The following is a 57,397-nucleotide window of genomic DNA, read 5'->3' on the forward strand; positions in this document are numbered from 1 at the left end:
GAGAACTTCTTCTGCAAGCTCAAGGAGTTCAAGCGCATCGCCATGCGCAGCGAAAAAACAGACAGATCATTCGAAGCCATGATCTATCTCGTTGGCGCAATCATCAATTCAAGATAATTCCCAACAGGCCCTGAAAAAAAAGTAGCGCTAAAAAAATTTATTGTTCCTTATCAATAAGGTATTTCAGGCGTTTTGTTGGCTGCAAGGCAACCGCAATGCCCGATCGCTGGGGGAAGCGAATGCGTTCAGGCGGGCATGCTGTCCGCATCCACCGTCATGCGCTGCGTCATCTCCGACAGTGGCCAGCGCGGGCGCGGGCGCATGGCGATATCATTGGGTATGGGCAGGCCAAGGGCCGTGCGTGCGCGCATGGTCTCGATCGCGGCCCATGCCACCATGACCGCGTTATCGGTGCATAACCGTAGCGGCGGGGCTGCGAAGGGCAAATCATGCGCAGTGGCGAATTCCTGCAGGCGTGCGCGCAGGACGCCATTGGCGGCTACCCCGCCCGCCACGACCAGCGTGGTGGGGCGCTGCTCCATCATGTCCAGCGCGTGTCCAAGGCGGTCGATTACGATGTCGCTGACCGCCTGCTGGAAGCTTGCGGCGATATCGGCGGCCTGCTGGCGGGGCAGGGCGGTGCGGACCTCGGCAGGCAGTTTCTGCGCCACGGCGGTCTTGAGGCCGGAGAAGGAGAAATCGCATCCGGCCCGCCCCAGCAGTGGGCGCGGCAGGAGTACGGCGTGCGGATCGCCCTCACGTGCAAGCTGTTCCACCGCCGGGCCGCCGGGCCAGCCCAGGCCCAGCATCTTGGCCACCTTGTCGAATGCCTCCCCCGCCGCGTCATCAATCGTGCCGCCCAGCCTGCGGTAATGGCCAATCCCTTCCACCGCGATGCACTGGCAATGTCCGCCAGACACCAGCAGCAGAAGGTAGGGAAACGGCGCGCCATTGCTGGCGACACCGGGCAGGCGCGCGGTCAGGGCATGGGCCTCGATGTGGTTGACGGCAATGAAGGGCCGGTCCAGTGCGATGGCCATGCCCTTGCCCATGTCGGCCCCCACGATCAGGCCGCCAATCAGCCCCGGTCCGCAGCTTGCGGCAATCGCACCCAGTTCATGTGGCTGCATATCGGCCGCGCGCAGCGTGTCGCGCACCAGTGCTGGCAGCGCGCCAAGGTGGGCGCGGGCGGCGATTTCGGGCACGACCCCGCCGAATGGCACATGGCCGGATTGCGATAATGTCGTTTCTGCCAGGATCTGGCCGCCTGTCGTAACGATCGCGCAGGCCGTGTCATCGCACGAAGATTCAATGGCCATAACGGGCGTTGGCAGATCGGGGCATGTCGGTTCGGTATGGGGCATGGCGTAATTTACAATCCGGATGTGCCGAATGTCATCTTTCCTTTATCGCGGTGCGGTAATAGACACGCGATATGGAGTCCGCAAAGCCATCTGCCCCGTTTCCATCGTCCGCGCTACAGAAAGTCGCGGCCGAGGCCGCTGCACGCCAGCGAAAGGAAGCCACACATCCCGAACCCCACCGCCGGCAGCTGCCGCTGAAGGTCGGGACGCGCGCTTCCCCGCTGGCGCTGGTGCAGACACGGGCGTTCCTGACGCTGCTGACCCGTTTCTGTCCCGTGCTGCGCGACATGGGCGCGTTCCAGGAACACCAGATCAGCACCACCGGCGACCAGGTGCAGAACCGCAAGCTGGCGGAAATTGGCGGCAAGGGCCTGTTCGCCAAGGAAATTCATGAAGCGCTGCTGGATGGCCGGATCGATTTTGCCGTCCACAGCCTGAAGGATCTCGAGACCACGCTCCCGCCGGGGCTGGTTCTGGCCTGCACCCTCAAGCGCGAGGATGCACGCGATGTGCTGATCCTTGGTCCTGGCTGTGGTGAGCCTGATCCTGCCGACCCGTATGCGGTCCTGCCGCATGGTGCGCTGGTGGGCTGTGCCTCCGTCCGGCGTCAGGCGCAGATGCTGCATGTGCGTCCCGACCTGAAATTCGGCCTGCTGCGTGGCAATGTGCAGACGCGACTGGACAAGCTGGCGGCGCGGCAGTGCGATGCAACGCTGCTGGCCTATGCCGGGCTGCGGCGCCTTGGCATGGAAGACCGGGCCGATGTGATCCTTGACCCCACCATCATGGTGCCTGCGGCGGGGCAGGGAATTGTCGGGGTCACTGTGCGTGAAAGCGATGTCGAACTGCGTGAACTGCTGTCCGCGATCGAGGATTATGAAGCCCGCGCCGTCGCCACGGCCGAACGCGCGCTGCTGGCGGAACTGGATGGATCGTGCCGTACGCCGATCGGTGGTTACGCCCGCCTGATCCCGGTCGTGGCCGGTGGCGCGCCGGAACTGCATCTGACCGGCCTTGTTGCGCGCGAAGACGGGTCGTTCCTGCTCAAGCGTTCGATCAGCGGCGCACCGGGCGATGCGGCGCGTCTTGGCCGTGATCTTGGCCGCAGCCTGCGTGCTGACAGTCCTGCCGATATTTTTGTTGAACAGAAGTAACGATTCCATCCCTTCCGCCCGGTGCGCGGGGGTGATCGTGACCCGTCCGCCGCCGGGGCTTGCCCCCACCATGACGGCGGTGGCGGCGCGGGGACTGCATCCGATCGCCGCCCCCATGCTGCATGTCAGCCAGCGCACCCTTTCCACCGGTTCATTCCGTCCCGATGCCATTGTCCTGACCAGTGGACAGGCGGTGGGCAGCCTGACCGACCCGCAACTGCATGACATTCCCTGTTACGTGGTGGGGGACGCCACCGCGCGGCGTGCCCGTGCGGCGGGGTTTGTCCATGTGACTGCTGCATCTGGCACGGCGGATGACCTTCTGGTGCTGTTGCAGGCCGCCGTGCCGCCCGCCGCCCGGTTGCTGCTGGCGGTGGGGCAGGGTTATGGGCAGGAAATGGCAGTGGCGCTGCGCGGGCATGGATACCGTGTGCTGCGGCGCTGCGTTTATGTCGTGCGTGCGGCAACAGGCCTGCCATCCAATGCTGTCGCGGCCCTGCAGGCGGGGCAGGTGAGGGCGGTGATGGTCTATTCCACCCGAACGGCGGAAGCTTTCATCACGGCCCTGACGCCAGCACTGGTGCCCCTGCTGCTGGGGGTGGAGGCCATCGCCATGTCAGACGGGGTGGCTGCCGCTCTTGGTGCGGGTGTGCGCTGGCGTGACATACGTGTGGCCGCCCGTCCTGATCAGGATGCCATGCTGGACTGCCTGTCCCATGATGCCGCCTGAAATCGGGTTGTCCCGGCAATGAAAAAAGGCCGGAAGCATATGCTCCCGGCCCATTCATCAGGGACTGTTTCAGAAATTCGGCAGACTGATAAGGACGTTTTTGGCGAAGCTTTTTTCAAAAGGCTTCGAAGAACGCCGCCTTTTTGAAAAAAGGCGACCCCCAGAAACTTTTATTATTCCCTATCAACAGGTTGTCCTGAAACAGCCTCTGGTATCATGCCTGTATGGATCAGGCGTGGCCCGGCGTCTGGTCGAACGAGTTACGCTTGGCCTGCCACAGCGCCACGAAGTCGATCGGCTGCAGCACCACGGGCGGGAACCCGCCATCGCGCGTGACTTCGCTGAGGATGTTGCGCACATACGGGAAAATCAGGCGCGGCACTTCCACCAGCAGGATCGGCTCGATCAGTTCGGCGGGCGGGCTGTTCAGTGTCGCGATCGCGGCATAGGACAGTTCGGCAATGAAGACCGGGCGACCGGCGGGGCCTCCTTCCTGCTGCGGGGCTTCGCTGGCTTCGGCCTTTACGGTCAGGACAACTTCGAATACCGGCTGTTCCTGCTCAAGGCGGTTGGCCTGCACGTCGATATTGACCGAAATCTGCGGGTTCGTGCGCAGGGTTGCGAAGATTTCCGCACCGGCGGGCACCTCAAACGAAAGGTCCTTGATATACTGCAGGTTGATTGCCAGCGGCAGCGCCGGGGGCGCGCTCTGGCCGTTTTCAGGGGTGGGCGGCTGAGTCGTGTCGGACATGCTTGTCTGTATTCCCCAGGGATATGCGGAAAAAAGAAATGAATACCGTATTCTCTGGCCGTAGCATGGGTCCGCGGGTGATGCCATACCAGCTGTCGGAATTTTAACGGTCCTTGCGCATTGTGCTGGCTCCGGGCGTTGCCTATGTTGTTGCGCAGGGTAATCTGGGCAGGGTGCCCGCCTGCATTATGGACGCGCGGCATGAATTTTTCTTTTGGTCATTTTCCGCTGGATCTGATTGTTCTGGGGCTGGTGGCTGTATTCCTTGTTCTGCGACTGCGCAGCATTCTTGGCCGCCGGGTTGGCGCGGAACCGGCCCCGCGCCCCATGGCGCCGCCGCCCATGGCTGCAAATGTGGTGGAACAGAAGCCCGAGCCGCTGCCACCTGCCATTACCTATGACATTCCCGCCCCCGATACGCGGGTGGGTGGCGTGCTGGCCCGTATCGGCACGCTCCAGCCCGGCTTCACCCCGCAGGATTTTGCAAAGGGGACCGAGGCCGCCTTCCGCCAGATCGTCGGCGCGTATGCGGCGGGGGACCTGAACGTACTGCGCCAGCGGCTGACGGCGGCGACATTCACAGCCTTCGAGGCCGCGATCCAGTCCCGGCAGCAGGCGGGCGAAGTCCTGCGCAGCGAAATCAAAGATATTACCGATATCGCCATCATTGGCGCCGACATTGACGAGACGGCCGGCCCCAGCCCGCTGGCCCGGATCGAGGTGCGGATCGTGTCCGACCAGATCAGCCTGACCGTGGACAGCAATGGCCAGCCCGTGGCCGGTGTGGATGCCGTGACGGAGTTTTCGGACCTGTGGACGTTCGAACGTCTGCTGGGCGTCAACACCGATGGCGCAGGCTGGCGTCTGGGGGCCAGCCGCAGCGCATAGGCCGTCCTGCCATAATTTACCGACAAATCCGTGATCAGTCTGTGCGTATGAAAGTAATGAAGCGTATGGCGCCTTTATGCGCCGTTCTCACCCTGTGCGGATGTCATGTCGGGGAAAGCCCCAATCTGGGCGCCCCCCGACCCCCACACGGCTCCCATCATAAATCCGGTCATGCCCGGCCCGTGTCCTTCAGTGCCCTGCCGGGGTGGAAGGATGATGCACTGGAAGACGCCCTGCCGGTTTTCCTGCAGGACTGTCACAAGGTCGGCAGCCTTCCTGCAGACAGCACGCTGGGCGGGACAGACATAAAATATGCCGGGCGGCAGGTCGGTGACTGGCAGGCTGCCTGCAATGCCGCGCGCGACGTGCGTACCGGCGACCGTGCCGCCGCACGGGCATTTTTTGAACAGTGGTTCGTGCCATACACCCTGCCGGTCGGCAAACGGACGGATGGCACGCTGTTCACCGGGTATTATGAACCTGAAATCCGTGGTTCCCTGCGTCGTGGCGGAATTTACCAGACCCCGGTCTATCGCCGTCCGCCCGATCTGGTGCGCGAACGCGACGCGCAGGGCAAGGTCGTGACGGGCCGCAGCCGGGACGGGCAGATCGTGCCGTACTGGAGCCGCGCGCAGATTGACCAGGGCGCGCTGGCGCATAAAAAGCTTGAACTGTTGTGGCTGGCGGACCCGGTTGACCTGTTCTTCCTGCAGTTGCAGGGCGCGGGCCGCGTGCGCCTGCCCAATGACAGGGTGATCCGCCTTGGCTTTGACGGCCTGAATGGCCAGCCTTATGTGCCACTGGGTCGTGTGATGGTGGCGCAGGGCCTGCTGCGCGCCGATGACGTGAACATGGCGTCCATCCGGGGCTGGCTTGAGGCGAATCCGGACAAGGCCATGAACATGATGGAACAGAACCCCAATTATGTCTTTTTTCGTGAACTGGACCATGATGATGCGCAGGCCGGTGCGCCGGGCGCACTGGGCGTGCCATTGACGCCGGGCCGTTCCATGGCGGTGGACCGGGATTTCATTCCGCTCGGAAGCCCGGTATGGGTGCAGGCGCAGGTTCCGCAGGATGGACATCCCACAACATGGAACCGACTTGATTTCGCACAGGATCTGGGCACCGACATCAAGGGGCCTGACCGCGCCGACCTGTACATGGGCTGGGGACCGGAAGCGGCACAGGCGGCGGGCAACCTGCGTTCGACCGGGCAGATGGTCGTGCTGGTACCCCGTGGTGCCGAACCGGCAAAATAAGATATACAGGTCCAAACACCAGATCCGCATGGGCGGAGTGAAGAGCGTAGTAGATCAATGACAGGGCGACCCCGCGCGGGGCAGGCTTGCGCACCCGAAACCCGCCTGCCGCGGACTGTCCGCTATCCCGAGGGGCCGCACCTGCTGGTGCGTGGCGACTGCATCCGGGCCATGCGCCGCATGGAACCGGACAGCGTGGACGTGGTCGTGACCTCGCCGCCGTATAATATCGGTCTGAAATACCGCACGTACCGCGACCGGCTGGCAGAAGACGGCTATCTGGACTGGATGGTTGATGTCGCGCGTGAGGTGCGTCGCGTCATGCGTCCTGATGGGTCATTCTTTCTTAATGTCGCGGGTTCCTCGGCGCAGCCATGGCTGCCGTTTGAACTGATGGTCCGGCTGCGTGAACTGTTCGTGCTGCAGAACCATATCACCTGGGTCAAGTCGATTTCGGTGGGAACGGAAACGCATGGACATTTCAAGCCGGTCAACAGCCACCGTTACCTTAACCGCAATCACGAACACCTGTTCCATCTGACACGTACGGGCAATGTCGGGCTGAAACGTCTGGATATTGGTGTGCCCTACATGGACAAGTCCAATATCGTGCGCCGGGGCCACCGGCAGGACCGGCGATGCCGGGGCGATACATGGTTCATCCCGTATGAAACCGTGCAGGGCAAGGCACAGAAATTCCATCATCCCGGCACATTTCCCGTGCTGCTGCCGCAGATGTGCATCCGCCTGCATGGCAAGACCGCACCCGTGGTGCTGGACCCGTTCATGGGTACGGGCACCACGCTGGTCGCCGCCGTGCGCGAAGGGGGACGGGGCATCGGAATCGACCTTGATACCATCTATGTCAATGTCGCGCGGCAAAGGGTACGGCAGGCCATGCAGGCGCAGGTGGATGGCGTGGCCGGGACAGGTGATCGAAAACTTTGATGGTTTTCATTTAAACGATTATTTTGACAAATAATCCCTGAATCGGCCAGAAACCCATTCAAGCAAGGGACAGGGGGTCTGTGGATGTCGGTTAAAAAAGCAGTGGCGGCGTTAATGGCTGCGGGTATCGTGGCGTATGGCGGGACGGTCGCCTATCTGACCCATTTCGATCATGCGACCGCACCAGCACCTGCGGGGGCAGGGATGGACGCGACATCGTCTGCGGCGCTGAATGTCATACGTGAAGCCCGTTGCGATTACTGCCACGCGGCCAAAGTTGACCTGCCGTTCTATTTCAGCCTGCCCGTTGCCAATACGCTGATGAGCCATGACCGGGACCAGGGGCTGAGGCATTTCCGTGTTGAACCGGTCATCAATGCCCTGCAGAACGGTGGAGTGCCCGATCAGGAACCGCTGGCCCGCATTGAAGAGGTCATCAACCAGAACCGCATGCCGCCCACGCTGTACCTGCTCATGCACTGGCATGCCCATCTGTCGGCGGCCCAGCGGGAAAGCATGCTGACATGGATTGCGCAGGTGCGCCGCCAGCATTATGCGACACCCGGCGTTGCCGACCGCTTTGCCGCCGAACCGGTGCAGCCCGTGCCCGAATCCGTGCCGGTGGACAGTCACAAGGTTGCGCTGGGCCAGCGCCTGTTCTTTGACCGCAAGCTGTCTGGTGATGGCACGCTGAACTGCGCCAGCTGCCACAGCCTGCAGCATGGTGGCGTGGACGGGCTGGTTACCGCGACCGGCATCCATGGACAGAAGGGGCCGATCAATGTCCCTACCGTTTATGATGCGGTGTTCAACAAATGGCAGTTCTGGAACGGTCGTGCGGGCACGCTGGCGCAGCAGGCGGCCGGCCCGGTCATGAATCCGGTCGAGATGGGATCGCATGACTGGACATCGGTTGCGGCCCGCCTGCGTGAAGATCCGACTTATGCCCCGGATTTCCAGGCCGCTTATGGCAGCGATACGATTGATGAAAACACCATTACCGACGCCATTGGTGAATATGAAAAGACGCTGGTGACGCCCGACAGCCGCTTTGACCAGTATCTCAAGGGGGATGACGCAGCGCTGAACACGCAGGAAAAGCATGGTTATGCGCTGTTCAAGCAGGTTGGCTGTTCAGGCTGCCATACCGGCCCGTCCATGGGCGGACAGGCGTTCGAGCCGCTGGGGCTGGAAGGTAATTATTTCTCGGCCCGTGGCGGCAAGCTGACGGATGCGGACAAGGGACGCTTTGAAGTGACCCACGATCCCGCCGACATGGAACGCTTCAAGGTGCCCAACCTGCGCAACATCGCGCTGACCGGTCCGTATTTCCATGATGGCAGTATCAAGACGCTGGACGGGGCCGTGCGTGACATGGCGCGTTACCAGACGCCGGATCACAACATTTCTGATCAGGACGTGGCGGATATCGTGGCGTTCCTCAACACCCTGACCGGGCGTTATCAGGGCGAGACCCTGCAGAACGCGGCACAGTAAGACGGTTCCTGTCCGTTAGGGAACGCAGACCCTGCCGTATATGCGGCAGGGTTTTTGCGTATGGGGCCATGCCTGAAAACATGGACCTGCCGGGCGGGGTATGATTCTATGGGCACGGATAGCGGCCCGGAGAAAGGAACCATACCGTGAGGCAGCGCAGACTGAACGAGGAGGAACAGGCCCTGTGGGCGGCCTTCGCGCATGGGATCGCGCCATTGCGGACCGCCGCCAGGCAGGCAAAACCCGATACCCTGCCATCCCAGCCCCCGGACATTCCCCCTGCAACTCCGGCAAAACCGGGCATGAGCCGTGCCGCCATCATGCAGCGGCTGACATCGGGCGGAGTGCATGCGGTCCATGGCACCGCCAGCCACAGCCTGACCGTGCAGAAGGGGAAAGGCGGGGCGTTTGAAATTGGCGTGCGCAGGCCGGGGCTGGATGACACCAGCTGGCGTGGTCTGGTCAGCGGCAAGCTGCGCCCGGCCCGGAGGCTGGACCTGCATGGGCAGGTGGCGCAGACGGCGTTTCACCGCCTGCATGGTTTCCTGATCCAGGCACATGCGGACAATGTGCGCTGTGTCGAGATCATAACCGGGCTGGGCAGTGGCCATAATGGCGGCATCCTGCGGCGTGAACTGCCGTTCTGGCTGGGGCGCGGTGATCTGGGACGGTTGATTCTTGCGGTCGTGCACCCGCATGCAGCCAATCAGGGCGCGGTGCGCGTGCTGCTGCGCCGGTCAGCGCGTGGAAACGGTTTCTGAAAGACTGTCTGAAGCAACTTGTCCGGATAAAAATAAAAGTTATGGGTGCCGCCTTTATTAAAAGGCGGGTTTTTCAAAGCTTTTTGAAAAAAGCTTCACCAAGAACTTTCTGATGATTGCCCGGTGTTTCCCGGGCTGGATTCCCAAACAGTTTCTGAAAAAAACGACCTGTGGCGTCAGCCCAGTCGCCATGTCGGCAGGTTGCTGGCCAGCCAGCGGCGTAGCGTCATGATGGCGGACATATCACCCGCCGCCAGCCGCAATGCCTCGGTCGCGTCAGTACCGGTCAGCAGGACGCGGCCGGTATCCTGCGCCATGGTATGCACGGCGCTGTCGCGTATGGCCTGTGCCGTGGCGGCACGCCATCGGGCCAGTGTCGCGGGCTGGGTCAGCATGGGCAGCACAAGGGCAAGATCCACGCCAGCCGCCGCCGCCAGCGGCTTCCATGCGGCATAAAGCAGGTCATGCAGGGCCGAATGCGCGTCCTGCTGCAGGCGGCTTTGCATGCTCATGACCTGCTGATCTAACAAATCGAGAGGTCTGGCCTGTGTGCCGAGGGTAAACAGGGCGGGGAAACCTGCCTGCGCCAGCGCATGGACCAGTGCTGAGGTCTCGGGTGTGCCCAGTGGGTCGGTGATCTGTATGGTATCGACCTGGTTATCGCGCAGGGCATCCGCCGCAGCCTGTGGTGTCGCAAGTCCGGTGACCGGAATGGGGCGCAGCCCGAACAGGCTCATGGCCAGAACGGTCGGCAGTTCAATGCCCGTCAGGGTCGATACGGCAATGCGTACGGGCCGGTCACGTATGAAGCTGCCAAGGCCGCGATGCAGCTGCGCGCGCCCGATCACCACCGGCATTGTCGTGCTAAGCAGCAGTGGCAGCCAGCGGCTGTAGTCAAAATGAACGCGCGGATCACCGCACAGGGAGGCGACAAGCGCCGAACCGGGCGCAGCCAGCGCCATCATGCCATCTGACGCGAACTGGGAATCGAACAGGTTGGCCCCCGTCACCCCGTCCTGCCCCACGGTATCGCGCACCGGCAGTGGGGCGGGCAACCCCAGCCCCTGCGCCAGCGCGCCGGGCAATACCGGCTTCCACCGGTCGGCCATGGCGCTCTGGTTCCCCGCCATCAGCAACCCTGCCCCACCTGCCGTGCCCGCAGGCATGGGCAGGCGCTCACGCGGCAGTTCGGACGCAGTTCCCTGGCGCATGGGTGCTGTCACTACCCCACCCGCCAGCAGGGCCAGAAGGCTGCGCCGACCGATCATGACCGTGCCTGCGCGGGCACGGCCCGGCCCATCCGCATGGGGCGGCAGGTGGTCGGGACGGGGCGGGACGGGGTGCGTAAGGCAGGCATGGGCCTATTCTTATGGCCAGTGGACTTCCGGGGGAAGGCTCATGAGGATGGCTTCGGTGTTTCCGCCGGTTTTCAGGCCGAAAATGGTGCCCCGGTCATGCAGCAGGTTGAACTCGACATACCGCCCGCGGCGGACAAGCTGTGCCTTGCGCTGTTCGGCGGTCCACGGTTCCATCATCCGTCCGCGCACGATGTCGGGATAGGTTTCCAGAAAGCCGAGGCCCACGTCGCGCGTGAAGGCGAAGTCGGCATCAAGGTCGCCGGTATTGAGCCGGTCATAGAAAATGCCGCCGAGCCCGCGCGCTTCATCGCGGTGGGGAAGGTAGAAGTACCTGTCGCACCATTCCTTGAAACGCGGGTAGTATTCCGGGTCATGCTTTTCGCACGCCAGCCGGAATCCGTCATGGAACCGTGCGGCGTCGCTAATGGCTTCGGCGCTTTCGGGGAACATGGGCGTAATGTCGCCGCCACCGCCAAACCACCCCTGTGTGGTGATGATCATGCGGGTGTTGAAATGGGCGGCAGGTACCAGCGGACTGCACATATGGGCGACAAGGCTTATGCCCGTGGCGAAGAAGCGCGGATCTTCCGCCGCACCGGGGATCGAGTCGCGAAAGCCCGGGCTGAATTCCCCGCTGACGGTGGAAACATTCACCCCCACTTTTTCAAACACGCGCCCGCGCATGAGACTGATAACACCGCCGCCGCCGGGCGTGCCGTCATCATTCGTGCGGTTCCATGGCGTGCGCTCGAAGCGGCCCGGCGCATCCTTGCCCGGCAGGGTCGGGCTGCCGTGTGCCGCAGCGTCGTCCTCGATCTTTTCGAACGCATTACATATCCGGTCACGCAGGTTTTCAAACCAGGCCCGGGCCGTGTCCTTCAGTCCGTCGTGGGCCACTGGGGTGCGGGATGTTGTCATGATTGTATCGTTCTGCCCGTTCTGGTCATTCGCAATGGGTATTACGGGTGCCCGTTTGTTCCGTCTATTGCAAGACGGGCGATTGCAAGATCCATTACGTAACCGCTAGGAAGGGGGCACCCTTTTGGCGGGAACGCGAAAAGGAACACGTAATTGCGGCGGGAACGTAGCGGACATGCATGAACGGGGTCATCAGCAGTGCAATGCGCCATCTGGGCGTAATCTGTTGCGGCGTGGCATGCTGCTGGCCGGTCTGGTCATGCCGGTGCTTGTGTCGGGTGGCGGGGCGATGGCGCAGGCACATGACTATCGGGAACCACCCCGGCAGGACTGGAGCTTTCGCGGGCCGCTTGGGCATTTTGACATGGCGTCGGTCCAGCGCGGCTATACCGTATACGCACAGGTCTGTTCCGCCTGCCATGGCATGAAATCGGTCACCTATGGCGACCTTGCGGGAATGGGCCTGAAGGACGCGGACATCAACGCCATAGCGGGCGCACACCGTGTCCCGGCGGGCGTGGATGCCAGCGGGCGCCCGGCCACGCGTCCGGCCAATATGGATGACCATCTGCTGTCGCCCTATCCCGACGCGCATACGGCCGCCGCCGCCAACCATGGCGTGGCACCGCCGGACCAGTCGCGGCTGGCGGTGGTGCATCCGGGTGGGGTGGACCGGATCTACGCCTTCCTGACCGGCTATGGGCAGACCCCGCCGCCCGGCACGGTCGTGCCGCCGGGGCTGTTCTACAACCCCTATGCCGCGAATGGGCAGATCGCCATGCCGCCGCCGCTGTACGATGGCGCGATCACCTATCCCGACGGGACGCCCGCAACCGTGGCGCAGCAGGCGCGTGATGTCACGACCTTCCTGGCATGGGCGGCCAGTCCGCATCTGGTCGAACGCCACCGCGCGGGCGTGGGGGCGGCCGTGTTCCTGCTGATCCTGCTTATTCTTTCCATCTGCCTGAAACGGAGAACGTGGTCCAATGTCCACTAAGCCTGCCACCGAAGAACAGATCGAGCCGGTTATCGGCCTGATCGGCGGTTCCGGCCTGTATGATATCGAAGGCCTTGAAGACAAGGAATGGCGCACGGTCGAAACCCCGTGGGGCAAGCCATCCGACCAGCTTCTGTTCGGCAGGCTTGACGGTGTGCGCTGCGTGTTCCTGCCGCGTCATGGCCGTGGCCATCCGCTGCCGCCTTCACGCCTGAACTATCGCGCCAATATCGACGCGCTGAAGCGTTCGGGTGTGACCGATATCGTGTCGCTTTCGGCTGTCGGTTCGCTGAAGGAAGAACTGCCGCCGGGCCACTTCGTGGTGATCGACCAGTTTATTGACCGGTCGTTCGCACGTGAAAAAAGCTTTTTCGACACGGGCTGCGTGGCTCATGTCGGCATGGCCGACCCGCTGTGTCCGCGCATTGGTGACGTGCTGGAAGGCCAGTGCCGGGAACTGGGGCTGGATGTGACGCGTGGTGGCACATACCTGGTCATGGAAGGTCCGCAGTTTTCCACCCGCGCCGAAAGCAACCTGTACCGCTCATGGGGCTGTTCGGTAGTGGGCATGACCAACATGCCCGAAGCCAAGCTGGCCCGTGAAGCCGAGATCTGTTACGCCACCGTCGCCATGGTGACCGATTACGACTGCTGGCACGACGATCATGACAGCGTGACGGTGGATGCAGTGGTCAAGGTTATGCAGGAAAACGCCAGCCGTGCCCGTGCCCTTGTCCGTTCGGTCATCCCGAAGCTGGGTGCGAAGCGTGGCCCCTGTTACGCGGGCTGTGACCGCGCGCTGGAACACGCCATCATCACGGCCCCGGACAAACGCGACCCAGCCCTGCTGAAAAAGCTGGAAGCTGTGGCGGGACGCGTGCTGAAGCGGGGCTGATCTGAGAAAGTAATAAAAGTTTTTGGATGCCGCCTTTTTGAAAAAGGCGGTGTCTCTTTGAAGCATAAAAAAGAAGCATAAAAAAAAGCTTCACCAACAACTTCTTTTTTTGGGCCTCTGAAAGAACGTCCATGCCTTGCCCGGGCACGGACGTTTTTTATGCAGGGCTGTTACAGCCAGTGTTCAAAAAAGCTCAGTGTGCGCTGCATGGCCAGGGTTGCGGCGGCTTCGTTATAGGACGGGCGGTCGGTGCAGCCGAAACCGTGATCGGCCCCTTCATACGTGAAAATCTCGATATCCTCATGCGCGGCGCGGATGGCGTCGACTTCATCAGCGGGGATATGCGCGTCTTCCGCGCCAAAATGCAGTTGCACGGGGCAGTTGGGTACCTGGTTGCGGGTCTGGGCAATGCCACCGCCATACCAAGCCACAGCCGCCGAGAACGCCTTTGTATGGCATGATGCTTCCCACGCCAGCTTGCCACCCCAGCAGAAGCCGACAATGCCCTTCTTTTCCGCAGGCAGGGTCCCGGCGGCAGCCACAAGGTCCTTCAGCGTATCGGGCTGTGCAATCCTGCTGCGCAGTTGCAGGCCTTCCTGCATGCCGGTGCTGTCATAGGGCAGGATGGCGTCGCGCTTCACGCGGTCAAACAGGGCAGGGGCAATTGCCTGATACCCCTGTGCGGCAAAGGCATCGCAAACGGCGCGGATATAGGGCGTGATCCCGAATATTTCCTGTACCACCACAACGCAGCGCGCGGCATCAGGCCGACCGGCCCGGTAGGCGGAAAAGGTGTGCCCGTCCGCCGCTGTAACGGTGATGACTGCGCCCATGGTTTTGCTCCATTCGTTCCTTCGTTGCCCGCCACACAATGATGCCGTGCCATCCCGCGTCAATATGAAACCCGCGTGAGGAGGCGGTTTACAAGAATTTTTTCCTGCCCCGGCAGCCTGTCACGGGAACAGGGGCCGCGTGCCGCGTGGGGGCATTGTGGTGGTCTCTGACCGGCTGTCGGGAATCGGCGCCATCATCCATCATGCACTGGGGTGAAGGCTGGGCTTCCGCTTTTGACGGGGTGGGATCTGTTTGAGTAACTGTTTGATATTAAAATATAAAAATACAACATCCCGCTTTGTTGTCTTTGAGGGACGAATTATGCGTGCCCAGCCCCGCCGCTGTTCTTGACACCTGTATGGGGGCTTCCTATCTGGATGTTAGCACTCTCATGAGGGGAGTGCTAACGCGATGCGGCCTGGCGCGCGCGCCAACCGGTGGCGTTGCTTGATTCAAGGGCGTTACCTTTTAAGAGATTTGGAGCGATCCATGACGAAATTTCGTCCCCTGCATGACCGTGTGGTCGTCCGTCGCCTCAAGAGCGAGGAAAAAACAGCAGGTGGTATCATCATCCCTGAGACCGCCAAGGAAAAGCCGATGGAAGGCGAGGTGATCTCGGTGGGCGCAGGTGCCCGTAACGAGCAGGGTCAGGTTGTGCCCCTCGACGTGAAGGCGGGTGACCGCGTCCTGTTCGGCAAGTGGTCGGGCACGGAAGTGACGATCGACGGTGAAGAACTGCTGATCATGAAGGAAAGCGACATCATGGGCGTGGTCGCCTGACCCCCCCGGTGTTTTCCTGACCGAGTAACCTTTTAGAACTTTCCATATCGGAGAAGAAGAAAATGGCAGCCAAGGACGTAAAGTTCGGCGGTGAAGCCCGCCAGCGCATGCTGCGTGGCGTGGATATTCTTGCAGACGCGGTAAAGGTGACGCTGGGCCCGAAGGGTCGTAACGTTGTCCTGGACAAGAGCTTCGGCGCACCGCGCATCACGAAGGACGGTGTCTCCGTCGCCAAGGAAATCGAACTGGCTGACAAGTTCGAGAACATGGGCGCGCAGATGGTCCGTGAGGTCGCATCCAAGACTAACGACATCGCAGGCGACGGCACCACCACGGCGACCGTGCTGGCGCAGGCCATCGTGCGTGAAGGTGCCAAGGCTGTTGCCGCCGGCATGAACCCGATGGACCTCAAGCGCGGCATCGACAAGGCGGTTGGCGTTGTCGTTGAAGAGCTGAAGAAGAACGCGAAGAAGATCACGACCCCGGCCGAGACGGCACAGGTCGGCACGATTTCCGCCAATGGCGAAAAGGAAATCGGCGAGATGATCTCGCAGGCCATGCAGAAGGTCGGCTCCGAAGGCGTCATCACGGTGGAAGAAGCCAAGGGCCTGCACACCGAGCTGGACGTGGTCGAGGGCATGCAGTTCGATCGTGGCTACATCTCCCCGTATTTCGTGACGAATGCGGAAAAGATGACCGTCGATCTGGACAGCCCCTACATCCTGATCCACGAAAAGAAGCTGTCCTCGCTGCAGCCGATCCTGCCGCTGCTTGAAGCCGTGGTGCAGTCCGGTCGTCCGCTGCTGATCATTGCGGAAGACGTTGATGGCGAAGCGCTGGCGACCCTGGTCGTCAACAAGCTGCGTGGTGGCCTGAAGATCGCGGCCGTCAAGGCACCGGGCTTCGGTGACCGTCGCAAGGCCATGCTGGAAGACATCGCGATCCTGACCGGTGGCCAGGTCATCAGCGAAGACCTCGGCATCAAGCTGGAAAGCGTGACCCTGGACATGCTGGGCACCGCGAAGAAGGTGCACATCGACAAGGAAAACACCACCATTGTCGAAGGCGCTGGCAACACGGACGGCATCAAGGGCCGTTGCAGCCAGATCCGCGCGCAGATCGAGGAAACCACTTCCGACTACGACCGTGAAAAGCTGCAGGAACGCCTGGCGAAGCTGGCAGGCGGCGTGGCCGTGATCCGCGTCGGTGGCTCCACCGAGATCGAGGTGAAGGAACGCAAGGACCGCGTTGACGATGCCCTGCACGCGACCCGTGCGGCGGTTGAGGAAGGCATTGTCCCCGGTGGTGGCACGGCGCTTGCCCGCGCATCGACCAAGCTGGGTGGCCTGCACTTCCATAACGACGACCAGCGCGTCGGTGCGGACATCATCCGCAAGGCCCTGCAGGCTCCGCTGCGCCAGATCGCCCACAATGCGGGTGAAGACGGTGCGGTCATCGCCGGCAAGGTTCTGGAAAACGACACCTACACCTATGGTTTCGATGCCCAGATCGGCGATTACAAGGACCTGGTGGAAGCCGGCATCATCGACCCGATGAAGGTTGTCCGCACGGCGCTGCAGGATGCGGCATCGGTTGCCGGTCTGCTGATCACCACCGAAGCGATGGTGGCCGAGCGTCCGGAAAAGAAGGCCCCCGCAATGCCGGAAGGTGGCATGGGTGGTATGGGCGGCATGGGCGGCATGGATTTCTGATCCAGCCGTACATGCCATGGTCCCCGGGCAGGCCGGGGATCATGCGCCACGAAAAAGGGGGAAGGGCCAGTGGCCTTTCCCCCTTTTTTTGTACACATGGCAGGCATTTGCGCACCGGACATGTCAGGATGATTTGACACGGGCGGTCATTTCATGCTGCCCCTAGGGAGCACGAACGACGTGAAAGTGGCAGGGTGTTTTCCGGATGCCCCGTTTTTTTCATGGCCGTAAAGGCACGCGCCCGGATTGCCGGTATTAGGACCGGCAAGGATGGCGCTGGAGAAGAGACTGGCTATGGCTACCGGAAAAGTAAAATGGTTCAACGCAACCAAGGGTTTTGGCTTCATCATGCCTGATGATGGCGGCAAGGACGTGTTTGTACACATCACCGCAGTGCAGGCGGCCGGCCTGCGTGGCCTGAACGAGGATCAGGCTGTCAGCTATGACATCGCCATGGAACGTGGCAAGGCCGCCGCGACCAACCTCAAGGCGCTCTGACACGCGGCCCTGTAGCGGGGCGGCCCACAGAGGGAGCGATGATCAGGAAAGCTGGTCCACGGATGTATCCTGCTCCTGCAGGAAAGCCGTGATCTCCCGCGCCGCGGCACTCAGGCCAAGGCGGCGGACCGTCACCCCTTCGGGGAAGGCGGACAGAAGGCGTGACGGGGTGCGCCGGTCCAGCAGGACAAATACACCCCTGTCCTGCCGGCTGCGGATCAGGCGCCCGAACGCCTGACGCAGGCGCAGGCGGGCTATCCTGTCATCATAGCGCCCCGGTGCGCCACCGGACAGGTGAATGCGCCGTTCACGGTGCAGGATGTCGGGACGCGGCCATGGCACGCGTTCGAACGCCACCAGACGCAGCGCATTGCCCGGCACGTCCACCCCATCACGCATCGCATCCGTACCCAGCAGGCAGGCATTGCGTTCACTGCGCAGTATGTCCACCAGTGTGGCGTTGTCCATCGGGTCCACATGCTGGGCAAACAGCGGCAGGCCCGCGGCTTCCAGCGGGGTTACGATGCGGCGATAGACTTCGCGCAGGCGCGATATGGCGGTAAACAGCCCCAGCGCGCCCCCGTTCGACGCCATGAACAGCGTGCGGTAGGCCCCGGCCAGCGCGGCCGGGTCATCATGCGCCACATCGGTGATGATGAAGGCGCGACTCTGTTTCGCGTAATCAAACGGACTGGGAAATGACGACCGGATTGCAGGGGACGGCAGGTGGATCGCGCCCGAGCGTGCTTCGGCTGCGTCCCAGGCACGCTCGGCGCTGTCATTTTCCGTGTCCTCGCCCGTCTCGTCACGCAATGTGGCCGATGTCACCAGCACGCCGTGCGCAGGGGCTGCCAGCACGCTGGCAAACGGAATGGTCGGGTCCAGCCAGTGGCGGTACAGCCCCACGTCCCGCTCGCCGGGGTTCTGGCCCTCGCGCCGGTCCATGCGGATATAGTCGATATATTGTGGGGTTTCGCCTGCGGGCGGCTGCTCTCCTGCCTGCATGGTACCCAGCATGGCGCACCAGCCATCCACGCGTGACAGCGCCCGCCTGCGGATTGACCGGATGGCGGCGGCAATCCGTTCGCGCATGGGGGTGTCCAGCCAGTCGGCTTCGGTTTCCAGCGCTTCATCCAGCCGGGCGATCAGGGTGCGCAGTGGTTCGGCCAGCCGCCGCAGTGCACGTTCCAGCCCCTGTGCTGCCGCATGCAGGGATTCGGGCATGGGGTGCAGGTCACATTCACTGTCGCTGCGACGCTGGCCGCCCTCGGGGCTGCCATGGGTGCGCGCCAGCACCTGCTGGCGCAGTTCATGCAGCAGGGCTTCCGACGGGTTGGACAGGGTGGGTTCGCCGTTTTCCTCCGGCGCGTCCGTCGGGGCTGATGCTTTGTTGCCGGGATCCAGTGCTGCCAGACGGGCGGACCATCCCGGCGCGGGCAGGGCGCGGGCGGCCATCAGCGCCGTGTCCAGCGGTGTCTCGATACGGGGAATATGCACCAGCAGGTCTTCCAGCCTGCGCCGCAGGCCGCGCGCGCGCGATCGTGCGCCCTCTGCCCCCAGCAGCCAGCGCCGCAGTTCAGCGGCCTCCAGCCCGGACAGTTCCAGGGCGAAGGCGCTGTCGGCGGCATCGGCGATATGATGCCCCTCGTCCATGATGTAGCGCGTGGGGGTGTTGTCCTCGTTATTGGTGTCCGCGCCGTCCATGGCGTGCCATGCCGCCTGTGACATGACCAGCGCGTGGTTGGCGATCACAAGGTCCGCCGTGCGGGCACGGCGGATGGAGTGTTCGACCATGCATTGCTGGTAATGCGGGCACGCACCATGGATGCATTCGCCGCGCCGGTCCGCGATGCCGGTCAGCAGGCCGCGCCCGAACAGGTCGGTAAACCACCCCGGCAGGTCGCCGCCAAACAGGTCGCCATCACGCGTATGCGCTGCCCACAGGGCCACAAGCGCCAGCCCGATGATGGTGTGGTTCGCCGCCTGCCCACGCGACAGCGCGATATTCACGCTTTCTTCCATGTTCAGCAGGCACAGGTAGTTTTCCCGCCCTTTGCGGACCACGACATGGCTGCGCCGGATGTCGGGATCGGGATAGACACGGGCCAGTTCCGATTCGATCTGTCGCTGCAGGTGACGGGTGTACGTGCTGATCCATACGGCCCCGCCATTGCGCTGCGCCCAGATGCTGGCGGGGGCGACGTAGCCAAGGGTCTTGCCGGTGCCGGTGCCCGCTTCCGCCAGCACCATGTGCGGGTCGCCCTGTGTCGTGCGCGGGGCGAAGGCATGGGCTGCAACGTGGCTGAAGGCTTCCTGCGCAGGACGGTGTTCGGCCCCTTCGCCAAGGATCGTGCGCAGGTGCGCGCGCGCTTCCTCCCCCGTGACCGGGTGTGTGGCGGGTGCGGGACGGGGCGCGGTTTCTTCCCATTTGGGCAGGCGTGTCCAGACCTTCAGCGCCTCATTGGGCTGGATCATGCCCGCAGGCAGCCCGCCGGCGGGGGGCAGCCCCAGTGCGGCGCAGACCGATGGTCCCCATGCCCATCCGGCCTTGCGCATGCCCCAGGCCAGCGTGGCCTTTATGCTGCCTTCGGGCGTATTGCGGCTGGCCGCGATCCGGCGCAGCAGTTCAAACGCCAGATCGGGCAGCAGGTCGGCTTCCGGTGCGTCCAGCCTGTTTTCGGCAATGCCAAGTGCCGCCCCCAGCCCGCGCGCGGTCGGTGGCGCGCCATGGGCGGGAAGGGCGAAGGCGAACAGTTCCAGCAGGTCCAGCCATGGGCTGGGGCGTGGCGGCGGTGGCAGGTCCAGCCTGCGTGCGGTCGCGGGCGCATGGATGACCATGGGGATGGGCCACTGGGGCAGTTCGCGCCGTATGTCATCGGCTGACATGGACAGGATTTCCCCGTCCGGGGTCAGCACCGACCATGCGCCGTGCCGGGGAATGAGCGCCGGCGCACTGTCCGGCAGGGGCGGGGTGTCTGGCATGTCGGTCAATGATATAGGGCACGGGCGGGCAGATGTCGCCCGTCGTGTGTCATGTCATTATTATTGCTGTGCCCCCGGGCGCGAAATAGGATAGATTGACCCGCGCCCTTCCTGTCCATAGCTTGCCGGTCCATGTCAGAACAGCATCGTCCCCTTATCTCGCCCCTTCCCAAGTCCTGGCCGTTTGAGGAGGCCGCCAAACTGTCCACGCATGTTGGCGCGCGTGAGGTCACGGCTGACCGACCCGCCCTGCTGGAAACCGGCTATGGCCCGTCGGGACTGCCCCATATCGGCACGTTTGGCGAAGTCGCGCGTACATCATGGGTGCGTCAGGCATTTACGAAGCTGACCGGCCTGCCCACGCGCCTGCTGGCGTTTTCCGATGACATGGATGCCCTGCGCAAGGTGCCGGACAACGTGCCAAACCAGGACATGCTGCGCCAGTATATCGGCAAGCCGCTGTCGCGCGTGCCCGACCCGTTTGGCACCCATGAATCCTTTGCTGCCCACAATAATGCCCGCCTGCGGTCCTTTCTCGACGGGTTCGGGTTTGAATATGAATTCGCATCCTCCACGCAATATTACGAAGGCGGCCGCTTTGATGCCGCACTGAAGCGCGTGCTGGAAGTGCATGATGAAATCGTGGCCGTGATCGCCCCGACACTGGGTGAGGAACGCCGCGCCACCTATTCCCCCGTCCTGCCCGTCCACCCGCGCACTGGTCAGGTCATGCAGGTGAAGATGGATGCGATCGACCCCGTGGCGGGCACGGTGCGCTGGACGGATGAGGACGGCGAGACGTTCGAGACTCCGGTCACCGGCGGTCATGCCAAGATGCAGTGGAAGGCCGACTGGGCCATGCGCTGGTACGCGCTGGGCGTTGATTACGAAATGTCGGGCAAGGACCTGATTGACAGCGTGCGGCTGTCGGGCAGGATCTGCCGTATCCTTGGCGGTCATCCGCCCGCGGGTTTGACGTACGAGCTGTTCCTTGACCAGAACGGCCAGAAGATTTCCAAGTCCAAGGGCAACGGGATTTCGGTTGAGGAATGGCTGCGCTACGCCCCGGCGGAAAGCCTTGGCCAGTACATGTTCAACGCCCCGCAGCGCGCCAAGCGCCTGTTCTTTGACGTGATCCCCAAGGCCACGGATGAATACCTGGCCCATGTAGCCAAGGCGAAAACGCTGGCGGCGGAAGATCCCGCCCTGCTGACCAACCCGGCATGGTTCATCCACAAGGGGGAAATCCCGGCGGACGCGGGCAGCCCGGTCACGTTTGGCATGCTGCTCAACCTCGCCTCCGTCGCCAATGCCGAGACGCCGGATGTGCTGTGGAAGTTCATCCAGCGTTATGATGCGAAGGCCACCCCCACCAGCTGCCCCATGCTGGCGCGGCTGGTGGATCATGCCATCGTCTATTATGCCGATTTCGTCCGCCCGACGAAGCATTACCGTGCGCCTGATGCGCATGAACGCAAGGCGCTGGCCGACCTGGCTGAAGCCCTGCGCGGGCTGGAAGGGGGCGAGGTATCCCCCGATGCCTGCCAGAACCTTGTGTTTGAAATCGGCAAGACCCATGGCTTCGAGCCGCTGCGGGCGTGGTTCGGCTGTTTGTATGAAGTGCTGCTGGGACAGAAGGAAGGCCCGCGTTTCGGGATTTTCGTGGCGTTGTACGGGATTGCGGAAACCGTGGCCCTGATCGAAGCGGCATTGACCCGTAACGAAGGGGCCGTGGCCTAAGGGCCAGCCCATGTCCGACCATCCGTTGCACGACGCGCCCCACGAGCCCGATGGGGAAAGAAATGCGACCGGGGGAAGCGTGCCGCCACCGTCAAGGCATCCATTGCTGCGGCACCTGCCGCACGTGCTGGGCCTGCTGCTGCTGGTCGGTGCCGTGGTCGTGGTGCAGCGCGAGGTGCGCCATCTGCACTGGCGCGACATAAGCCATGCACTGGCTGCCATCCCGGTCGGAACATTATGGGCCGGGGCGGGCTTTACGCTGCTGTCCTATCTTGTCCTGTCCTTCTATGACTGGCTTGCGGTGCGTCAGGTGGGGTGCCCGCTTGGGTTCAGGCGCACGGCGTTTGCCGCATTCTGTTCGTACGTGCTGTCGCATAACCTTGGGTTTTCCGCCATTTCCGGGGCGGCGGTCCGCTTCAGGCTATATGGCAACTGGGGCCTGAAGCCATTTCAGGTTGCACAGATCATCGCCTTCTGTTCGGCCACCTACCTGCTGGGGGCGGCGGTGCTGATCGGCAGCGTGCTGGTACTGGAACCCGGAACGGTGCCCTTCGTGGGCCACATGTTGCCCGGAATCCTCATGCGGCTGGTGGGGATCGTGCTGTGGGGCGGGGTCATCGCCTATGTCGTCATGGGCCGTTATGTGAACGAGATCCGGCTATGGCGGTGGCAGATCACCTTTCCGTCCTCTGGCATGGCGGTCATGCAGACGCTGGTTGCGACACTGGAAGTGGCGGCGACGGCGGCTATCGCCTACACGTTCCTGCCTTCAGCACCGGGTCTGGATTACGGCACGTTCCTTGCCATCTATATCGCGTCCTACACCGCGGGTCTTGTGGCCAGCGTGCCCGGCGGCCTGGGTGTCTTTGATGGCGCGATGATGTTCGCGCTGGGACCGTATGTGCCCGCGACCCGGATCGTGACCGCCATCCTGATCTTCCGGCTGTTCTATTACATCGTGCCGCTGTTCGTGGCAGGGATCATGTTTGCCGCCCACGAACTGTTCCTGCGCGGGGATGCGGCCCTGTCGCGCAAGGTGGGGGCGCGCAGCCCGGTGCGGGGACCGCGCATGGGGCGTCCCAGTCAGGTCATACGCGAAAGCGAGGCCGATTTTTCCGTGGCCGTGGCCACTGGCGCGGTCTCGCTATGTGGCGGCCTGCTGCTGGCGCTGACCCTGCTGGACCCGGAAAACTGGCTGAATACGGGTCGCATGCAGCCCCTGTTCGCGACGGTGGGGGATTATCTGCTGTCACTGATCGGGGTCGTGCTGATCGGTCTTGGCATCGGCCTGTCGCAGCGTGTGACGCTGGCGTGGAAGGCGACAATGATACTGCTGGCGGGGGCGTGCGGGCTGACCCTGCTGCGGGGATCGCCCATGGCGGTGCCGGGGCTGCTCATGCTGGTCTGCATGCTGCTTGCGCCATTCCGCGGGTCGTATTACCGCCATGCCCGGATCATGAGCGAACCGCTTTCTTCCCACACCATTGTATCTCTTGTGCTGCTGATCAGTTCCATCGTCGTTCTGATCATGGCGGGGCCGCATGATTCCGCGGGCGGTAGCTGGTGGGAAATCATGCTGTTCGCCACGCGTCCGGGTATTGCCCAGTGGACGCTGGGGCTTGCGGTCATGCTGGCGCTGGTCACGATCGTGCGGCTGGTACGGCCAGGCCGCATTCAGGTGATGCCGTGGAATGCGCAGACGCAGGCGCTGTACCACAGCTTTGACCATTCGCTGGATGGGCTGGGGCAGATGACACCGGTGCCGGTAGGGCTGATACCGGGTGCGCGTCGGCGTGCACTTTTGCCCTTTGTAAGGATGGGGTCCTATCTGGTCGGGCTGGGTGATCCGGCGGGGAAGGCGGATGACTGTACATCCGCCATATGGTGGTTGCGTGACCTTGCATTGCAGGAAGGATGCCAGCCGGTTTTCTGGCATGTCGGAATTAGCCTGCTGCCTGTCTATAACGAGCTGGGCCTGACACCGTGGCCCCTGACGGAAGAGGGGCATCCGACCCATCCCGGTTATCTGTGTGCCGCGGCGGATGACCTGACCATGGTCCGTACCCTGATACGACCTTCATTTCATGTCCCATCACAGGCGGAGGAATAAGCCCGTGCGCATTCCGTGCGACATGGTGGGGTGCCCATGACCAGCCATGAGGGGTTATTGACCCATTTTTCCACCGTGGTGGGGCTGCCCAGCCTGTCCGGCGCCTTCCTCATGGCGTTTCCGGCGCTGTTTTCCATTGTCAATCCGTTGGGGGCCGCGCTGATTTTCGCGCAGGTTACTGCGGGACATGACCGGCGTGCCTGCATGTCGCTGGCGCGGCAGGTCGCGTTCTATTCCGCGATGCTGATGCTGGCCTCGATCTGGATCGGCGGGCTGGTTCTTTCATTTTTCGGCATTACCATTGATGCCCTGCGTATTGCGGGCGGACTGGTGGTGGCGGTACGGGCATGGTCCCTGCTGCAGGCCCCCGAAACGGAGGAAGCCCGCAAGCAGGCGCAGGCCAGCCAGGGCGGTTCGGCACAGGCCAGCAGCAACATGATGGGACAGGCGTTTTTTCCCCTGACCATGCCCTTTACCGTTGGTCCCGGCACGATCGCAGTTGCCATTGCGCTGGGATCGGAAGGGCCGCCGGGCGGGAACCACATTGTCTTCTATGGCGTACTGTCACTGGCGGCCATGCTGGTGGCTGCGATCGTATGGGCGGCCTATACTTATGCCGACCAGCTTCTGTGTCTGCTGGGTACGACCGGCACGCGCATTGTCTCGCGCCTTGCTGCCCTGATCCTGCTGTCGATCGGCGTGCAGATCCTGATTACCGGCATACAGGGTGTGGTCCTGTCCAGCGCGCGGTCCATTTTGCTTATGGCTGGCTGAAGGCTGGGGATAATGGCGGGATGTCCGGCAGGTCATTACCCGCCAGTATGGCCCGCACGCAGGCCCGTAATGCAGGCAGCACATCCGCGCCAAACCGTGGCGTGCGCCGTTCCCATGCCCCCGTACGCCACGATGGATGGGGCAGGGGGAAATACCGGGGCAGGTAACGCCGGAAATCAAGGCAGCGGGCACTGACGCGTCCCTTGCCCAGAATATGCTGCTGGGCATAGGACCCGACCACCAGTGTCAGCCTGATATAAGGCATCTGCGCCATGATGCGTGCACGCCATTGCGGCGCGCATTCGGGCCGCGGAGGGCAGTCACCCCCCTGTGGCAGCCTGCCGGGGTAACACAACCCCATGGGAACCAGTGCGATACGGCTGGAATCATAGAATGTCGCCCGGTCGATTCCCATCCAGCCACGCAGCCTGTCCCCAGATGCATCATTGAAGGACTGTCCGGTTTCATGCACGCGCGTGCCGGGGGCCTGACTGGCGATCAATAGCCGTGCCGTGCGTGATACATGCAGAACCGGACGGGGACCAAGCGGCAGGTGGGCGGCACAAATCTGGCACGCGCGGATGGCGTCCAGAAGCTCTTCCAGTGTTTCGGCCATGGCCCAGCTTTACGCTTCCAGCAGGTCGCGTGTCCATGCTGGTACGGTGCGTGTCGCGGGGCCGATAACGGCCTGGTCAAAGGCGGAGGGACCGGACGGGATTTCAAGATTGAACAGCATCGTATCCGCATGTCCGGCCACGCTGTCCACAAAACCTGCGGCGGGATAGACCACGCCGGACGTGCCGATGGCGACAAACAGGTCACATTCGGCCAGATGCCGGGCAATAATGTCCATATGGTAAGGCATTTCCCCAAACCAGACGATATCGGGCCGCAGTGCTGGCTGGCCGCAGGCAGGGCAGGCGGTATCGGGAAAACAGTCCGTTCGCCACGCCGGGGTTGCGTGGCAGGCTGTGCAGCGCAGGCGCAGAAGTTCGCCATGCATGTGGATGACATTGTGGCTACCGGCGCGTTCATGCAGGTCATCGATATTCTGGGTGACGATGGTGACCTGCCCATCCCAGCGCCGCTCCCGTCCTGCGCGTTCCAGTTCCGCCAGCGCCAGATGGGCGGCATTGGGGTGGACAGTGGGTAACAGTGCCCGCAGGCCGTTATAGAAACGGTCCACCCGCAGGGGATCGCGGATGAAGCCCTGCGGGGTGCAGATATCCTCGATCCGTTCATGGTTCCACAGCCCGTCTGCCCCACGGAAGGTCTGTAGTCCCGATTCCTCGCTGATGCCTGCTCCGGTCAGGACCACGATGCGTTGCATGATGGCATTTCTCCCGTTGGTTGCCGCTCGAGTGTGGAGGATTGCCGTACATAAGAAAACCGCCATGGGCAGAACCCATGGCGGTTTTCAGTAACGGTATCAGGAAAAGGCGGTCCCCGGAGGGGGACCACCCATCCGCCTTACTGGGCGGCGTCCTGACCGGTGTGCGTCTGCGGAGCAAACGTCCAGCCCGAGCCATAAGGCTGCGGCAGGAAGACCGACCAGCCGCTGCTGACGCTGTTCCAGCCGGAGCTGGAAACCGGCGCGCCCGTGTCGCGCAGCTTGGTGACATCCGCAGCCGTAACGGTGCCAGGTGCCTTGTTGCCCCAGCTGGTGCGGATGAAGTTGACCACATCAGCAATCTGCTGGGCGGACAGCGATTTGCTGTAACCCGGCATTGCCACTGCGGACGGTGCCCAGTTGCTCGGCGGCAGCACGCCACCATGTGCAATCACGTTCACCAGCGAGGTCGGGTTCTCGGTCACCACGACCGGGTTGCCAGCCAGCGGCGGGAACATGCGGGCCACGCCACCACCGTCGTTACGGTGACAGATGGCGCATTCCTTCACATACGTGTCGGCGCCCGGAACGCTGGCGGTGTTACCCGAAGCCAGCATGGTCGCGGTGGACGCGTCATAGGTGTAGTTGCCCTGTGACGGCGGCACCGGCGGCAGGCTCTTCAGGTACTTCGCGATGGCGTGCAGGTCGTCATCGGTGAAGTACTGGGTGCTCCATGCCACCACATCGCCCATGCCACCGAACACGGCGGAATGATCGATACGGCCGGACTTCAGGAAGGTGTAGATGTCATCCTCGGACCAGCGGCCCAGACCAACGACGGGGTCGTTGCGCAGGCTCGGCGCAACCCAGTTGTCAATCGGCGCGCCACCGGACAGGAAGTCAGGTCCACCAGCCGCGTCCAGTGCCTTTTCCTGCATGGCGAAGCCACGCGGGGTATGACACGCACCGCAATGTCCGGGGCCGGTTACCAGATAATCGCCACGTGCGATTTCCGCATCCGTGCCCGGTGCCGGCGTGAACTCCTTCGGCGAAGGCGAGAACATCATGCGCCAGATGCCCAGCGGCCAGCGCATGGAAAGGGGCCAGGAAATGTCCGGCTGCCTGTCCGGCTGTGCGACCGGCTTCACCCCATGCATGAAGTACGCATACAGCGCCTGCATGTCTTCCTTCGTCATGCGCGAGAAGGAGGGGTACGGCATGGCCGGATACAGCGTGGAGCCGTCCTTGCGGATACCATGGCGCACGGCTTCGTCGAATTCGGCGAAGGTGTAGCGGCCGATACCGTAGGTCGGGTCCGGAGTGATGTTTGTGGAGTAGATCGTACCGATCGGGCTCTTGATTTCAAGCCCGCCTGCGTACGGCTGCCCATGGAGAGCGGTATGACATGCTACGCAGTCACCCAGTCGCGCGACATATGCCCCCTTCTGGACCAGCGCGGAGTCAGCATCTGGCGTCTGTGCCAATGCCGTCCCTGCCAGCAGACTAAACGCTGCCGCGCTGAATGTCACCTTAAGTCTGTTGATCATTATGTTCACCATCATGCGTCGCGTTGATGCGAAAAATTGTCAAAACCGGGAGATTATGGCTGCTGCTCGGGGATACCGTCAGCGTTCTTCCGGGCATCAACTTCCCTCTGATAGGTCTCGTTCGCACGCTTGATCAGGAACTGGCGGATGTCCTCAATCTCGGTCGGGTTCATGTTACCGTCGAAGCGATCCATACCGTAGGCGGTAAGCGCGCCGCGGCCGACAACATTGTAGAACGCGTCCTCATGACGGATGGACCCGGACCAGCGCAGGTCAGGCAGCACACCAGCACCTTCGGCGTTATCACCATGACAGGCGGCGCAATAGGTCTGGAACTGGAAGTAACCGTTGTCAGTACGCTTGCTGTCGAACTGTGCCGGCGGCTTGACGGGCAGGAAGCCCTGGTCATTCTGCTTGGGCAGCGGGCCGGACTTGCCATCGAGCGAGAAGGCGATGATGCGCGAGTGGTTGACGGTCCAGCCGCTGGTACGGGCCAGGCCACCAAGGAAGAACGGATAGATGCCGCCCCAGCCCACTTCAACCGCAACATACTGCTTGCCATTGGCAAGGTAGGTCACAGGCGGTGCGATGATGCCGCTGTCCGCCGCGAAGTGGAACAGGTCGGACCCGTTCGTCGCGTCATAGGCATGGAATTCGCCGTTCGCCAGGCCCTGGAACAGCAGGTCGCCGCCAGTTGCCAGGATACCGCCGTTCCACGGCCCCTTGTGGTCAACGCGCCATGCTTCAGCCTGCTTCTGGGGATCCCAGGCCAGGATGTAGCCCTTCAGGTCCTTAACAAAAGCCTGCTTGGCTTCTGGCGAGTCGGGGATGCCGACCTTGTTCATGTCCAGACCAAGGTTCCAGCTGTCGGGATGCGGCGTGAAGCCACCGACCTGGTTGGTGTACAGGAACGGAACCTGCTGCGCGGGGATATAGACCAGCCCGGTCTTGGGGCTGAAGGCCATGGCCGCGAAGTTATGGCCACCGAGGTCACCCGGAATGCCGTACCATTCCTTGCCCGTAAGGGTGTAGAGCGCATCGGGGTTGTAGATCGGACGACCGGTCTTGGGATCAAGGCCGCTGGCCCAGTTCACATAGACGTAGTTCTTGCCCGAGATGAACTCACCGGTCTTCGCATCGATGATGTAGAAGAAGCCGTTCTTCGGGGCGTGAACGATGACGTGGCGGGTTTCACCATTGATCGGCAGGTCAAGCGTCATGATCTGCTGGACCGAGGTGAAGTCCCACTGATCCATCGGCGTTTCCTGGAAATGCCAGACGTATTCGCCGGTTTCCGGCTTCAGTGCGACGATGCTGCCCAGGAACAGGTTATCGCCCTTGCCTTCGGAGCGGTACTTGTAGTTCCACGGGGAACCGTTGCCGACACCCAGATAGACCAGGTCGGTCACGGGGTCATACACGATGGAATCCCACACCGTGCCGCCACCACCCTGACGGGTCCATGCGCCGGTCGGGCTCCAGGTCTGGTAGGCCTTGTTCATCAGCACGCTGTCGGATGCAGCGTGGTCCGGTTCGTTCTTGGGGTTCGGAACCGTGAAGAAGCGCCAGTCGACCTTGCCGGTTTCCGCATCGAACGCCGTGACGAAGCCACGAGCACCGAACTCGGAACCACCGTTACCGATGATCACGCGGCCCTTGGCGATGCGCGGCGCGCCGTCAACCGTGTAGGAACGCTGCTTGCCCAGCTCCGCTTCGGGCGGAATGGTGTTCACGCTCCAGACCAGCTTGCCGGTCTTGGCGTCAAGGGCGATCAGGCGGCCGTCGAACGTGCCGAAATAGACCTTGCCATTCCAGTACGCCGCACCACGGTTGACCGTGTCACAGCAGCCCTTGTCGGCAATGTTGCCGGGCACGCGCGGGTCATAGGACCACAGCAGCTTGCCGGTTGCGGCGTCGACGGCTTTCATCATGCTCCAGTTGGTGGTGGCGTACATGACACCATCAACAACCAGGGGCGTGCCTTCCTGGCCACGGTTGGTATCGAGATCCAGATACCAGGCCAGCTTCAGGTTACCGACATTGGAACGGTTGATCTGGTCCAGCGGGCTGTAGCGCTGTTCAGAATAGGTGCGGCCATAGGTCATCCAGTTGCCGGGATGATCATCTGCATGGATGATCGCTTCGCCCGTGGCGCCCTGCCCGTCATCTGCGGATGCCATGGTGGCATAGCCGGAGATGAGAGCCGCACATATCGTTCCGGCTGTAAGCGTTCTGCTCAGAGAACGTCTTTTTCCGAAAACGGCAGAAATCATATGTGATGTCCTCAGAAAACTAACGGTTTCGAATTCAGGATGCCGCCGCTGCAACTTTCTGCCCGGAGCGGCTTTCTGAATGTATCCGGCAAAAAAAGCACGCTAGCGCTCCTTTTCCGGCCAGACAGGAAACCGGCTTCAGACAGGGAAGACAAAGCAGGTGGTCCGTTTCATCCGAACATACTGAGGCTAGCACGTCCGTCTCCTGACATTTTAGTGTTCGACCTCACTAAAACGTGAATATGCTGTCGCATAAGCAATGAAACGGATAGTTCTGAATTTCGGATGTTTCCATAAAATCTGTTGATATTTCAGGAAGAATGACAAGGTGTGTCTGTCGCGCACATATGGTCGGTTCACAATAATTGATAAGAAAGATATTTTTATTATTCATAAATGGAATAAATATCTGGTTACAGAAGACTCCTGTTTCCATCCGCATCGGGCAGATGGGTCAGAGAATCAGAAGTGCAACGGATAATGTTCCAGTGGCTCGTAAAACGGTCCATCCGCATGGCGTATGGATTGGAACAGGGTGAAATGCCCGATCGGCCATGCCTCGGTCGGGGGAACCGTGGTTGCAAGCCAGCGCTGCCTGCGGGTCTGGTCGGGACGTTCCATCCGGCCGATGGTGATATGCGGAGTAAAATGGCGGTTGTTCCGCTCGCTTACGGTCGGGATCATGCGGTTCAGACCCTTGCGAATCTTCTCGCGCAACATCATCAGGGCATCGTCGGGTGCGCAGCCAATCCATAGCGTATCCGGTCCGTTCGGGCGGCCTGCTGTAAACAGCCCTGTTCCACCCAGTCGCAGGGCAGGAGGTGTCGCGCGGATTGCGGACAGGCCGTGATGGATTTCTTCCAGCAGGTGAGGATGGGTGACTTCCCCAATGAAATGCAGCGTGAGATGGTAGGATTCAGGGGATTGCCACGTAACATCCGGCAGGCCTCCGCGTAGTTCGCCTATCGCATGAAGCAGCGCGGGGGAAAGTTCCAGACCAACGAAAAGACGCATGACGAATACCTGCGGACAAGGGAAAACGGACTGTGCCGTGATGATCGGGTGTACAGTATATATAAGGTGATATGCCCGCGGCGTGCGTTGCCGTATTGTAATGTATTGGACACGCTCCCGTTCTTGAACGTGTTCTAACATATTCCCACATGCTGGGAGAGGCACGTCAGTCAAGGACGTGGAGGAAGGAAACACAATGGCTTTTGGCCCTGATTCGCGGAGTTTCATCCGCCCCACCGCTGATAGTGCCGCAGGTTCTGTCGATATGGGCCTGCGCGCCTATATGCTGCGAGTCTATAACTGGATGGCATCCGGACTGGTCCTGACCGGTCTGGTTGCCTATCTGATCGCAAATACCAGCCTGCAGGCCCTGTTTTACCAGCATGTGCCCACACCGATGGGCATGGCGCTGAAACCGACGGCGCTGTCCATGCTGGCCATGATTGCTCCGCTGGGCTTTGTGCTGGTCATGTCGTTTGGTGTGAACCGGCTGTCCACGCAGGCGGTACAGACGCTGTTCTGGCTGTTCTGTGGCGTGATGGGCGCCAGCATGTCCAACATCTTCATGGTGTTCACCGGGGTGTCGGTCACGCGGGTCTTCTTCATTACTGCCGCGACTTTCTGCACCATGTCGATCTGGGGTTACACGACTCGTACCGACCTCAGCCGTTTTGGCTCCTTCCTGATGATGGGGCTGTTCGGTCTGATTATCGCAGGCGTTGTGAACATGTTCCTGCACAGCCCGGGCCTGTATTTCGTGTATAGCGCGGTAGGTGTGCTGCTGTTCGTCGGCCTGACCATGTTCGATACGCAGCAGATCAAGGCGAACTATCAGCAGTTCGCCTATTATGAGGGGCCGGAACAGGCGGCGAAGCGGTCGGTTTATGATGCGCTGAACCTCTACCTGAACTTCATCAATCTGTTCCAGTTCCTGCTGCAGTTCATGGGTGTGCGTAACAACAGCAACGACTGAACCCGCAGGAGTCCTGCGGAACCAGCACCGTATCGGTCTGGTATGAGAATATGGAAGGGTCGTCACACAAGTGGCGGCCCTTTTTGCATGGGAAGGGTTGCCAGCCATGCATACAGTTAAAAAAGATAAGACTTATTCATATATAGAAAATATAAGATGACATGAGTGTGAGGTTCAGGACACTCAGGCAACCCATTGTAAAATATGCATTTTCTTAGATAAATTTTTGGCAATGAAATTTATTGAAATATTATGTGAAGGCTTGCCTCTGAGGCCATTCAGGTCGGATAACCCTTGAATAGAAAAACTATATGAAAGGGTATGCGGCACAGAACATGCGCTTCAGCACACAGGACGGCGTCGCGATTTATGGTCCGATCTGCCCTGACAGTAATAATTACGTAAGGTCTGGCGGGCCGTATTGATCAAGATCATGGTCAGCCGGTCGGCAACTAACTCATGACGGATGCAAACCGAAAAAGACCATGTGTCGATTTCGGAAGTCGACGTAGGCGCGATGTCGCTGGGTGCCAGGGGAAAGTCGGATGCATTTTTCCTGCCAGGCGTATAACGTGGCCGTTGTTGTCTAAGCCCGTGGATGAAGCGAGGATGTGAGCAAAACAGGGTGATGTCGAAACCAACGAGGCGTGAGATGAAGAAAAAAATCTTGCCAAGATTAACGAAGCTGATGAGCCTATCTTCGGCAGCGCTGTTAGCAGGCTGTACGTGGGATACGCTCGACCCCAAAGGCGTGATCGGTGCTCAGGAAAAAAGCCTGATCCTGACCTCGACCTACGCGATGCTGCTGGTAGTGATACCGGTATGTATCCTGACACTGCTGTTCGCATGGCAGTACCGTCAGTCCAACACTTCGGCGGAATATCTGCCGAAATGGTCGCATTCCAACAAGATCGAGGTGGTTATCTGGGCCGTTCCCAGCCTGATCATCCTGTTCCTGGCAGTGCTGACCTATCAGACATGTCATTCGCTTGACCCGTACAAGCCGCTTGAGGCTGAAGCCAACGTCAAGCCTATTCATGTCGATGTTGTGGCGCTGGACTGGAAGTGGCTCTTTATCTATCCGGATGAAGGGATCGCGACCGTCAACCAGATGGCCATGCCGGTGAACACGCCGGTTGATTTCCGGATCACCTCTGACTCCGTGATGAACTCCTTCTTCATCCCGCAGCTCGGCACGATGATCTATGCCATGGCCGGGATGCAGACACAGCTGCACCTGATCGCGAACGAAGCTGGTGATTTCCAGGGTGAATCCTCCAACTTCAGCGGCCGTGGTTTCTCCGACATGCGTTTCCGTGCGCTGGCAATGCCTGCGGACCAGTACAGCGCGTGGGTAGAGAAGGTGAAGGCTTCTTCCGAACAGCTGGACAGCGCAAGCTATCCGAAGCTGGCCGCGCCGAGCGAGGCCAACCCGGTTGAATACTTCTCGCATGTCGATGCAGGTCTCTTCGATGACATCGTTGCCAAGTACAACAATGGCATGGTCATGGATAAGAGCACCGGCAAGATGCTGCATGTGCAGCAGTCCGCGATGTCCGACATGAACATGAAGGAATAGGACAGATGTTAGGCAAATTAACTTTGTCGGCCATTCCTTATGATGTGCCGATCCTTGTTGGGACCTTCATCGGTGCGGCCATTGCTGGCCTGGCCGTCGTCGGTCTCATCACCTACTACGGTAAATGGGGCTACCTGTGGCGTGAATGGCTGACCTCGGTCGATCACAAGCGCATTGGTGTCATGTATATCGTTGTCGCACTCGTGGCGCTGTTCCGTGGTTTCGCGGACGCGATCATGATGCGTTCCCAGCTTGCGCTGGCCTATGCCGGTAACCCCGGTTACCTGCCGCCGCACCATTATGACCAGATCTTCTCCGCACACGGCACGATCATGATCTTCTTCATGGCCATGGCGTTCATGCAGGGTCTGATGAACATCGTGGTGCCGTTGCAGATCGGTGCGCGTGACGTGGCTTTCCCGTTCGTGAACACACTGAGCTTCTGGATGACGACCATCAGCTTCCTGCTGGTCAACGTCTCGCTGTTCATCGGTGAGTTCTCGCAGTGCGGCTGGCTGGCTTACCCGCCCCTGTCCGAACAGCAGTTCAGCCCCGGTGTCGGTGTTGATTACTACATCTGGGCGGTGCAGCTGTCCGGTGTCGGCACGCTGCTGACCGGTGTGAACTTCTTCGCGACCATCGTGAAGATGCGTGCGCCGGGCATGACCTACATGCGTATGCCGGTGTTCACCTGGACCATCTTCTGCACGACCGTGCTGATCATGGTTGCCTTCCCGATCCTGACCGTGGCCATGGGCCTCCTGGGTCTGGACCGTTACCTGGGCATGCACTTCTTCACCAATGACGGCGGCGGCAACCAGATGCTCTATCTGAGCGTGATCTGGGGCTGGGGCCATCCGGAAGTGTACATCCTTGTCCTGCCTGCCTTCGGTGCTTTCTCCGAAATCACGCAGACTTTCTCCCGCAAGCCGCTGTTCGGCTACAAGACCATGGTCTATGCGACCGCTTCCATCATGGTCCTGTCGCTGGTGGTGTGGGTTCACCACTTCTTCACCATGGGTGCCGGCCCGAACGTTAACGCGTTCTTCGGTATCATGACGATGGTCATCGCGGTTCCGACCGGGGTGAAAATCTTCAACTGGCTGTTCACGATGTACAAGGGGCGTATCGAATTCCACGCGACCATGTACTGGGTGATCGGCTTCATGATCACCTTCTCCATCGGTGGTATGACCGGTGTCATGCTGGCAATCCCGGCGTCTGACTTCGTTCTCCACAACAGCCTGTTCGTTATCGCCCACTTCCATAACGTGATTATCGGTGGTGTGTATTTCGGTTACGTCGCTGCCATGAACTTCTGGTTCCCGAAGGCTTTCGGCTTCAAGCTGAACGAAGCCTGGGGCAAGCGCGCGTTCTGGTGCTGGTTCATTGGTTTCTATGTTGCGTTCATGCCGCTTTATGTCCTCGGTTTCGAAGGCATGACCCGTCGTATGAACCACTACGACAACCCCGAATGGCATCCCTGGCTGCTGATTGCTGAAGTTGGTGCGGTTCTGATCGCATGCGGTATCGTGTGCCAGCTGACCCAGCTGTATGTTTCGATCCGTGATCGCAATCTGGCCGAAAACCGCGACCTGACGGGCGATCCCTGGAACGCACGTACGCTGGAATGGTCCACGTCTTCGCCGCCGCCGTTCTACAACTTCGCCATCCTGCCGGAAGTCCACGAACTGGACGCCTTTGCCCATGACAAGGAAGCCGGTATCGACACGCGTCAGGCCGGTGGCAACTATCAGCCGATCCATATGCCGAAGAACACGGCATGCGGTTTCCTGATCGGTGCCTTCAGCTTCGTGCTTGGCTTCGGTGCGATCTGGTACATCTGGTGGCTGGCGGCTGTTGGTCTGATCGGTGTCATCGCTACGGTGATCGCCCGTTCGTCCGACAACGACGTCGATTACTATGTGCCGGTGTCCGAGGTGGTTCGCATTGAGCAGGAGCACACCCATAACCTTATGGCAGCACAGGCAGCGGAATAATGGCGCAAAACATGACTGCTGATGCAGCCCATGCCCATGATGAACACCACGAATCTCCCGTGGTGTTCGGGTTCTGGCTGTATCTGATGACGGACTGCATCATCTTCGGTACACTGTTTGCAGTGTTCGCGGTGTTGCGTGACCAGTTTGCCGGCGGTCCGACCGGCCACGAAGTGTTCGAACTTTCGGGTGTTGGCATTGAAACGGCAATCCTGCTGTTCAGCTCCATCACCTACGGTTTCGGCATGATCGCCGCCCATGAGAACAAGGTCAGCACCATGCGGACCTGGCTCGGGGTGACCTTCCTGCTGGGGCTGGGCTTCCTGTTCATGGAAATCCGTGAGTTCTCTCACATGATTGCCGAAGGTAACGGCCCGGATCGCAGTGCGTTCCTGTCCGCCTTCTTCACGCTGGTTGGCACGCATGGTCTGCATGTCACCTGCGGCCTGCTGTGGATGGCTGTCCTGCTGTTCCAGACGGCTGGCAAGACCGAGCTGAACGAACGCATGATCGGCAAGCTGACCTGCCTCAGCCTGTTCTGGCACTTTCTGGATATCGTCTGGATCTGTGTCTTCACCTTTGTCTATCTGATGAGTGTGATCTGATGGCAGACCATATTTCTTCCTCGGGAGAGAGCCACGGGAGTGTAGGGTCTTACCTTACCGGGTTCGTACTTGCCGTTATCCTGACGGTTGCATCTTTCGGTCTGGTGATGTCGCATGCGATGTCACCGGCCGGCACCGGTGGGGCGATTGCCCTGCTGGCGGTGGTGCAGATTGTTGTTCACCTCATTTATTTCCTGCACATGAACGGTTCGTCCGAACAGCGCTGGAATGTCATGGCATTTGTCTTCACGGTGCTTTCGGTCCTGGTCCTTGTGGCCGGCACGATGTTCATCATGCATGACACGGCCATCAACATGATGTCGCGCTAAGCGGTATCATGTCAGGGTGCGGGGGCAGGTAACTGCCCCTGTGCCGGACGGCATAAAAAAAGACCGGCACGATCACTCGTGCCGGTCTTTTTTTATGGGGTAACCCGATGGAAAAGGCTGGGATCAGCCTTTCTGTGGTTCAGGGGAAAGCAGCTCTTTCTTGTTGGGCTTGTCTTTCCATTCCTCGGCATCGGCCGGGGCGTCAATCTTGCGCGTGATGTTGGGCCACACCGCGGCATATTTGGCGTTCAGCTCGGCCCAGGGAGTGGCGCGGTCGTCGCTATCGGGGAAGATGGCCTCAGCCGGGCATTCTGGTTCGCACACACCGCAGTCGATGCATTCGTCCGGGTTGATTACCAGAAAGTTTTCACCGGCGTAGAAGCAGTCAACCGGACAGACTTCGACACAATCTGTGAATTTGCAGCGAATGCAGTTTTCGGTGACCACATAGGTCATCGCCTATCTCCGATCATTATTTGTTCGGCCTGCGGCAATAGGCCCGGCCATTAAAAGGGATGAGGTGCCACATGGGGCATGACCTCATCAGGAATGGCGGAAGATATGAGAGTGTTTTCGGGCCGTGGCAAGCCCAAGACGGCGGCTAATGCATAATCATCGTCTGTATTGGCCTGTCGGCCACAATATTCAGACAGTTTCCGGGACAATTTCATACAGAAGTTGTGCAAGTGGGGCGGATTGCCGCCGTTCGGCACAGGCCACGACACGTATGACGATCACCGTCTGCCGGTCCGGGGAGGGCAGGGTCAGGATATCACCCACATGCACCTGTGCATGCGCTTTGGTTATGCGCTGGCGGTTGATGCGGACATGGCCACCGGATGCGATCCTGGCGCAGATGCTGCGGCTACGGCCAAAACGGGCATGTAGCAGCCACAGGTCCAGTCGCTGGTTCATGATGGGATCGGGGGGCTGTGTCATGGCGGTCAGGAACGGTTGAGCAGGGTCGCCAGGGCGGCGAAGGGGCTGTCGGCCCGTCGCGACCGGGTGGCCGTGGCCGGTTGCCTGTGATTGCGGGGGGGGACGGTCCGCACGGCTTTTTCCCTGCCGCCATTTTCGTTTTCAGGCAGGAAGCGGATCATCACCGGGGCGGGTGGCCCGTAGCGGTTGGCCGCCATGGGACGTGGATGATAGACACGCATGTTCAGCCCTTTCATCACCGCAGGCAGCATTTCGCGCCGTATGCCCAGCCGTGATGCCAGATGGGGAGGCAGTGGTATGGGCGCCCGACGTGTCATGCGCGCCAGTTCAAGGATAAATTTCTCGGCGATATCCAGCCTGATCCGCACAGGCCCCGCATCCAGCCAGCCGATCCGGTCCATGAAGGCGGGTGGCAGGGCGTCGGGTGGTAACGTAATGCGGCCCATGGCGGGCAGGGGCGGACAGGGCATGTGCAGGCTGATCGCCACCAGCCAGCCCCGTAACTGCATGGGACGTTCCTTCAGGATCGCGGGCATGAACAGGCTGTAGTGACCCACCCGCACCCCCAGCCGCCGTAGCCGGTGGGTCATGTCGTGTCCAAGGCGTTCGCCGCGATGGAGCGGGGCGACCCCCGCACCTTCCATAAGGCGATGGATGATACCGCGCAGTTCCGGCGTGCTGGCTACTGCTGCCTGCACGGCAAACAGGGGAGCAAGGTGTTCACGCACGACCTGTCCCAGCCAGGTCTGCAGGCGGTTGCGGATTCGTTCGCGCTGGGCATTGTCCAGCAGCGGATTGTCCAGCACCTGCGGGCGCGGTGACAGCATGTCACTACCCGGCTGCATCCGCGCGATGGGCATGTCCTGCCAAAGGATATGCGAACCGTCGACAGAAAAGGCGAACTGCTGGTCATCGTCCTGCACCAGGGCCGCGACACGGCGCGGGATTTCACTGCGCACCGCCCGCCGTGCCGCGCGCATGAGAAGGCGCCCGTCCTCGGCATCGGTGTGTTCGCCCGCGATCAGGTCCAGCCCGGCAATGCGGCCGACTTCATGTCCCTCCACCACGACATTGCCCTGTGCCGTTACGGCGGAAAGCAGGTTGTCATGGCCGCCTTCGTCCAGCCGGCGGATCAGGGTGGTGGCGCGACGGTCCACGAAACGTGCGGTAAGCTGTTCATGCAGGACATCGGACAGCCTGTCCTCGGCTTCGCGCGTGCGGGCCTGCCAGTGTTCCGCATTGGCGATCCAGCCAGGGCGGGCGGCGATGTAGCTGCACACACGGATGCCCGCCAGGCGCTGCATGAGCGAGTCTATGGTGCCCGTCGTCTGGAAAAAATGGGTGATCTGGTTATCCATCCACGCTGCGGGAATTCGCCCGTCCTGAATCAGGTGGGTAAAGATCCGCCCGCACAGGCGGATATGGCTGTCATCGCCCAGTTTGCGAAAATCCGGTATCTGACAGCTTTCCCACAACAGGCGCGTCGCGGCGCGGGAATGGACCAGCGGACGGATTTCGGTGCTCGCCGCCAGCGCGGACAGGGCAAGCATGTCGCTTGCCTCATGCCCCGCCACCAGTTCGGGACGGGGAGAGGCGCGGTTGAGGCTGGACAGCAGCCGGTCGGGTGAGGAAAAATCCAGATCGCTGTTGCGCCATGCCAACCGGGTCAGTGGGTCGAAACGGTGTTCTTCCACTGCTTCGGCCAGTTCCTCGGACAAAGGCGGGCAGGTTCCGGTGGTGCCGAATGTGCCATCGCGCAGACCGCGACCGGCGCGCCCCGCCACCTGTGCGATTTCCCCCGCCGTCAGTGGGCGGATGCGCGTGCCGTCGAATTTGGACAGGCTGGCAAAGGCGACATGGTTTACATCCATGTTCAGGCCCATGCCGATCGCATCGGTCGCGACGAGGTAATCGACTTCCTTTTCCTGATACAGCGCCACCTGCGCGTTGCGGGTGCGCGGCGAAAGCTGCCCCATGACAATGGCGCATCCTCCCCGCCTGCGGCGCAGCAGTTCGGCAATGGCGTAAACCTCGCCCGCGGAAAAGGCGACAATGGCCGAACGCGGTGGCAGGCGTGTCAGCTTGCAGGCGCCCGCATGCGTCAGCTGCGACAGACGGGGGCGGTGTTCGATCTCGATGCCCGGCACAAGGCGGCGGATCAGGTTGCGTATGGTATCCGCGCCCAGAAACATGGTTTCCGACATCCCGCGCGCATGCAGCAGCCGGTCGGTGAAGATGTGGCCACGATCAGGGTCGGCACAGAGCTGGATTTCATCCACGGCCACGAATTCCACGCGCCGGTCCAGCGGCATGGCTTCCACCGTGCATGAAAACCAGCGTGCCTTTGGCGGGATGATCTTTTCTTCGCCCGTGATCAGGGCGACAGCATGCGCCCCCTTCTGTGCCACCATGCGATCATAGTTTTCACGCGCCAGCAGCCGCAGGGGAAAACCGATGATGCCGCTGGAATGCGAAAGCAGCCTTTCTATGGCCAGATGGGTTTTTCCGGTATTCGTCGGGCCGAGCACCGCCCGGACCAGCGTATCGGAATGGGGGCCGGAACCATGTCCGGCCGCTGCGCGATAGGGGCCACCAGTGCCCTTGGGTACACCCGTCATGGACGTATGCTCCGGCCAAGTGACGGCAAATGCAAGCAAAACCACATACTGGTCGCGATGGGGTGTTGCGTTGCCCGGACGGGGGACGCAACCTGCCGGAAATAGGAACATATGCAGGGAAGGGACGTGTGATGAACGCGTTGGAAACGCAGGACTGCCTGATCGCGGCGGAGGATGTGCACGGCGAAGCGGTGGGTATGGTGCATGCCATCCGTCCCTCCATGTTGGGGGAACTGGACGCGGTGGTGGGCGAAGTGGCGGCCCGCTTTGCCCGTCAGGCCGGTTTTGCCGCCCGTTATGGTCAGGTGCTGCTGCTGCCCGGTGCGGATGGCACCATTACGACAGCCCTGCTGGGCATTGCGGAGCAGGCGGATGGTACCGATCCGTTCGTGTTCGGGGCACTGCCCGACTCGCTTCCCGCGGGGGCATGGCAGGTGCGTGCGCCTGCGGATGTGCAGGTTGGTGATATCGCACTGGGCTTCTGCCTTGGTGCCTATCGCATGCCCGCTTTCGGGCGTGATGCAGCACCGGCCGTCCCGGCTGCGCGGCTGATGGTGGATACGGGGGGACAGGCTGCGGCCAGCATGGCGCGGTGCATCAATCTGGCCCGTTCACTGATCAATACGCCGCCCAACCTCATGGGGCCGGATGATCTGGCGAAGGCGGCCGAGATGGCGCTGGCCCCGCTGGGGGCGGATGTATCGGTCATTCGCGGGGCACGGCTGGCGCAGGATTTCCCGACCGTGCTGCATGTTGGCATGGGATCGGACCGCGCGCCCTGTGTGGTCGAAGCCAGCTGGCAGGGCAGCACCGCCACCGAGACGGCGCCGCTGGTGTCGCTGGTGGGCAAGGGCGTGTGTTTCGATACGGGCGGATATGACCTCAAGCCGCCGTCTTCCATGCTGCGGATGAAAAAGGACATGGGGGGCGCTGCCATCATGCTGGCCCTTGCGCGGCTGGTCATGCTGCGTGACCTGCCGATACGGCTGGAACTGCGTCTGGGTTGCGTGGAAAACAGCGTATCGGGCCATGCCATGCGGCCATCCGACGTGGTGAAGACCCGCGCGGGGCTGACGGTGGAAATCGGCAATACCGATGCCGAAGGCAGGCTGGTCCTGTGTGATCTGCTGCATGCGGCGTGCGAACGCCAGCCGGACCTGCTGGTGGATGCCGCGACCCTGACCGGGGCGGCCCGCGTGGCGCTGGGGCCGGATGTGCCGGCTGTGTTCAGCAACCATGATGAAACGGCGGGAGCGTTTGTGGCATCCGGTCTGGCCTGTGGTGACCCGCTGTGGCAGTTGCCGCTGTGGTCGGGTTACCGGAAATGGCTGCGCAGTCCGGTGGCAGATATGAACAATATTTCATCCAAACCCATGGCCGGGGCGATTACGGCGGCGCTTTTTCTAGAAAATTTTGTCAAAACTGATGTGCGCTGGGTTCATATCGACACGTATGGATGGAACGATTCGGCACGACCCGGACGGCCAGAAGGCGGAGAAAGTCTTGGTTTAAGAGCGGTTTACGAAGGGATGTTAAAAATATTTAATATCGAGGACAGAATGCATCACTAAAGAAACAATGCCGGATGCGAACTAATTTGGTTGGTGCGACTTATATATGCCGTAAATGCTAATTATATAGGCAGAACCAAAACGCACCATTCCAGTCCGCCCGATTCCGCATTCATGCGCACCGGTCCGCAGGCTGACTTCTGACAGAGGATTTTCACCGATGAGCAAGTCATCAGACACTAATACGGATCAGATGATCAATTCGTTACGCGATACCATTGTCGCGATGGTCCGCCGCGACGGCCCCGACCTGTCGGCACGACAGCTGGCCGTGTTCCTGACCTGTTACCTGCGTGGCGACGGTTCGCACACCGTACGTGGCCTTGCGGCTGAACTGAACGTGTCCAAGCCCGCCATCACCCGTGCGCTGGACCGGCTGAAGGCGCTGGACCTCGCCCGTCGTGCGCCGGACCCGATGGATCGCCGCTCGGTGCTGATCAAGCACACCATCAAGGGCAAGGCCTACCTGCGTGACCTGTGCAGCATCGTGAATGAAGCGGCAACGCAGGAAAAGGCGGCGGCCCCCGCCCGCAAGGCCACGCGTACGCGTCGGACCGAGGAACATCGCCGCGCTGGCTGAGTTACATGAGGGTTCACTTCATGCTCAAACAGACAAAAGGTTTCAATTCCATGCGCATTTCAAGACGTCTGGTTGCCCTGGCCATGATCATGGCGCCGCTTGCGGGCGCGCCGACACTGGCACGGGCTGCGGAATCATCGCTTGGCACGCCATCGGGTCATGTCACGATGAAGTTCAAGTCGCTTGATATCGGGGTTGGCCATACGTGGGGCACGGGCAAGCTGGTGTTCCAGAACCACACCTACCGCTTCAAGATCGAGGGCGGTTCGCTGGCGGCCGTGGGTTATGCCAACATCACTGGCCAGGGTGAGGTCTATAACCTGACCAGGGTCAAGGATTTTGAAGGCAGCTATGCCGCCGTCAACGGGGATGTTACGGCCGGGACCGGCGTGGGCGCCGTGCTGCTCAACAACCCCGCGGGTGTCCGTATCCGCCTTGATACGTCCAGTTCCGGTGGCCGTCTGGCCGCCGCAGCACAGGGCATGAAGATTACCCTGCGCAAATAAGATCCGCTGTCAGGGCAAAAGAATCAGGGGGAACGGGCAGCAGGCCGTTCCCCCTGTTTTTTGTTACCATGACAGGCCGGGAATACGTCCCACCCGGCGTATGACGTTGGTGACCCATACAAGCTGGATCAGGCCTACGATCAGCAGGATGGGGCCGGGACTGGCCCATCCCATGCCCACGACGCCGGCCCCCATGCCGCCGCACACCGTGCCCGCCCATGTCACGACCGTAATATCGACAGCCGGCATGCCGCTGCGATGGGCCATCTGGTAGAAATGTTCCCGGTGCGCCTGCATGATGGGGCGGCGGCAGTACAGCCGCCGCAGCAGGGTTACGATGACATCCACCAGCAGCCCCGACAGCATGAGCGGCATGAGCCATGCCCCATGGGCCAGTTGCGGCATGCCCGCCATGCGCAGTCCCAGCGCCCCCAGTACCAGCCCGCAGCACTGGCTGCCCACATCGCCCATGAACAGTCGCGCATGGGGAAAGTTGAAGGGCAGAAAACCGGCACAGGCGGCTGCCAGCATCAGGGCGCTACCCCATGTTTCCACCCCGCCGCCTGCAAGCATGCACAGCCCCGCCGTAATCACGCCCGCGATCAGCGTGCACCCGCTGGCCAGTCCGTTCAGCCCGTCCATGAAATTGATGCAGTTGCACAGGGCCACCAGCCATACGACCCCCAGCCCAAGTCCGCCCATTGTCAGCGCATGTACCGACCCGCCAGTCATGTCGCCCCATGCCACCAGCGCGGCTGCTGCAATCTGCGCCCCCAGTTTCCATACCGGCGGCATGGGCTGCATGTCGTCGCGCCATGAAAACAGCCCCAGTCCCACCGTGGCAAGCAGCAGTGTCACGTCCGCCGTATCCGCATGGCGATGGCAGATCATCTGCCCCAGCGGCACGCCCACCACGAATACGATCAGAATCGCAAGTCCGCCGCCCTTGGGCACCGGCATGGCATGGGCGCTGCGCCCGGTGGGGTAATCCAGCACGCGCATCGCGATCACCCGGCGCGACAGCACGGCGGACATCAGGATCGCCGCCACCACGAACAGCCCGAAAAAGACGTTTTCGGCATGAAATGAATGGAACATGGTCATGAAAGCTGGAAGGGGGGCATGATCTCTCCTTCTTGCCCTGCATCTGCTCGGCTATAGGGGGAGGGTAATGGTTACGCAATCCTCAAGCAGTGGCAGCATGGCGGAGTGCCTGCGCAAGATACGGACGCTGGCCGTAAACAGCACCCTTGATACGGTCATGGGGGGGCTGGCCGCAATCGTGGCGACGGGATTGAGCCCTTATCCTGATACCGCATGGCCGTGGTGGGGCCTGTCCGTATTGGGCATGGCGGCCATCGGGGGGGCGGGCTGGCCGTTCCGTATATTCCAGCAGCACTGGCGTTTCGCGGGGCGGTCCGATTTCTGGCGGCTGGCGGGCGCATGCACGCTGGCTGGCGGTCTGGTTGTGGGTGTGCTTGCCCCGTCGGGGGGCGCGCGCGCGGCGGCCTTTGGCGGGGCGTATGCCATGGCGGCCTTCGTTATCATGGCGGGAGTGCGTGCGGGTTACCAGTGCTGGCGGTCCTATCGGGGCGGGCGGGACAGGGGCGGCCGACGTGTGATCCTGCTGGGGGATGGGGAGGACGCAAGCCGGTTCCTGAGCCTGATGCCCGATATGGGCGGTCTGGTCGTGGGTATGGTGGTCGAAGGTCGCCAGCGCCGTCCCGGCCGCAGGTTGCGCGGCGTGCCGGTGCTGGGGCAGGTGGCGGACCTGCCGGGCATCCTGTCGGCGTTTCGGGCTGAAGATGAACTGCTGCTGGTGGTGGCCGATCCGCGCTTTCGTGGCGAGCGTCTGTCCACTGTCCTGCGGATGGCGCAGGAAACCGGCACGCAGGTGCGCTGCATGCCCGACCTGTCGGGTATCGCGGGGGGTGTTACGACGCCTCTGCATCCGGTCAGGCTGTCAGACCTGCTCAACCGCCCGGCTGTCGCACCGGATGGGCAGGGCATTGCCGACATGCTGCGCGGCAGGCGTGTGCTGATTACGGGGGCGGGCGGATCGATTGGCAGCGAACTGGCCCGCCAGATCGCGGGTCATGCCCCTGACCAGATGATTTTGGTGGATATTGGCGAATTTCCGTTATGGCAGGTGGATATCGACCTTGCGGAAAAAGCCCCTGACATTACGCGCCACCTTGTCCTGGCCGATATACGCGATGCAGGAAGGATGGAGCGCATATTTGCCCGTTTCCGTCCTGAACTGGTGTTCCATGCCGCGGCGCTGAAGCACGTGCCCATGGTGGAGGAAAACCCGTGCGAGGGACTGCTGACCAACGTGACCGGCACCCGCATCGTGGCAGATACCGCCGCCCGGTATGGGGTGACGGCCATGGTCCTGGTTTCCACGGACAAGGCGGTCAATCCCGCCAGCGTGATGGGGGCGTCCAAGCGCATTGCAGAAATGTACTGTCAGGCACTGGATGTGGCAGCCCGCAACCGTGCAGACGGGGGGGACATGCGGTGCGTGACCGTGCGGTTTGGCAATGTCATGGGATCCACTGGGTCGGTCATTCCCCTGTTTCGCCACCAGTTGGAATGCGGTGGCCCGCTTACGGTGACCGACCCGCGCATGACGCGGTATTTCATGACGGTGTCCGAAGCGGTGGGCCTTGTGCTGCAGGCCACTGCGCGGGGCACGGGGGGGCAGGCGGACGACATGGCGGTACTGCTGCGCAGTGGCGGGGTATTTGTGCTGGACATGGGCACGCCGGTGCGCATTGTCGATCTGGCACGCCAGATGATCGTGCTGGCGGGATTGCGGCCCGATCGGGACGTGCAGATCCGCTTTACCGGGCTGAGGCCGGGGGAAAAGCTGACCGAGGACCTGTTTTACAAGCAGGAAATCCTGCAGCCCACCGACTGTCCCGGCCTGCGGATGGCAACGCCGCGTACGGTGGACCTTGCGCAGGTCGCCAATATCATGGATGCACTTACATTGGCATGCCGGGATGGTGATGGCGCGCGCGCGCTGGACCTTGTCCGCAGGCTTGTCCCCGAATTTGCCCATAACCCGCATGGCGTGGCCGTTCCGGACACAGCGGGACAGGTCGATGTGGAAAGGAATGCATCATGAACGCTCCAGCGGAAGCTCCCATAGGTTTTCTGAACCTGCCCCAGCAGCAGGGCCTGATTGCCAATGAAATCAGGCAGCGTGTCGACGCGGTCATGAAACACTGCCGTTTTGTCATGGGGCCTGAAGTCACCGAACTGGAAGAACGGCTGGCCAGCTACAGTGGTGCCGCGCAGTGTGTCGGGGTATCGTCCGGGACGGACGCCATCCAGATTGTCCTGATGGCCGAGGGAATCGGCGCGGGTGACGCGGTATTCCTGCCTGCCTTCACCTATACCGCCACGGCGGAGGTGCCGCTGGTGCTGGGGGCGACCCCGGTCTTCGTGGATGTCGACCCTGAGACCTTCCAGATCGACCCCGCCAGCCTGCGCAAGCGCATTGCCGATGTCCGCCAGGCAGGAAAGCTGCGCCCGCGTGCCGTGATCGGCGTCGACCTGTTCGGTCAGCCTGCCCCGTGGCCCGAACTGCGCGCCATTGCCGAGGAGGAGAAGCTGTTCCTCATGGCAGACTGTGCGCAGGCATTTGGTGCGACGCTGTCGGGCCGCAGGCTGGGGCGTGAGGCGGTGGCGACCACCCTGTCCTTTTTCCCCTCCAAGCCGCTGGGGGCCTATGGTGATGCGGGTGGCATCCTGACCGATGACCCGCAGCGGGCCGAACTGTACCGTTCGCTGCGCACCCATGGTGAAGGCAAGACCCGGTACGAGGTCCTGCGCACTGGCATGAATGCGCGGCTGGACACCATCCAGGCCGCGATCCTGCTGGCCAAGCTGGATGTGTTCGACATGGAACTCGAACGCAGGCGCGCCATTGCGGACGCGTATGATGCAGGCATCGCGGGTCATGTGATCCCGCCGGCGCGCGTGCCGCACAGCCACGGTTCATGGGCGATCTATTCCGTCCTGACGAAGGGGGAAAAAGACCGTGCCGTCCTGCAGCACAAGCTGAAAAGCCATGGCGTGGCGTCGGCCATCTATTATCCGCTTCCGCTGCACCAGCAGCCTGCCTATGTCGGTGCCCATGATGGCGCGGCACTGCCGGTGGCGGAAGACCTGTCGCGCCGGATCATGGCGCTGCCGCTGCATGCGGAACTGTCGGATCATGACGTGGGCCGGGTCATCGCGGCCGTGCGTGCATAAGGAGATCATACGCAAATGAGACGCGAGACAGCCCTGCTGATCGGGTTCCTGGTTATCACGATCGGTACGGCGGCGGGGCTGTGGCTTATCGCCCTGCCCAATTTCCGGCCCCTCAGCTTTCCCACCATGGAAACGGGCACCATTGCCGTAGGCCCCATGCGCAAGGAACGCACGCTGACGGCGGCACAGGTCCATACGCTCAATGACTGGCTGCAGGCCCATACCGCGGGCTGGGGTCCGCTGGGACAGACGCCACCATCCAGCGGGGATGCGGTGCTGGAAATGCAGGTCGAGCATAAGGGGCAGCAGCCTGCGGGTGAGCAGGCGGTTCCCTACCGCATTACACTGTGGACCGGTATCAGCGCCGCAGACTGGAACAATACCGTGTTTGTGGAAGAACGGCCCGGTGCGGTCATCCGCTTCCACCATTTCAAGGACAAGGATTTCAACGCACTGCGTGACATCGTCAACCAGTACGACTATCCCCGGTCCGCGTTTCCATGAGCCCGGTGCGCGCAGATACGGCGGGCCTGATCTTTGATTGTGATGGCACGCTGGTTGACAGCCTGCCGTTATACCGGGAGGGCTGGATCGCAGCCCTTGAGGACGCCATAGAACAGAGCGTGCCGCCCGAATGGTTTCATGGCCATGGCGGCATGTCCGAACACATGGTGCTGGATATTGTCGAGGCCAGGCTGGGCCGCAGCGTGAACCGCGACGGCATTATTTCACAGGCGCGCGACAGCATGCTGCGCAGGCTGCACGTGCTGCGTGAAATTACCGTGGTGGCGGACATTGCCCGCCAGTACCACGGTCGCCTGCCCATGGCGGTGGCGTCCAACGGGTCACGGCAGATTGTATCCGCCTGTCTGCGTCACCTTGGTCTGGAACGTCTGTTTGACGCCATCATCACCATAGATGACGTGAATAATCCCAAACCGGCACCGGACATGTTTCTGCTGGCGGCGGGCAGACTGGCGCTGGCCCCTGCATCATGCCTTGTTTTCGAGGACAGCCGCGAGGGCATGCTGGCCGCCACCCGCGCCGGCATGGCGCATGTGGATGTAAATACGCTGCTGCCCTGAACCGGGCTATGCGGATGAATGCAGAACGGGGACGGGAGTGTGATCTCCCGTCCCCGTTTCTGTTCGGATGATAAAAGACAATGAAAGTTTTTGGACGCTGCCTTTTTTCAAAAAGGCAGCGTTTTCTGAAGCTTTTTGAAAAGAGCTTCATCAAAAACGTTCTGATGATTGCCGAATGTTGCGTCCGGCATCCTTTTATACCCGTTCGTCGTCCTTAAGCTTCGGCGTAGCGCGATCGGCGGTCGCCAGCAGGGCCGCCGTAAGCGGTGAGGCCAGGATAAGTCCCGGAATGCCAAGGATGGTGCCAAAGATCGTCTGGGACAGGATGGTCAGTCCTGGCGGCATCTTCACCGCATGGCGCTGGATCAGCGGCGCCATGACATTACCCTCGAAAAACTGGATGGCGGCATACAGGCCCAGGACCATGACCCCTTCGCGCGTGCCCTGTGACAGGCCGATCAGCACGGCGGGCACCGCACCGACGAATGCGCCGATATAGGGAATGAAGTTGGCCATCCCCGCCACGACCCCCAGCGCCAGCGCCAGTGGCACGCCAATGCACCACAGCCCGATGAAGGACAGCAGCCCCACCACGGCCATATCCAGCGCCTGTCCCGCCGTCCATGCCCACAGGGTGCGTCCTGCCGTCAGCAGCAGTTCACGTGATGTATGACGGTATTCATGCGGGATCAGCCGCAGCATGCCGTTGACATACAGTTCGGGCGAGATGGCGAAATACAGCCCTGCGATCAGGATGACCGCCAGCGTGCCAGCCGCCCCGAAGGCGGATGAGACGAAACCGGTCATGGATCCCGCCAGCGACCCGAACCCGCTGCTGCTGGCGGCCTGTTCATTCCCCCCCAGCGTCGTGGGCAGATTGTCGAGGATCATCCGCCCGGTGGAGGAATGGCCCATGCTGTCGCGCAGGTTATGGGCCTGCTCGCTCAGTGCGGTGCGCAGCTTTACGGCCTGTTCCGATATTTCGGGGCCGCTGCTCCAGATCAGTCCGGTCAGTGCCGCGATTATGGCTACGACCACCGCCGTAAGCGACAGCCAGTAGGGCATGCGCGTGTGGCGTTCCACAAGGCCGGCAAGGTTGTGCAGGATCACGGCGACAAGGGTCGCGGCGAAGATGACCATCAGCACATCGCCCACCACCCAGATCAGCATGACCACGATGGTAATGACCAGTGTCAGCCGCAGCAGGGCGTAAATGCGCGCCAGTTGCTGGGCGCGGGGATCGGGTGTTTCGTCTTTCTGTGGGGAAGGGCGGGAATCTGGTGCGTCGGGCGTCGGGTCCGACGGGGAGGAGGCTGTCATCTATATGTCCGTATGGTGGCCATGAAACGGGCTGCGTGGAACGTGAACGCCAGCACAGCCGCAGCCGGGATAACGTCCGGGAAAGGGTATGGATTGCGTTAACCTGAAATTCCACTAACTGGCAGCAGGCCAGGACGTGGGATCCAGTGGGTGCATCCCCTTCGTGACCGGTTAAGGCGTAAGCCAATATCTCCTGTCGGAAAAGGGCAGACATGTGAGTAATCCAGATATTTCTTCATCGCAGCCGGTCCTGCCCGCGCGGCTTGGGGCGGCAGGATGGGCGCTGGCTGTCGCCACCTTTGCCATAGGCACGGGGGAGTTCGCATTGATGGCGATGCTGCCCGGTGTCGCCCGTTCGCTGGGCGTGTCGGTGCCGGTGGCGGGGCATGTCATCAGTGCCTATGCGGTGGGCGTGGTGATCGGTGCCCCGCTTGCCACCCTGATCGGTGCGCGCATGTCGCGCTACTGGCTGCTGCTGGCGCTACAGGCCATGTTTGTTGTGGGCAATGCGGCATCGGCGCTGGCGCCGGGGTACGGGCCGCTGCTGGTCATACGTTTCCTGACCGGGTTACCGCATGGGGCCTTTTACGGCGTGGCGGCGCTGGTGGCCGCGGGCATGGCCGATCCCGCGCGGCGGGGACGGGCGGTGGCCGGTGTGTTCGTCGGGCTTACGGTCGCCCATGTGGTCGGGGTGCCACTGGTGACATGGGCGGGGCAGATGCTGGGCTGGCGCGCGGTCTACGGGTTCATTACCGCCATGGAGCTGCTGGCCCTTGTCATGATTGCGCGCACGGTGCCCATCGTGGCGCCCGATCCGCAGGGTTCGCTGTGGCGTGAACTGGGTGCGCTGCGGCGGTCGCAGGTATGGTTCACGCTGGCGACGGGCGCGATCGGGTTTGGCGGCATGTTCTGTGTCGGCACCTATCTGTCCGCGGTATTGCTGGGCGTGACCGGCGTGCCTGCCTATGTCGTGCCGCTGGCGCAGTCATTGTGGGGCGTGGGCATGGTGGCGGGCAACATGGCCGGTGCCCGGCTGGTGGATATCAGCCCCACGCTGGCGGTGGTGGTGACGCTGGCGGCCAGTACCATCATGCTGTGCCTGTTTTCCGTATGCGCGGAAAGCATGGTGCTGGTGTTGATCGTAACCAGCCTGATGGGCGGCATCATTGCCCTGCTGCCCGCGTTGCAGACCCGGCTTATGGATGTGGCGGCCGATGCGCAGGGGCTGGTGGCGGCGCTGAACCATTCCGCCGTCAACGTGGCCAATGCATTTGGCGCGTGGCTGGGCGGGGCGGTGATTGCCGCAGGCTATGGTGCGCAGGACGTGGGATGGGCCGGGGCCGGGCTGTCGGCCGCGGGGCTGGCGATTTTCCTGACCGGGCTGCTGGTGCAGCGTGCGGGAGCGCGTGGCCCGGTCTAGGTCAGGAATTTGCTGCTGGCAGAATGCGTGACCCATGATGAATGGCGGGGCGGATGCGGCATATTGCCACCTGGGTTCTCCCATCGCGCGCAATGCCCCGCCATCAGGTTGCTTTCAGGCAATCTCCGGAAAAATGTCGGTCGTCCCGGAGTGGTCAGGGATGATGTTATTTCGATGGGGTATCCGGTTGTGCTTTGGTCGCGGGGGTAACGCTGGCAGCTTCCTGCTGCACGCGGTCAAGCAGGGCGCGGGCTTCTGATGGGGCGATAATGTCATCAAACGGGACGATTGTGGAATTTTCGGATACAAACAATACTTTAAATGGCTGATCTGAACTGGCTATTTTTTCCAGAAGTTCCTTGCTGATGGGGAAGGCTGCATTTGTTTCGTAATGGCAGTCCGGACTGACGCGGCCCGCATAGACATGCGCTCCATCGCAGCTTGTTTCGTTATCAATATTGGTGACATTGGTATATTTTTTGACCCCATCTTCGGTGTATTCCATATGCTGATATGCAACGCCGCCAACATCTGTATCAATACCTAAATAATAATTTATAGATATATCACTTTTTTTAATAACAGAGTAAAGAAATGAAGTAAGATCAACCGTTAATACTTTATTATCTCCAAAATGATCCCAATTGTGACCATTGTCGTATAGTTTTTCCTGACTGACTATCGCGGTTTTTGACCATGGCTGGTTGGTTACGATTGTTTTCGCCTGTATCTGTTCCTCGGACATTTTTGACAGGTGCCTGTATTTTATGCCTTCCTTGGCAACAGTACCGTAACATCCCGCAAGAAGCGCACATAAGACGCTGGATGAAATGAGGGAACTGACTTTTTTCATTTTATGGCAGCCTGCATTTGTAACTTTTTATATCTAACTGTATCTCCCTGTATCTGAAAATTTCCAGCACTACTATTGACGTCTGGTAATATCTTCAATGTCTGTCTGCCGCGTAATTGAGATCAGCCGATATGCCTGACTTCAGTCCATGCAATGGGCAGGGAGAAGATGACGACATGACCGTATTTGGGTCGCATCCGCGCGGTCTTTACCCCACCCGGATCATGAATGCGGTGAACGAATCCGGGAAAAACGGCCGATGTGTCAATCATATGGAATGCAGCGCGCGCGGGGATCGAGACATTTCAGTCCGATATGATGACGCAGTTCCGCAGGCGATGGCATTGCATGGCAGGATGGCGCGTTCACCACGTAAGTCCGATTTCTGGTCCGCCCGCACGCGCCTGCCCGTGAATGACCTCATCAGGCAGGCGCGTGGATGGGGAGGCGGGCCTATTCCGCGCTGGCGGCCTCCAGTTCCGTTTCCGCTGCCAGCCAGTCTTCTTCCGCCCGGTCGTGTTCGCGTGCAATGGCGGCAAGGCGGGTGTTCAGTGCGGTGACTTCATCCGTCTTGCCGCTTTCATACAGTTTGGGGTCCGCCAGACGGGCTTCCAGCTTCGCGCGCTCGGCCACCAGTCTGGCCATCAGTTGCTCTGCATCACGGATGCGCTTGCGCAGGGGGGCCGTGGCCTTGCGGGCTTCGGCGCGTTCGCGGCGGTCGTCGCGCTTCGGGGCTGCGGCAGGACGGGCAGGGTCGTTGTTCGAGACTGCGCGCGCCCGTTCGGTCAGCCATGTTCGGTATTCCGCCATGTCGCCCTCGAACGGGCGGACCGTGCCATCCCCCACCAGCCACAGCCGGTCGGCCACCAGTTCAACCAGATGCGGGTCATGGCTGATCAGCAGGACCGCGCCCTCGAATTCCGCAAGCGCGCGGATCAGCGCGTCACGCGCATCAAGGTCAAGGTGGTTGGTCGGTTCATCAAGGATCAGCAGGTGCGGCGCATCACGCGTGGCCAGTGCAAGCAGCAGGCGCGCCTTCTCGCCCCCCGACAGGTCGCGCGTGGGCGTTTCCGCGCGTTCCGCGTCCAGTCCGAAACGGGCAAGCTGCGCGCGCACGGCTGGCGGCGTGGCGTCGGGCAGGGCGCGGGCCATGTGGTCCACCGGGGTTTCGTTGGGGCGGAGTTCCTCTGCCTGATGCTGTGCAAAATAGCCGACCTTCAGCTTCGGGCTGTGCTGGATTGTGCCTGACTGGGGTTCCAGCCGCCCCGCCACCAGTTTGGCGAAGGTGGATTTGCCGTTGCCGTTGGCCCCCAGCAGGGCGATCCGGTCTTCCATGTCAATGCGCAGCGACAGGTTGGACAGGATGGTATGATCGCCATAACCGGCTGAAACCCGGTCCATTACCAGCATGGGGGGCGGCAGGGGGGAGGGTTCGGGGAAGGAAAAGTGGCTGGGCGTATCTTCCACCACGCTATCGATCTGCGGCAGTTTTTCCAGCGCCTTGATGCGGGCCTGCGCCTGCTTGGCCTTGGTGGCCTTGGCGCGGAAGCGGTCAACGAAGGACTGCATGTGCGCGCGCTTGGCGTTGATGCGTTCGGCCATGCGGGCCTGCTGCAGGGCCTGTTCGGTGCGGATGCGCACGAATTCCTCATACCCGCCCGGCGTCAGTGTCAGCCTGCCATGGTCCAGATGGGCGATGGCGTCCACCGCGCGGTCCAGCAACCCCCGGTCATGGCTGACGATCAGGGCCGCACCCGAAAACCGCGCCAGCCAGTTTTCCAGCCAGATCGTGGCCTCAAGGTCCAGATGGTTGGTCGGCTCATCCAGCAGAAGCAGGTCGGGGTTGAGAAACAGCGCCGTGGCAAGGGCCACGCGCATGCGCCACCCGCCCGAAAAGTCCGATACCGGGCGGCCCTGCGCCTGCGCATCAAACCCCAGCCCGGACAGGATGGCGGCCGCACGCGCCGGTGCGCTGTGGGCGTCGATCGCCAGCAGGCGTTCATGGATGTCGGCAATGCGGGCGGGATCGGTCGTGGTTTCGGATTCGCGCAGCAGCTCCGTCCGTTCGGTATCACCCGCCAGCACCGTATCCAGTAGCGAGCCATAGCCCGTAGGCGCTTCCTGCCTGATCCGCGCCATGCGCGCGCGCGCCGACATGTGGATCGTGCCGCCATCAGGCGCGATATCCCCCGCGATCGCGGCCAGAAGGGTCGATTTGCCCGCGCCATTGCGGCCGACCAGGCCGATCTTGCGGCCCGGATCAATGCTCAGGCTGGCACCATCAAGCAGGGTGCGACCTGCGATGCGCAGGGTCAGGTCGGATATGACGAGCAGGCTCACGGGCGGGAAACTCCGGCAATATGGGGGACATGGCTGGTTTCGTGCGGGTTGTACCTACCAGTCTGCGGCGATATGCTCTAGATGGCGCTTGTAAGGTGATGTCGGCTTATGTCCAATGCCGCCTCGTATATTTCAGAACCCGTTTGAAAGGAGCTGTCCCATGGCAGTCGAACGTACCCTCTCGATCATCAAGCCCGATGCGACCCGCCGTAACCTGACCGGCAAGATCAATGCCGTGTTCGAAGGCAATGGCCTGCGCATCGTCGCCCAGAAGCGCATCCAGCTGACGAAGGCGACCGCTGGCGCGTTCTATGAAGTGCACAAGGAACGCCCGTTCTACAACGACCTGGTGTCCTTCATGATCTCCGGCCCGGTTGTGGTACAGGTTCTCGAAGGTGAGAACGCTGTCCTGAAGAACCGTGAAGTGATGGGCGCTACCGACCCGAAGAAGGCCGAAGCCCACACCATCCGCGCGCAGTTTGCCGAAAGCATCGAAGCAAACTCCGTCCATGGTTCCGACAGCCTGGAAAACGCGAAGAACGAGATTTCCTTCTTCTTCGCCGGCACGGAAATCCTGCCCTGATCCGTAAGGATCAGGATGGCGGGGGCTTTTGTCCCCGCCAATGGAAAAGCCGGCCTTCAGGCCGGCTTTTTTCATGTCTGGAGACTGTTTGAAAAGTCAGTCCCCAAAAGCTGTTATTTATCAATAATCAGACCGATAGCAGATAGTCTGATGCGGTGGCGGCGGGCGCCCCGTCGGGCACCAGAACGCGATGTAGTGCTGCGGGATACAGGCGGTGTTCCTGCCGCAATACCCGCGCGCCCAGCACATCGGGCGTATCACCGGCCAGTATGGGTACGGCAGCCTGTCCGATGATGGGGCCTTCATCCATGCCTTCCGTCACCCAGTGGACGGTGCAGCCATGGATGCGCGCACCACTTTCCAGCGCACGTTCATGCGTGTGCAGGCCAGGATAGGCAGGCAGCAGGCTGGGATGGATGTTCAGCATCCTGCCCGCCCATGCCGTGGTCAGGAACGGCGTCAGCAGGCGCATGTAGCCCGCAAGGCAGACATATTCCACGCCCGCCGCGCGCAGGGCCGCATCCAGCGCGCGTTCATGCGCGGGCCGGTCGCGGGGGTAATCGCGGTGGTCGATGGCCTGTGTCGCAAGCCCTGCATCCCGCGCGACTTCCAGTCCCGGCGCATCGGGGTTGTTGCTCAGCACAAGGGCGATGCGGGCGGGATAGTCAGGGCGGGCGCACGATTCGATCAGCGCGCGCATGTTGCTGCCGCGCCCGCTGATCAGGATGGCGATGGGGGTCTTGTAGGTCACGGTCTGGTTCAGTCGCGCAGTTCGGGCAGTTCGTCAAAGCTCAGCGTGGCCGGGCTGTCGGGATTTTCGCCCTGCGTGATCGTGCCGATGACGAAAGCCTGCTGCCCGCGTTCGGACAGGCGCGCCATGGCGGCATCCGTGTCCCGCACCACCAGCACCATGCCCACACCACAGTTGAAAACGCGCAGCATTTCCTCGGTCGTGACATTGCCGGTGCTGGCCAGCCACGGGAACACCGGCGGGACCGGCCATGCCGTGCCATCAATCACCGCCTGCACGCCCTTGGGCAGCACGCGCGGCAGGTTGCCGGGCAGGCCACCACCCGTAATGTGGGCCGCCCCCACCAGCAGGCCGGCGCGGTGCAGGTCCAGCACGGGGTGGACATACAGCGTGGTGGGCGTCATCAGCGCCTGACCCAGCGTCTGGCCATCGGCAAACGGGCAGGGCGCATCCCATGCCAGTCCGCTGCGGGTGACGATATTGCGTACCAGCGAAAAACCATTGGAATGCACGCCCGCCGATGGCAGGGCGATCAGCGTATCACCGGGCCGGATATCACCGGGCAGCAGCGCCGTGCGTTCCGCTGCCCCGACCGAGAATCCGGCAAGGTCGTAATGCCCGGGTGCGTACATGCCCGGCATTTCCGCCGTTTCCCCGCCCACCAGCGCGCAGCCGGAGTCGGCGCAGCCCCTGGCAATGCCGCGTACGACCTTGGCCGCGTCCTCGATGGACAGTTTGCCGGTCGCGAAATAGTCTAGGAAGAACAGTGGCGTCGCACCCTGCACCACCAGGTCGTTGACGCACATGGCAACCAGGTCGATGCCCACCGTCTCATGCAGGCCGCTTTCGATGGCGATCATGAGCTTCGTGCCCACGCCATCGGTGCATGAAACAAGGATGGGGTCGGAAAAACCGGCCGCCTTCAGGTCAAACAGCGCACCGAAACCGCCCAGTCCGCCCATGGTGCCGGGACGGTCCGTGGCGCGGGCCGCGGGCTTGATGACTTCGACAAGCGCATCACCGGCTTCAATGTCCACCCCGGCATCCCGGTAGGTGGCGCCAGACGGGGTGGCGGAAGACGCGTTGGGCGGGCAGGAGGCGGATGTCATGCGGGGGCCTTTTTTTCCGTAATCAAACTATCACTTTCCCGGACACCCGCGTGCAGGTTATGAAAACCGTCATGCAGGACCGGGGTCAGAGGGACTTCCGGCCTTCTTTACGTCAAGGCGGGGCAACGCACAAAGCTGTGGTTGAGCGGACGAAGCTGAAAACGGATGAAAACGCGGTTGCGGGCGTGATCGGGCAACTGGTGTTGCCGTTTGCCCACACGCCACGTTTTGCCGCCGGGGATTTTGTCTTTTCCGCCTCCAACGCGGCCGCGCGCAGCTGGCTGCTTGGCTCCACGCCCTGGCCCGAGCGCAGGCTGGCGCTGTGGGGGGCGGCGGGAACGGGAAAGACCCACATGCTGGAAATATGGGCGCGGCTGCATGACGCGGTGCTGCTGCATGGTGGCAGCCTGTCGCATGCCCATGTCACGGCCCTGTTCGCAGCCCGCGCCACCGGGGTGCCGGTCATGGCGATGGTGGTGGACCGGGCCGATGAATGCACGGATGAACGTGCGCTGCTGCATCTGCTGAATACGGCGCGTGAACAGGGGATTGCGCTGCTGCTGGGCGGGCGTAAGGCCCCGGCGCGCTGGCCCGTGGCGCTGCCTGACCTGGCAAGTCGGCTGCGGGCGACCATGGCCGTGGCCATACGCCAGCCCGGTGATGGACTTTTACGGGTGCTGCTGCTGCGTCTGCTGGCGGAACGCCAGATTGTCGTGTCGCAGCCGGTCGTGGAATGGCTGCTGCGCCGCCTGCCCCGCACGGCGCAGGCCATGCAGGACGCGGTGGACCGGCTGGACCACGCCGCCCTTGCATCCGGCCGTCCCGTGACCCGCGCCCTTGCCACCCGCGTGCT

50 protein-coding genes and 1 pseudogene (1 of these 51 cut by a window edge) are annotated in these 57,397 nt (G+C 61.8%); 31 read left to right on the forward strand and 20 right to left on the reverse strand.

Going from position 1 to position 57,397, the window contains the following annotated elements; all coding sequences use genetic code 11:
• Positions 1 to 117: pseudogene (locus MSKU9_RS18155) on the forward strand (IS5/IS1182 family transposase); the annotation flags it as partial.
• Between the two features lie 128 nt (positions 118 to 245).
• On the opposite strand, the gene tsaD reads toward MSKU9_RS18155, so the two are convergent.
• Positions 246 to 1,364, reverse strand: a complete 1,119-nt coding sequence (tsaD, locus tag MSKU9_RS15255; RefSeq protein WP_141262244.1) for a tRNA (adenosine(37)-N6)-threonylcarbamoyltransferase complex transferase subunit TsaD — start codon at positions 1,362 to 1,364, stop codon at positions 246 to 248.
• A gap of 71 nt (positions 1,365 to 1,435) precedes the next feature.
• On the opposite strand from tsaD, the gene hemC reads away from it, so the two are divergent.
• Together hemC and MSKU9_RS15265 are read left to right on the forward strand one after the other, a co-directional pair.
• Positions 1,436 to 2,518 (forward strand): hydroxymethylbilane synthase, encoded by a 1,083-nt coding sequence (gene hemC, locus MSKU9_RS15260; protein WP_141262245.1) that lies wholly within the window; start codon positions 1,436 to 1,438, stop codon positions 2,516 to 2,518.
• A gap of 37 nt (positions 2,519 to 2,555) precedes the next feature.
• A complete protein-coding gene (locus tag MSKU9_RS15265; RefSeq protein WP_227002516.1) occupies positions 2,556 to 3,248 on the forward strand; it encodes a uroporphyrinogen-III synthase in 693 nt (230 codons plus the stop codon).
• Between the two features lie 229 nt (positions 3,249 to 3,477).
• On the opposite strand, the gene secB is transcribed toward MSKU9_RS15265, so the two are convergent.
• The gene (gene secB, locus MSKU9_RS15270) at positions 3,478 to 3,999 is read right to left on the reverse strand and encodes a protein-export chaperone SecB (RefSeq protein WP_141262247.1); all 522 of its coding nucleotides are present in this window, start codon (positions 3,997 to 3,999) and stop codon (positions 3,478 to 3,480) included.
• Between the two features lie 201 nt (positions 4,000 to 4,200).
• On the opposite strand from secB, the gene MSKU9_RS15275 reads away from it, so the two are divergent.
• The 5 genes from MSKU9_RS15275 (at position 4,201) to MSKU9_RS15295 (ending at position 9,355) form a co-directional block, all read left to right on the forward strand.
• Entirely contained in the window at positions 4,201 to 4,887 is a 687-nt protein-coding gene (locus MSKU9_RS15275; protein WP_141262248.1) for a Tim44/TimA family putative adaptor protein, read from the forward strand.
• Positions 4,888 to 4,943: 56 nt separating this feature from the next.
• Positions 4,944 to 6,149 (forward strand): murein transglycosylase A, encoded by a 1,206-nt coding sequence (gene mltA, locus MSKU9_RS15280; protein ID WP_141262249.1) that lies wholly within the window; start codon positions 4,944 to 4,946, stop codon positions 6,147 to 6,149.
• Positions 6,150 to 6,206: 57 nt separating this feature from the next.
• Positions 6,207 to 7,097 (forward strand): DNA-methyltransferase, encoded by an 891-nt coding sequence (locus tag MSKU9_RS15285; RefSeq protein ID WP_141262250.1) that lies wholly within the window; start codon positions 6,207 to 6,209, stop codon positions 7,095 to 7,097.
• A gap of 84 nt (positions 7,098 to 7,181) precedes the next feature.
• The gene (locus MSKU9_RS15290; protein ID WP_141262251.1) at positions 7,182 to 8,594 is read left to right on the forward strand and encodes a cytochrome-c peroxidase; all 1,413 of its coding nucleotides are present in this window, start codon (positions 7,182 to 7,184) and stop codon (positions 8,592 to 8,594) included.
• Positions 8,595 to 8,740: 146 nt separating this feature from the next.
• Positions 8,741 to 9,355: a Smr/MutS family protein gene (locus MSKU9_RS15295; protein WP_141262252.1), complete on the forward strand. Its 615-nt coding sequence runs from the start codon at positions 8,741 to 8,743 to the stop codon at positions 9,353 to 9,355.
• A gap of 176 nt (positions 9,356 to 9,531) precedes the next feature.
• Here MSKU9_RS15295 and MSKU9_RS15300 read toward each other — a convergent pair whose 3' ends face one another.
• A complete protein-coding gene (locus tag MSKU9_RS15300; RefSeq protein WP_141262253.1) occupies positions 9,532 to 10,623 on the reverse strand; it encodes a hypothetical protein in 1,092 nt (363 codons plus the stop codon).
• Positions 10,624 to 10,722: 99 nt separating this feature from the next.
• Positions 10,723 to 11,631: an oxygen-dependent coproporphyrinogen oxidase gene (gene hemF, locus MSKU9_RS15305; RefSeq protein ID WP_141262254.1), complete on the reverse strand. Its 909-nt coding sequence runs from the start codon at positions 11,629 to 11,631 to the stop codon at positions 10,723 to 10,725.
• Between the two features lie 175 nt (positions 11,632 to 11,806).
• Between hemF and MSKU9_RS15310 the strand changes: the two genes are divergently transcribed.
• Positions 11,807 to 12,628 carry a cytochrome c1 gene (locus MSKU9_RS15310; protein WP_141262255.1) on the forward strand — a complete coding sequence of 274 codons (822 nt, stop codon included), beginning with the start codon at positions 11,807 to 11,809 and terminating at the stop codon, positions 12,626 to 12,628.
• Positions 12,618 to 13,523 (forward strand): S-methyl-5'-thioadenosine phosphorylase, encoded by a 906-nt coding sequence (locus MSKU9_RS15315; RefSeq protein ID WP_141262256.1) that lies wholly within the window; start codon positions 12,618 to 12,620, stop codon positions 13,521 to 13,523. The genes MSKU9_RS15310 and MSKU9_RS15315 overlap by 11 nt, the downstream gene beginning before the upstream one ends.
• Before the next feature lie 170 nt (positions 13,524 to 13,693).
• Here MSKU9_RS15315 and MSKU9_RS15320 read toward each other — a convergent pair whose 3' ends face one another.
• Positions 13,694 to 14,356, reverse strand: coding sequence for a dienelactone hydrolase family protein (locus MSKU9_RS15320; RefSeq protein ID WP_141262257.1), 663 nt, complete (start codon positions 14,354 to 14,356; stop codon positions 13,694 to 13,696).
• Between the two features lie 490 nt (positions 14,357 to 14,846).
• Between MSKU9_RS15320 and groES the strand changes: the two genes are divergently transcribed.
• The 3 genes from groES to MSKU9_RS15335 all read left to right on the forward strand — a co-directional run bounded on the left by groES (position 14,847) and on the right by MSKU9_RS15335 (position 17,347).
• Positions 14,847 to 15,137, forward strand: coding sequence for a co-chaperone GroES (gene groES, locus MSKU9_RS15325; protein ID WP_141262258.1), 291 nt, complete (start codon positions 14,847 to 14,849; stop codon positions 15,135 to 15,137).
• Between the two features lie 62 nt (positions 15,138 to 15,199).
• Positions 15,200 to 16,849 carry a chaperonin GroEL gene (groL, locus tag MSKU9_RS15330; protein ID WP_141262259.1) on the forward strand — a complete coding sequence of 550 codons (1,650 nt, stop codon included), beginning with the start codon at positions 15,200 to 15,202 and terminating at the stop codon, positions 16,847 to 16,849.
• Between the two features lie 294 nt (positions 16,850 to 17,143).
• Complete coding sequence (locus MSKU9_RS15335) at positions 17,144 to 17,347, forward strand: cold-shock protein (RefSeq protein ID WP_010507660.1); 204 nt, start codon at positions 17,144 to 17,146, stop codon at positions 17,345 to 17,347.
• A gap of 42 nt (positions 17,348 to 17,389) precedes the next feature.
• Here MSKU9_RS15335 and MSKU9_RS15340 read toward each other — a convergent pair whose 3' ends face one another.
• Positions 17,390 to 20,329 (reverse strand): ATP-dependent DNA helicase, encoded by a 2,940-nt coding sequence (locus MSKU9_RS15340; RefSeq protein WP_141262260.1) that lies wholly within the window; start codon positions 20,327 to 20,329, stop codon positions 17,390 to 17,392.
• Positions 20,330 to 20,461: 132 nt separating this feature from the next.
• On the opposite strand from MSKU9_RS15340, the gene MSKU9_RS15345 reads away from it, so the two are divergent.
• The 3 genes from MSKU9_RS15345 to MSKU9_RS15355 are packed head-to-tail and all read left to right on the forward strand — an operon-like array spanning position 20,462 to position 24,953.
• A complete protein-coding gene (locus MSKU9_RS15345; protein WP_141262261.1) occupies positions 20,462 to 22,069 on the forward strand; it encodes a lysine--tRNA ligase in 1,608 nt (535 codons plus the stop codon).
• Between the two features lie 10 nt (positions 22,070 to 22,079).
• Entirely contained in the window at positions 22,080 to 24,179 is a 2,100-nt protein-coding gene (locus MSKU9_RS15350) for a lysylphosphatidylglycerol synthase domain-containing protein (protein WP_141262262.1), read from the forward strand.
• A 36-nt stretch (positions 24,180 to 24,215) separates the two neighbouring features.
• Positions 24,216 to 24,953: a MarC family protein gene (locus MSKU9_RS15355; protein WP_141262263.1), complete on the forward strand. Its 738-nt coding sequence runs from the start codon at positions 24,216 to 24,218 to the stop codon at positions 24,951 to 24,953.
• Here the strand turns inward: MSKU9_RS15355 and MSKU9_RS15360 are convergent.
• The 5 genes from MSKU9_RS15360 to thpR all read right to left on the reverse strand — a co-directional run bounded on the left by MSKU9_RS15360 (position 24,940) and on the right by thpR (position 31,117).
• Positions 24,940 to 25,569 carry a uracil-DNA glycosylase family protein gene (locus MSKU9_RS15360; RefSeq protein WP_141262264.1) on the reverse strand — a complete coding sequence of 210 codons (630 nt, stop codon included), beginning with the start codon at positions 25,567 to 25,569 and terminating at the stop codon, positions 24,940 to 24,942. The two genes, MSKU9_RS15355 and MSKU9_RS15360, sit on opposite strands and share 14 nt — an antisense overlap.
• Positions 25,570 to 25,578: 9 nt before the next feature.
• Positions 25,579 to 26,283: an NAD-dependent deacylase gene (locus tag MSKU9_RS15365; protein WP_141262265.1), complete on the reverse strand. Its 705-nt coding sequence runs from the start codon at positions 26,281 to 26,283 to the stop codon at positions 25,579 to 25,581.
• 140 nt (positions 26,284 to 26,423) lie between these two features.
• Positions 26,424 to 27,830 carry a c-type cytochrome gene (locus tag MSKU9_RS15370; RefSeq protein WP_227001110.1) on the reverse strand — a complete coding sequence of 469 codons (1,407 nt, stop codon included), beginning with the start codon at positions 27,828 to 27,830 and terminating at the stop codon, positions 26,424 to 26,426.
• Between the two features lie 53 nt (positions 27,831 to 27,883).
• Positions 27,884 to 30,103 (reverse strand): PQQ-dependent dehydrogenase, methanol/ethanol family, encoded by a 2,220-nt coding sequence (locus MSKU9_RS15375; protein ID WP_141262267.1) that lies wholly within the window; start codon positions 30,101 to 30,103, stop codon positions 27,884 to 27,886.
• Positions 30,104 to 30,565: 462 nt separating this feature from the next.
• On the reverse strand, positions 30,566 to 31,117 hold the full coding sequence (gene thpR / locus MSKU9_RS15380) for an RNA 2',3'-cyclic phosphodiesterase (RefSeq protein WP_141262268.1): 552 nt from the start codon (positions 31,115 to 31,117) through the stop codon (positions 30,566 to 30,568).
• 196 nt (positions 31,118 to 31,313) lie between these two features.
• On the opposite strand from thpR, the gene MSKU9_RS15385 reads away from it, so the two are divergent.
• The 5 genes from MSKU9_RS15385 (at position 31,314) to cyoD (ending at position 36,603) form a co-directional block, all read left to right on the forward strand.
• Entirely contained in the window at positions 31,314 to 32,090 is a 777-nt protein-coding gene (locus MSKU9_RS15385) for a Bax inhibitor-1/YccA family protein (RefSeq protein WP_162851970.1), read from the forward strand.
• 652 nt (positions 32,091 to 32,742) lie between these two features.
• On the forward strand, positions 32,743 to 33,669 hold the full coding sequence (gene cyoA, locus MSKU9_RS15390) for a ubiquinol oxidase subunit II (protein ID WP_025437651.1): 927 nt from the start codon (positions 32,743 to 32,745) through the stop codon (positions 33,667 to 33,669).
• Between the two features lie 5 nt (positions 33,670 to 33,674).
• Positions 33,675 to 35,669: a cytochrome o ubiquinol oxidase subunit I gene (gene cyoB / locus MSKU9_RS15395; RefSeq protein ID WP_141262269.1), complete on the forward strand. Its 1,995-nt coding sequence runs from the start codon at positions 33,675 to 33,677 to the stop codon at positions 35,667 to 35,669.
• A complete protein-coding gene (gene cyoC, locus MSKU9_RS15400; RefSeq protein WP_010507645.1) occupies positions 35,669 to 36,274 on the forward strand; it encodes a cytochrome o ubiquinol oxidase subunit III in 606 nt (201 codons plus the stop codon). Before cyoB ends, cyoC begins: the two co-directional genes overlap by 1 nt.
• A complete protein-coding gene (cyoD, locus tag MSKU9_RS15405; protein WP_026018424.1) occupies positions 36,274 to 36,603 on the forward strand; it encodes a cytochrome o ubiquinol oxidase subunit IV in 330 nt (109 codons plus the stop codon). The genes cyoC and cyoD overlap by 1 nt, the downstream gene beginning before the upstream one ends.
• A gap of 123 nt (positions 36,604 to 36,726) precedes the next feature.
• Here cyoD and fdxA read toward each other — a convergent pair whose 3' ends face one another.
• The 3 genes from fdxA to MSKU9_RS15420 form a co-directional block, all read right to left on the reverse strand.
• Positions 36,727 to 37,059 (reverse strand): ferredoxin FdxA, encoded by a 333-nt coding sequence (fdxA, locus tag MSKU9_RS15410; protein ID WP_010507641.1) that lies wholly within the window; start codon positions 37,057 to 37,059, stop codon positions 36,727 to 36,729.
• A 189-nt stretch (positions 37,060 to 37,248) separates the two neighbouring features.
• The gene (locus tag MSKU9_RS15415; RefSeq protein WP_141262270.1) at positions 37,249 to 37,542 is read right to left on the reverse strand and encodes an RNA-binding S4 domain-containing protein; all 294 of its coding nucleotides are present in this window, start codon (positions 37,540 to 37,542) and stop codon (positions 37,249 to 37,251) included.
• A gap of 5 nt (positions 37,543 to 37,547) precedes the next feature.
• Positions 37,548 to 40,160 carry a helicase-related protein gene (locus tag MSKU9_RS15420; RefSeq protein ID WP_141262271.1) on the reverse strand — a complete coding sequence of 871 codons (2,613 nt, stop codon included), beginning with the start codon at positions 40,158 to 40,160 and terminating at the stop codon, positions 37,548 to 37,550.
• 131 nt (positions 40,161 to 40,291) lie between these two features.
• Here MSKU9_RS15420 and MSKU9_RS15425 point away from each other — a divergent pair, with 131 nt between their 5' ends.
• The 3 genes from MSKU9_RS15425 to MSKU9_RS15435 all read left to right on the forward strand — a co-directional run bounded on the left by MSKU9_RS15425 (position 40,292) and on the right by MSKU9_RS15435 (position 42,817).
• Positions 40,292 to 41,731, forward strand: coding sequence for a leucyl aminopeptidase family protein (locus tag MSKU9_RS15425; RefSeq protein ID WP_141262272.1), 1,440 nt, complete (start codon positions 40,292 to 40,294; stop codon positions 41,729 to 41,731).
• Positions 41,732 to 41,891: 160 nt separating this feature from the next.
• Positions 41,892 to 42,311 (forward strand): MarR family winged helix-turn-helix transcriptional regulator, encoded by a 420-nt coding sequence (locus tag MSKU9_RS15430; RefSeq protein ID WP_141262273.1) that lies wholly within the window; start codon positions 41,892 to 41,894, stop codon positions 42,309 to 42,311.
• 20 nt (positions 42,312 to 42,331) lie between these two features.
• Positions 42,332 to 42,817: a hypothetical protein gene (locus tag MSKU9_RS15435; protein WP_141262274.1), complete on the forward strand. Its 486-nt coding sequence runs from the start codon at positions 42,332 to 42,334 to the stop codon at positions 42,815 to 42,817.
• 63 nt (positions 42,818 to 42,880) lie between these two features.
• On the opposite strand, the gene MSKU9_RS15440 is transcribed toward MSKU9_RS15435, so the two are convergent.
• Positions 42,881 to 43,915, reverse strand: a complete 1,035-nt coding sequence (locus MSKU9_RS15440; RefSeq protein WP_227002517.1) for a glycosyltransferase family 4 protein — start codon at positions 43,913 to 43,915, stop codon at positions 42,881 to 42,883.
• 103 nt (positions 43,916 to 44,018) lie between these two features.
• On the opposite strand from MSKU9_RS15440, the gene MSKU9_RS15445 reads away from it, so the two are divergent.
• The 4 genes from MSKU9_RS15445 to MSKU9_RS15460 are packed head-to-tail and all read left to right on the forward strand — an operon-like array spanning position 44,019 to position 48,168.
• A complete protein-coding gene (locus MSKU9_RS15445) occupies positions 44,019 to 45,950 on the forward strand; it encodes a polysaccharide biosynthesis protein (RefSeq protein WP_141262331.1) in 1,932 nt (643 codons plus the stop codon).
• Complete coding sequence (locus tag MSKU9_RS15450; protein ID WP_141262276.1) at positions 45,947 to 47,083, forward strand: DegT/DnrJ/EryC1/StrS family aminotransferase; 1,137 nt, start codon at positions 45,947 to 45,949, stop codon at positions 47,081 to 47,083. Before MSKU9_RS15445 ends, MSKU9_RS15450 begins: the two co-directional genes overlap by 4 nt.
• Before the next feature lie 15 nt (positions 47,084 to 47,098).
• Positions 47,099 to 47,587 (forward strand): hypothetical protein, encoded by a 489-nt coding sequence (locus MSKU9_RS15455; protein ID WP_141262277.1) that lies wholly within the window; start codon positions 47,099 to 47,101, stop codon positions 47,585 to 47,587.
• A complete protein-coding gene (locus MSKU9_RS15460) occupies positions 47,584 to 48,168 on the forward strand; it encodes an HAD family hydrolase (RefSeq protein WP_141262278.1) in 585 nt (194 codons plus the stop codon). The genes MSKU9_RS15455 and MSKU9_RS15460 overlap by 4 nt, the downstream gene beginning before the upstream one ends.
• A gap of 195 nt (positions 48,169 to 48,363) precedes the next feature.
• Here MSKU9_RS15460 and MSKU9_RS15465 read toward each other — a convergent pair whose 3' ends face one another.
• Entirely contained in the window at positions 48,364 to 49,488 is a 1,125-nt protein-coding gene (locus MSKU9_RS15465; RefSeq protein ID WP_141262279.1) for an AI-2E family transporter, read from the reverse strand.
• Between the two features lie 283 nt (positions 49,489 to 49,771).
• Between MSKU9_RS15465 and MSKU9_RS15470 the strand changes: the two genes are divergently transcribed.
• Entirely contained in the window at positions 49,772 to 50,908 is a 1,137-nt protein-coding gene (locus MSKU9_RS15470) for an MFS transporter (RefSeq protein WP_141262332.1), read from the forward strand.
• Positions 50,909 to 51,074: 166 nt separating this feature from the next.
• Here MSKU9_RS15470 and MSKU9_RS15475 read toward each other — a convergent pair whose 3' ends face one another.
• Both MSKU9_RS15475 and MSKU9_RS15480 read right to left on the reverse strand, forming a co-directional pair.
• On the reverse strand, positions 51,075 to 51,761 hold the full coding sequence (locus tag MSKU9_RS15475; protein WP_141262280.1) for a hypothetical protein: 687 nt from the start codon (positions 51,759 to 51,761) through the stop codon (positions 51,075 to 51,077).
• A gap of 453 nt (positions 51,762 to 52,214) precedes the next feature.
• Positions 52,215 to 54,101 carry an ABC-F family ATP-binding cassette domain-containing protein gene (locus MSKU9_RS15480; RefSeq protein WP_141262281.1) on the reverse strand — a complete coding sequence of 629 codons (1,887 nt, stop codon included), beginning with the start codon at positions 54,099 to 54,101 and terminating at the stop codon, positions 52,215 to 52,217.
• A gap of 160 nt (positions 54,102 to 54,261) precedes the next feature.
• On the opposite strand from MSKU9_RS15480, the gene ndk reads away from it, so the two are divergent.
• A complete protein-coding gene (gene ndk, locus MSKU9_RS15485; protein ID WP_010514331.1) occupies positions 54,262 to 54,684 on the forward strand; it encodes a nucleoside-diphosphate kinase in 423 nt (140 codons plus the stop codon).
• Between the two features lie 127 nt (positions 54,685 to 54,811).
• On the opposite strand, the gene purN is transcribed toward ndk, so the two are convergent.
• A complete protein-coding gene (gene purN / locus MSKU9_RS15490) occupies positions 54,812 to 55,435 on the reverse strand; it encodes a phosphoribosylglycinamide formyltransferase (RefSeq protein ID WP_141262282.1) in 624 nt (207 codons plus the stop codon).
• Positions 55,436 to 55,443: 8 nt separating this feature from the next.
• Entirely contained in the window at positions 55,444 to 56,544 is a 1,101-nt protein-coding gene (gene purM / locus MSKU9_RS15495) for a phosphoribosylformylglycinamidine cyclo-ligase (RefSeq protein ID WP_141262283.1), read from the reverse strand.
• A 137-nt stretch (positions 56,545 to 56,681) separates the two neighbouring features.
• Between purM and MSKU9_RS15500 the strand changes: the two genes are divergently transcribed.
• Positions 56,682 to 57,397: the 5' portion of an HdaA/DnaA family protein gene (locus tag MSKU9_RS15500; protein WP_141262284.1), read on the forward strand. 58 nt of this gene lie beyond the right edge of the window; 716 of the gene's 774 nt are visible here — the first part of the coding sequence; its start codon is at positions 56,682 to 56,684; its stop codon lies beyond the right edge, outside the window.

It is taken from the genome of Komagataeibacter diospyri (genome assembly GCF_006538165.1).
GTDB lineage: Bacteria > Pseudomonadota > Alphaproteobacteria > Acetobacterales > Acetobacteraceae > Komagataeibacter > Komagataeibacter diospyri.

Coding starts and splice junctions, on each gene's coding strand:
- tsaD (WP_141262244.1), bottom strand. CDS start 1,364: ATGCCCCATACCGAACCGACATGCCCCGATCTGCCAACGCCCGTTATG.
- hemC (WP_141262245.1), top strand. CDS start 1,436: ATGGAGTCCGCAAAGCCATCTGCCCCGTTTCCATCGTCCGCGCTACAG.
- secB (WP_141262247.1), bottom strand. CDS start 3,999: ATGTCCGACACGACTCAGCCGCCCACCCCTGAAAACGGCCAGAGCGCG.
- MSKU9_RS15275 (WP_141262248.1), top strand. CDS start 4,201: ATGAATTTTTCTTTTGGTCATTTTCCGCTGGATCTGATTGTTCTGGGG.
- mltA (WP_141262249.1), top strand. CDS start 4,944: ATGAAGCGTATGGCGCCTTTATGCGCCGTTCTCACCCTGTGCGGATGT.
- MSKU9_RS15285 (WP_141262250.1), top strand. CDS start 6,207: ATGACAGGGCGACCCCGCGCGGGGCAGGCTTGCGCACCCGAAACCCGC.
- MSKU9_RS15290 (WP_141262251.1), top strand. CDS start 7,182: ATGTCGGTTAAAAAAGCAGTGGCGGCGTTAATGGCTGCGGGTATCGTG.
- MSKU9_RS15300 (WP_141262253.1), bottom strand. CDS start 10,623: ATGATCGGTCGGCGCAGCCTTCTGGCCCTGCTGGCGGGTGGGGTAGTG.
- hemF (WP_141262254.1), bottom strand. CDS start 11,631: ATGACAACATCCCGCACCCCAGTGGCCCACGACGGACTGAAGGACACG.
- MSKU9_RS15310 (WP_141262255.1), top strand. CDS start 11,807: ATGCATGAACGGGGTCATCAGCAGTGCAATGCGCCATCTGGGCGTAAT.
- MSKU9_RS15315 (WP_141262256.1), top strand. CDS start 12,618: ATGTCCACTAAGCCTGCCACCGAAGAACAGATCGAGCCGGTTATCGGC.
- MSKU9_RS15320 (WP_141262257.1), bottom strand. CDS start 14,356: ATGGGCGCAGTCATCACCGTTACAGCGGCGGACGGGCACACCTTTTCC.
- groES (WP_141262258.1), top strand. CDS start 14,847: ATGACGAAATTTCGTCCCCTGCATGACCGTGTGGTCGTCCGTCGCCTC.
- groL (WP_141262259.1), top strand. CDS start 15,200: ATGGCAGCCAAGGACGTAAAGTTCGGCGGTGAAGCCCGCCAGCGCATG.
- MSKU9_RS15335 (WP_010507660.1), top strand. CDS start 17,144: ATGGCTACCGGAAAAGTAAAATGGTTCAACGCAACCAAGGGTTTTGGC.
- MSKU9_RS15340 (WP_141262260.1), bottom strand. CDS start 20,329: ATGCCAGACACCCCGCCCCTGCCGGACAGTGCGCCGGCGCTCATTCCC.
- MSKU9_RS15345 (WP_141262261.1), top strand. CDS start 20,462: ATGTCAGAACAGCATCGTCCCCTTATCTCGCCCCTTCCCAAGTCCTGG.
- MSKU9_RS15350 (WP_141262262.1), top strand. CDS start 22,080: ATGTCCGACCATCCGTTGCACGACGCGCCCCACGAGCCCGATGGGGAA.
- MSKU9_RS15355 (WP_141262263.1), top strand. CDS start 24,216: ATGACCAGCCATGAGGGGTTATTGACCCATTTTTCCACCGTGGTGGGG.
- MSKU9_RS15360 (WP_141262264.1), bottom strand. CDS start 25,569: ATGGCCGAAACACTGGAAGAGCTTCTGGACGCCATCCGCGCGTGCCAG.
- MSKU9_RS15365 (WP_141262265.1), bottom strand. CDS start 26,283: ATGCAACGCATCGTGGTCCTGACCGGAGCAGGCATCAGCGAGGAATCG.
- MSKU9_RS15370 (WP_227001110.1), bottom strand. CDS start 27,830: ATGATCAACAGACTTAAGGTGACATTCAGCGCGGCAGCGTTTAGTCTG.
- MSKU9_RS15375 (WP_141262267.1), bottom strand. CDS start 30,103: ATGATTTCTGCCGTTTTCGGAAAAAGACGTTCTCTGAGCAGAACGCTT.
- thpR (WP_141262268.1), bottom strand. CDS start 31,117: ATGCGTCTTTTCGTTGGTCTGGAACTTTCCCCCGCGCTGCTTCATGCG.
- MSKU9_RS15385 (WP_162851970.1), top strand. CDS start 31,314: ATGGCTTTTGGCCCTGATTCGCGGAGTTTCATCCGCCCCACCGCTGAT.
- cyoA (WP_025437651.1), top strand. CDS start 32,743: ATGAAGAAAAAAATCTTGCCAAGATTAACGAAGCTGATGAGCCTATCT.
- cyoB (WP_141262269.1), top strand. CDS start 33,675: ATGTTAGGCAAATTAACTTTGTCGGCCATTCCTTATGATGTGCCGATC.
- cyoC (WP_010507645.1), top strand. CDS start 35,669: ATGGCGCAAAACATGACTGCTGATGCAGCCCATGCCCATGATGAACAC.
- cyoD (WP_026018424.1), top strand. CDS start 36,274: ATGGCAGACCATATTTCTTCCTCGGGAGAGAGCCACGGGAGTGTAGGG.
- fdxA (WP_010507641.1), bottom strand. CDS start 37,059: ATGACCTATGTGGTCACCGAAAACTGCATTCGCTGCAAATTCACAGAT.
- MSKU9_RS15415 (WP_141262270.1), bottom strand. CDS start 37,542: ATGACACAGCCCCCCGATCCCATCATGAACCAGCGACTGGACCTGTGG.
- MSKU9_RS15420 (WP_141262271.1), bottom strand. CDS start 40,160: ATGACGGGTGTACCCAAGGGCACTGGTGGCCCCTATCGCGCAGCGGCC.
- MSKU9_RS15425 (WP_141262272.1), top strand. CDS start 40,292: ATGAACGCGTTGGAAACGCAGGACTGCCTGATCGCGGCGGAGGATGTG.
- MSKU9_RS15430 (WP_141262273.1), top strand. CDS start 41,892: ATGAGCAAGTCATCAGACACTAATACGGATCAGATGATCAATTCGTTA.
- MSKU9_RS15435 (WP_141262274.1), top strand. CDS start 42,332: ATGCTCAAACAGACAAAAGGTTTCAATTCCATGCGCATTTCAAGACGT.
- MSKU9_RS15440 (WP_227002517.1), bottom strand. CDS start 43,915: ATGTTCCATTCATTTCATGCCGAAAACGTCTTTTTCGGGCTGTTCGTG.
- MSKU9_RS15445 (WP_141262331.1), top strand. CDS start 44,019: ATGGCGGAGTGCCTGCGCAAGATACGGACGCTGGCCGTAAACAGCACC.
- MSKU9_RS15450 (WP_141262276.1), top strand. CDS start 45,947: ATGAACGCTCCAGCGGAAGCTCCCATAGGTTTTCTGAACCTGCCCCAG.
- MSKU9_RS15455 (WP_141262277.1), top strand. CDS start 47,099: ATGAGACGCGAGACAGCCCTGCTGATCGGGTTCCTGGTTATCACGATC.
- MSKU9_RS15460 (WP_141262278.1), top strand. CDS start 47,584: ATGAGCCCGGTGCGCGCAGATACGGCGGGCCTGATCTTTGATTGTGAT.
- MSKU9_RS15465 (WP_141262279.1), bottom strand. CDS start 49,488: ATGACAGCCTCCTCCCCGTCGGACCCGACGCCCGACGCACCAGATTCC.
- MSKU9_RS15475 (WP_141262280.1), bottom strand. CDS start 51,761: ATGAAAAAAGTCAGTTCCCTCATTTCATCCAGCGTCTTATGTGCGCTT.
- ndk (WP_010514331.1), top strand. CDS start 54,262: ATGGCAGTCGAACGTACCCTCTCGATCATCAAGCCCGATGCGACCCGC.
- purM (WP_141262283.1), bottom strand. CDS start 56,544: ATGACATCCGCCTCCTGCCCGCCCAACGCGTCTTCCGCCACCCCGTCT.